The sequence below is a fragment of the Candidatus Ornithobacterium hominis genome (assembly GCF_900538215.1).
Classification (GTDB): domain Bacteria; phylum Bacteroidota; class Bacteroidia; order Flavobacteriales; family Weeksellaceae; genus Ornithobacterium; species Ornithobacterium hominis.
Window position 1 is genome coordinate 346,029 of record NZ_UNSD01000002.1, and the last position, 57,671, is coordinate 403,699.

Here is a 57,671-nt window from a genome sequence, read left to right on the forward strand (position 1 = left end):
ACAAAAGGGAAACTTAATAATTGCTGTGCCAATGGTGATATTTGAGTTACGTCATTTTTACCCAATTCGTAGCTACCAGCAGTAATGATTTCCTCGCAGACGAATTTTAAAATACTCTTTTGATTTGTTTGTTCTATATATACTCTCATCATTCTCTTTTGATTCGTTTGCGAATTTACGTGTAAATTGCAAAAAAATAAATTAATGGGCATAATTAAAAGTCTAAATCACGTTACACCTCAGCTGGGCAAGGATTGTTTTTTAGCCGAAACAGCAGTTATCATCGGGAATGTAGAGGCGGGTAATGAGTGTAGTTTTTGGTACGGAGCAGTGCTCCGCGGGGATGTGAATAAGATTAAACTGGGCAACAGAGTCAATGTGCAAGATAATGTAACGATACATTGCACGTATCAGAAACATGCGACAGAAATAGGCGATAATGTTTCTATCGGGCACAATGCGATTGTCCACGGATGCAGGATTGAAGATAACGTGCTGGTGGGCATGGGTGCAATTGTGATGGACGGGTGTTGTATTAAGAGTGGCGCCATCATTGCTGCGGGGGCAGTGCTAACACAAAATACAGTGGTGAATGAGAATGAGCTGTGGGCAGGTGTGCCAGCCAAAAAGGTAAAAATGGTATCTAAAGAATTAAAAGAAGGGGAAATTAAAAGAATTGCCGAGAATTACGTAAAGTATAGTGGATGGTTTAAATAAAGAAAAATTACTTAAATTCGTTGATTCGGATAAAATTGAATCATGAGGATTTTTAAATTTGGAGGAGCTTCAGTCAAAAATAAAGAAAGCATTGGTAATGTAAAAAATATTTTGATTCAGCAGAAATTTGAGAAAGGTTTTGTGGTCGTTTCAGCCATGGGAAAAACCACCAATGCGCTAGAGGAAGTGGTAAAAGCCTATCAAGAAAATCAAAATTATTTAGCTATGCTCAATCAGATAGAAGAGCAACACATCAATGTAGTGAAAGAGCTTATACCAGAGATTAATTCTGTTTTTCAAGACATTATAAATCATGTAGCGGAAGTCAAAACTTTTTTAAGCCTTAATAAATCTCCTAAATATGATTTTATTTATGATCAAGTTATAGCCTTGGGTGAGTTGCTTTCTACCAAAATCATAGCGGCATATTTAAATCATTCAGGAGTGAATTGCACTTGGCTCGATGCGCGTGAGTACATCAAAACCAACAGCGATTACCGCGAAGGTAAAGTGGACTACGAGACAACTTGCGAAAGACTTCAGCATTTACCCAAGGATAAAATTTACATCATCCAAGGATTCATCGGTTCTGATGACAATAATTTCACCACAACGTTGGGGAGGGAAGGCTCGGATTTCACAGGAGCCATTATTTCTTACTGTTTAGATGCAGAAAGTTTAACGATATGGAAGGATGTCCCAGGGGTTTTGAATGCCGACCCGCGCCACTTTGCAAAGACACAAATTTTGAATAAAATTTCTTTTGAGGAAGCGATAGAACTGGCTTATTATGGTGCAACGGTAATTCACCCCAAAACGCTACAACCGCTACAGCACAAGAAAATCCCATTGCTAGTCAAGAGTTTTATGCACCCAGAAAATGAAGGAACAAAGATTGATGATTTTTCAGAGCAGATAAAGCCTCAAATTCCTTGCTATATTGTAAAACCACAACAGATAGTCTTGACGATCTCAAGCAAGAATTTTGAATTTATAGATGAGAAAGTCATTAGCGATGTCTATAAATTACTAACGGATTTTAAACTAAAAGTCAATTTAATACAAATTTCTGCCATAAATTTGTATTTGTGTTTGGAAGATAAATACAGTAACTTAGAGTCGGCCGTGGAATTGCTGAGCCAAAAATTTCATGTGCAAAAAGAAGAATTTTGTGAATTATACACCATTCGTAATGCCGATTCAAAAAGTGAAAAAATTATACCTAAGTATGAAAGCGCCATTATAAAACAATCGGGTAAACAGACACTACAATTGGTTATAAAAAAAGAAGCATGAGTTTAGTTAACGTAAAAGATATTGCTGAAAACACAGTATTACATAAATGGGGTTTGCTAGGCCAACCTTTTGCATGGACATTGCATCGTCTTTTGCATTTACATACGCTCAATAAAGTTTATTTAAGAAACAAAGAGCTAGAGAGCCCCGCCTTTGAGTCAGCGGTGTTGGATGATATAGGAATTCATTTTGAAATTTCATCACAAGATTTAGAGCGGATTCCCAAGAAAGGACCCTTTGTCATTGTAGCCAACCATCCTTTGGGCGGGATTGACGGATTATTATTATTGAAAATCATCAGTGAGATTCGCCCAGATTTTAAAATTATAGGCAATTTTCTACTCCAAAAAATTAAGCCTTTAGAAAAACGTGTTTTTGCAGTGAACCCCTTTGAGACGCGACCCGAAGTCAAGAACAGCACAACGGGAATGCTCTCTGCATTCAAGCATTTGAAAAACGGAGGCGCCCTAGGCGTTTTCCCAGCGGGGGAAGTTTCTGCTCGAACTTCTACCAAAACAATAGAAGATAAAGCTTGGCAATTACCAGTGTTGAAGTTAATTCAGAGAGCAGGCGTGCCAGTCATTCCGTTGTACTTTAAAACAAGAAATTCAGAATTATTTTACCAATTAGCTAAAATTCACCCAGATGTGCAAACGGCTATGCTAGCTAGGGAAACCTTGCGCACACGCCTGAAACCTGTGAAAATTAGAATAGGAAAACCCGTAACGCTAAAGCAGCAAGAGGAATTTAATTCGCCAGAGGAATTAGGGCAATTTTTGCGTAAAAAAACTTACCTGTTGTCAGGAAGTTTTGATGAATCTACATTACCACAAAAAATCAAAAAATCAATCCCTAAAAAGAGAGCATTCCCCAAAACGATTCTATCAGAAACAGAGGAATCTAAAATTGTACGAGAAATCAGCCAGTTAAAAGAAAAAAATGCATTATTGTTTTCCAACAATCGCTACGATTGTTTCTTTTTCATGTACAATGATGCGCCACACATCATGAGAGAAATTGGCCGCTTGAGAGAGTACACCTTTCGGCAAGTGGGCGAAGGAACGAATAATAATAGTGACCTAGATCGCTATGATAAGCATTACCATCATCTGCTTTTATGGGACAATGAAGCCCAAAAAATTGCTGGAGCCTACCGCATGGGCTTGGGGAAAAAAATCTATGACCGCTACGGGATGAAGGGTTTTTATGTGAACGAGCTCTTTAACTTTGAACCCGAGCTTCAGCCCTTTTTTGCTAAAAGCATTGAAATGGGGCGTGCATTTGTAACGCCTGAATACCAGCAGAAACCCTTCCCACTTTTTCTACTTTGGCGGGGCATCATACACGTAGCATTACGCCACCCAGAGTACAAATACATTCTTGGAGGCGTGAGCATTAGCAATCAGTTTTCTGAATTCTCTAAAGCGTTGATGATTGAATTCATGCGATCACATTTCTACGATCCGTATGTAGCGCAGTACGTGCGACCCAAAAAAGCATTCAAACCAAAACTGAAAGGGAAGGATAAAGAATTTATCTTTGATGAAGCGAAAGCTGATTTAAACAAGTTTGATAAGCTAATAGAAGAGCTAGAACCCGGTGGGCTAAGGCTTCCAGTTTTGATAAAAAAATACATTAAACAAAACGCACGTGTCATTGCATTCAATGTTGATCCTAAATTCAATGATGCCGTAGATGGGCTGATGTATATCCGTATTCAAGAAATTCCTGAAAGTACCATAAAACCCGTCCTAGAAGAACTTTTAAAAAATCAATAAATACTTGGAAAACAAACTCTTGGTGTTTCAAAAATTTTTTAAAGCCTTAAAAAATGGGTAAACAGGAAATCCCATAATGGTGTAGTATGAGCCCACAATTTCTTCTACGCCCACATAGCCAATCCACTCTTGTACGCCATAGCCACCAGCTTTGTCGTAGGGTTGATACTTATCGACATAATAAGTAATTTCTTCTGTGCTTAAGTCACCAAAACGGACTTTTGCCACATCTGTGACGATAATCTTCTTGCTTGGAGAATAAATGGCAGCTGAGCTGATGACTTCATGATTTTTACCCGATAAAAGCTCAAGCATTTCTATTGCCTCTCCCCTACTCTTTGGTTTTTCCACCGCACGCTCTTCCATCCACACAATCGTATCTGCGGTGATGAGCAAAATATCATCTTCCCATTGCTGAAAAGCCTGAGCTTTGACCTCACACAGAAACTCCGTTATTTGCTCGCGCTTTAGTTCTTCAGGGTCATAAATCTCCTCGGCGTGTAAAGGCATGACTTCAAATTCTAAATCTAAACCCGCCAATAGCTCCCTTCTTCTTGGTGACTGAGAAGCAAGGATGATTTTTTTATTCTGAATATTTTTTAACATTTTTTAAGGCTTAAAAATTTTTTTTAAAAATAAGGCTTGAATAATTCTCAAATAAACTCTTTTCGTTCATTAAAAATTCAAAACCCGAACGCTCAAGGCTATCACTCGAAATATTACGATCTCGAGTAATGAAAATAGCTTGCGGATAAACCTCAGTAAAATTATGGATTTCTTCTAAAGACTGAAACACAGGGAAAGTTCTTTGATTTTGAATCGTAAAAGCAGGGTCAAAGTTTTGATAAACCCCAACCACCTGATGAGACTGAATAATTTTTTTAGCTTTATACACTGGGCTCATTTGCCATAGCGGCGTGAAAATACCCCAAAATAATATGAGAGAGATTACGGCCCACCCCCCGCTAATGCTCCAAATGTACTTTTGATATTGGTGCTTATGCAAAGCAGCCCAACTCAGAAAAATCGAAGCCAATGCTACTACCGACAACAGAATAAATGAGAGATAAGGGATTTTTTCATCTTGAAAAATAAAAATAACGGCAGCTGGAATCGCTAAAGTTACTAAACTGATAATACAGGTCGAGAGATAAAAACTCCAACGAGCATAGCTTTTCAAGTAAATTTGCTCTTTAAAAAACTCTGCAACGAGAATAGCTAAAAAAGGCATCGCTGGCAGCGTATAGTTGGGTAATCGAGTGCTGCTGATGCAGAAAAATAAAATAATGGTAAGACTTAAAATTCCACAAAAAGTTATAAAGACATCTTTTCGGTAGTATTTATAGGCATGGAAGATTCCTTGAGGAATAAACATACCCAAAGGGAATAAGCCTAAAAAAACGAACACAATCGTTAACAGAAAAGTTCCGCCATGCCCCTCCATTTTACTACTAAAACGCTGGAAATTATGCTTTATAAAAAAACCTTCTGTAAAAACTCCTCCCGTGGCTTGGTGAACGTAGATAAACCAAGGTGAAGCGATAAGCAAAACAATGATTCCACCCCAAATGGGCTGAAATCGAGTTAAGTTTTTCCAAAAATTTTTTTTAAGGCTTAGAAAAAATAAAAGAGCGATAAGCCCCGTCATCAGGATTGCAACAGGCCCTTTGGCTAAGCTTGCTAGCCCAATGCTCCCATAGAAAAGCCACCAATCTCGGGTTTTCCCTGTTTTATAGAAATTGTAAAAAGATGCCCAGCCAATACTCAAAAAAAAGATAAGGTAAGGGTCTGGCACAGCCAAATGAAACTCATTTAGCCAAAAGAAAGAAGAAAATAAAACGAAGAGTGAGATGATTGCCGTTGGCTTACTCGCATGCTTTTTTGTGAAATAAAACATGAAAATGCCTAAAAGTAAGCCCAAAAAAGCAGAGAAAAAGCGAGCACCAAATGCATTTACACCAAAAATACTATAGCCCAATTGCATGAAAAAATAATGCAAAGGAGGTTTATCAACTCTAAGTTCTTGATTGAATGTGGGTACTAAACTTTGGTTGACCAGCATTTCTCTAGCGGCTTCTGTATTTTTAGCTTCGTCTAAAATACTGATGGGGTATCCACCCAAATTGGCAAAGCAAAGAAAGGCTATAATTGTAAATAAAATCAGCGGTAAGGCATGCGCTTGATAAGGTTTGGACATAATTTTTGTGTATCTTCGCCAAATAATTTCGGGCTAAAATAAGAATTTTTCCACATGCAAGTAATAGAAAATCCACTTTTATCCATTGTCATTCCTGTTTATAATGAAGAGGAAAATGTAGAATTACTTTCAGAAGAAGTTGAAGCAGCATTATCAGCATATCCGTATGAGTTGATTTTGGTAGATGATGGCTCACAAGATGCAACGGCGGAAAAAATTAAGGCTTTAGAAAATAGAAAAATTATTCTGATTGAGCTTAAAAAAAATTATGGGCAATCACTTGCCTTAGCTGCAGGAATTGATTTTGCACGAGGCGACTACATTATTACCCTTGATGGTGACTTGCAAAACGACCCGAGCGACATCCCGATGATGTTGCAAAAAATAGAAGAAGGCGATTATGATGTGGTGACTGGAATTCGAGTCAAGCGGCAAGATAGCTTTTTAAAGACCATCCCGTCTAAAATTGCTAACTCCATTGTGCGTAAAGCTACCAAAATGGACATTAAAGACAACGGCTGTGCACTGAAGGTCTTCAATCGAGAAACAGCAAAAGATTTAAACCTTTACGGCGAAATGCACCGCTTTATCAATCTATTAGCCTTCCTTAACGGAGCTCGTATTGCACAAGTACCAGTGAAGCACCATTCGAGACAATTCGGGCAATCCAAATACGGTTTAGGTAGAACCTTCAAGGTAATAAATGATTTAATCTTAATAATTTTCTTGCGTAAATATTTGCAAAGACCCATTCATTTATTTGGCAACGCTGGCTTGATTAGCTTAGGCTTGGGAGGCATAGTAATGTTTTATTTAGCCATCGTGAAGTTTGGTTTGGGCGAAGACATCGGGACACGGCCGCTATTGATTCTCGGGGTATTGCTTCTATTGGCAGGCATTCAATTGATTACGATGGGAATTGTAGTCGATTTGTTGATGAAAACTTACTACGAATCTCAAGATATGCGCCCTTACAGAATCAGAAAAATTTACAATGGCAGCCAAGAAATCATTGCGTAAAAAATTTTTTACAGCCTTAAAAATTCTCATCAGCATAGGACTTTTATACTGGGTTTTTTCTCAAATGAACTGGAATTTACTCAAAAAAGAATTACGCCAAGCAGAATGGATTTGGCTATTTATCGCTTGGATTTCATTCGTCTTATCTCAGGTAATTTCAGTATGGCGAATGCAGCTTTACCTCAAGAAAGTAGACGTTCATTTGCCTTTTTTGACTAATGCGCAACTCTATGCACTAGGAATGTTTTACAACTTTTTCATTCCTGGCGGCGTTGGGGGCGATGCGTACAAAGTAATTGCACTCAGAAATCACTTTCAGCGCCCACTCAAGGAGCTGACCTCTGCCATATTTTTTGATAGATTCATAGGCTTATGTGCCATTGCGATATTAATTTGTTTCAGTATCATTTTGCTCCCCGTAGAAATTTCGCCTTCGCTTTACTACTCAATTTTATTGCTAGGCAGTGGCGGGTTGCTAGTCGGGCCAATGATTTTGGGGAAAATTTACCCAAAGTTTAAAAAAATATTTTTCCCCACTTTGATTTACTCATTTGCCGTTCAAGCCTTTCAGATAGGCTCAGTTTTATCCATTTTAATCTCACTAGAGCAAACAGAAGAACTATATTTGTACATCGTTATTTTTCTGATATCGAGTGTTTTATCCATCATTTCATTTGCTGGATTAGGCATTAGAGAAAGCATCTTTTATTATGCAGGAGAATACTTTAAATTTAACCCCGATGTCTCGGCAGGAGTAGCTTTGATGTTTTCAGTCATCAGTTTACTCACTAGCCTAATTGGCGGAATATATGTGATAAAAAAAATTGACTTTGGATTAAAACCAAATCATCATCAAAAAAACGAAACTTCGCTATAAAATTTTATAAGCCTTAAAAAATTTAAATAAATTCGCAATACCTAAAAAGAGAATTCATATGCACTATAATCCCAATGAAATAGAACCAAAATGGCAAAAAAAATGGCGAGAAAATCAAATCTTCAAAGCTGAAAACCAGTCAGAAAAGCCCAAATATTACATCTTAGATATGTTTCCTTACCCATCAGGAGCAGGTTTGCATGTTGGCCATCCGCTGGGTTATATTGCCTCTGATATTTATGCCAGATACAAACGCCATCAGGGATTTAATGTATTGCATCCCATGGGCTATGATTCGTTTGGGCTTCCAGCAGAACAATACGCCATCCAAACAGGGCAACACCCTGCCGTTACTACACAAGAAAACATCACAAGGTATCGCAAGCAATTAGATAAAATCGGATTTTCATTTGATTGGGAAAGAGAAGTGAGAACCTCAAACCCAGATTATTACCGTTGGACTCAATGGGTTTTTCTGCAATTATTTGATAGTTACTATGACAATGATGCCGATAAAGCCATGCCAATTCAGCATTTAGTAGAAATTTTTAAAAAAGAAGGAAATCAAAATGTGAATGCTTCAACATCACAAGAAACCATCTTTTCAGCCGAAGAATGGAAGCAATTTTCAGCAAAAGAAAAATCAGATATTTTGTTAAATTACCGATTAACTTATTTGGCTGAAGCCGAGGTGAATTGGTGTCCTGCATTGGGCACAGTTTTAGCAAATGATGAGGTGATTAACGGAGTTTCTGAACGTGGTGGGCATCCTGTGGAACGTAAAAAAATGACACAATGGATGATGCGTATCACGGCTTATGCGGAACGTTTGCTGAACGGGATTAGTTGTAATGAAGAAGCTTTAGATTGGTCTGAAGCCTTAAAAGAAAGTCAAAAAAACTGGATAGGAAAGTCAAAAGGAGCAAAAGTTGAATTTTGTGTTCAAAACTCTGAAGACGAAAAAATTGAAGTCTTCACCACCCGTCCTGATACAATTTTTGGCGTTTCTTTTTTGACGTTAGCACCCGAGCATAAACTAGTTACAGAAATCACGACGAAAGCTCAAAGAGAAGAGGTTGAAAACTACATTACCGAAACCGCAAAACGCTCAGAAAGAGAACGTATGGCAAATGTGAAGCACATCTCTGGAGCATTCACAGGAGCATATGCACTGCATCCATTCACGGGAAATCCCATCCCGATTTGGATTAGTGATTATGTACTTTCGGGTTACGGAACAGGTGCTGTGATGGCAGTTCCAGCTGGCGATGAGCGGGATTATGCTTTTGCTCAATATTTTGGTTTAGAAATCCCTTCTATCTTTGAAGGCATTGATGTTTCTGAACAAGCTTTTACTGAGAAAAGCGATGAAATTAAACTTCAAAATTCAGAATTTTTAAACGGATTGAATTATACGCAAGCAACCGAAAAAATCATTGAAGCCATAGAAGCGAAAAACTTGGGCGAAGCACAAATCAATTATAGATTGCGTGACGCCGTGTTTAGCCGACAAAGATATTGGGGCGAACCCGTGCCCATGTATTTCAAAAATGGAATTCCAACCCCAATCCCCACAGAAAAATTACCATTGGAATTGCCCGAAATCAATGAATATTTGCCAACAGAAACTGGCGAACCACCCTTGGGTAGAGCTACACAATGGGCTTGGGACGAATCTCAGCAAAAAGTGGTGGAAAACAGTAAAATAGATGAAGAAAATGTTTTCCCGATTGAAATGAATACCATGCCAGGCTGGGCAGGCAGTTCGTGGTATCTTTTCCGCTATATGGATAGCCAAAACGCAACAGATTTTGCCGATAAATCAGCTTTGGATTATTGGCAAAATGTAGATCTATACATTGGCGGAAGCGAACACGCTACGGGACATTTGCTCTACGCTCGTTTTTGGACTAAATTTTTGAAAGACAGAGGCTTCGTGCAAGTGGATGAACCTTTTAAAAAATTAGTAAACCAAGGAATGATTTTAGGAAATTCGGCTTTTGCTCATCGGGTAAAAGATTCTAATCAATTTGTTTCTAACGATTTAAGGGCACAGTACGAAACCATTCCCCTTCATGTAGACGTGAATCTGGTAGACGGAAACGATGCTTTGGATACAGAAAAATTCAAAAATTGGCGAGATGATTTAAAAAATTCTGAATTTATTCTAAGTCAAGACAGCAAATTTTACGTTTCTAGAGAAGTGGAAAAAATGTCTAAATCTAAATTCAATGTCGTAAATCCTGATGATATTTGTGCTGAATACGGTGCAGATACACTCCGAATGTATGAAATGTTTTTGGGACCGATTGAGCAATCCAAGCCGTGGAATACCAATGGATTAAGCGGCGTTTTTGGTTTTTTGAAGAAATATTGGAATTTATTTTTTGTGAATGATGATTTTAAAATTTCTGAAGAAGAACTGACCAAAGAGGAATTTAAAATTTTGCACAAGCTCATCAAAAAAGTGACTGAAGATATTACTCAATTCTCATTTAATACGTCAATTTCTGCATTTATGATTGCGGTAAATGATTTGCAAAAAATAAAATGTAATAAGCGTTCGGTTTTAGAACCATTAACGATTTTATTGTCGCCGTTTGCCCCGCATATTACCGAAGAAATTTGGGAAAAATTAGGGCATTCAAGCAGCATTTCCACCGAAAAATTCCCTGAATTTGAAGAAAAATATTTGACAGAAGACAGCAAAGAATACCCGATTTCATTCAACGGGAAAATGCGTTTCACGCTTGAACTACCGATGAATTTGAGTAAAGAAGAAATAGAAAAAGCCGTAATGGAAGACGAGCGAACTCAGAAATATTTAGAGGGAAGAACTCCCAAAAAAGTAATTATCGTCCCCGGGAAAATCGTGAACTTGGTCGGGTGATTTTAGTTGATGAATATTTAAGTAAAATGTGAAAAATTACAATTATGGCATCAGGTATTTTTGCTATTTTAGATGACATTGCGATGCTGATGGACGATGTTGCACTTGCAAGCAAAGTAGCTACTAAGAAAACGGCTGGCATTTTAGGCGATGACTTGGCCGTGAATGCCAATAAAGCCACAGGATTTGTATCATCTCGGGAGCTACCCGTATTGTGGAGCATTACCAAGGGCTCGTTTCTGAACAAACTCATCATAGTCCCGATCGCTCTTTTGCTGAATTATTTCTTCCCAGAAGTCATCAAATGGATTTTAGTTTTGGGCGGATTATACCTTGCTTTTGAGGGTGTAGAGAAGATTTTTCATTGGCTTTTCCGTAGAAATGATGAGCATCTAGAGATTGAAAAAGTTTTGTCAGAAAATCCAGAAGAGGAAGAAAAAAGTAAAATCCGTTCGGCGATTTCTACTGATTTTATCTTGTCGGTAGAAATTGTGATTATCGCTTTAGGAACCGTTTTAGAGCAATCGCTAGCAGTGCAAGTCATTACCGTGGCCATTGTTTCGCTCATTGCAACGGTGGGTGTGTATGGCATTGTAGCTTTGATTGTAAGGATGGATGATTTTGGCTTCCAATTAATTAAAAAATCAAACGGAAAAGAAATTTGGAATACGATTGGGAACACCTTGGTAAAAGCACTGCCTGTCATTATCAGGATTTTAAGCTTTGTGGGGACAATCGCTTTGATTTTAGTTGCTGGCGGAATTTTCGCTCATAATATCGAAATGATTCATCATTTCACAGAACATCATTTGTCGCAAATACCAAGCATTTTGTCTGAAGCATTGCTAGGCGTGGTTGGCGGGTTAATTGCTTTTTGCGTTATCTTTTTAGGGAAAAAAATTTATGCAGCCTTTAATTCATGAAAAAATTAATTAGAGTTTAGGTTTCTAAAAAAAAACGTGGCTACTCAGCATTTGCTCATGGCATTGAAAATCCTTGGGGGAGTAAAAATTTTTTAAGCCTTGAAAAATTTTTTGAGAAAGTAAAAAAAAATAAAGCCGCTTCAAATTTTGAAACAGCTTCCTTATCTTCACATTTTAAATTTTTATAACCCGCGTGGAGTTCTTCCGTTAAAACTAGAACGACCCCCGAAGTTAGATGGTTCATCTGGCAATACCTTTATTAAAGAATTATTGATAACCAAGCAGGTAATCTCCCAAGTACCATTACCGGATTTTGATGTTCCTCCTAAAAAATCAGCATGGAGCGTCCATTGATTCTGCTTAATGGTCGCATAAACATGTTCTGGATTGTATCTTACTTCTCTTCCTGTTCCAGGAGATAACTCAACAGTTTTTCCTTCGGTGTAAAATCTAGCCTCAGTCACTACTACAGTGAATTTATTGGGGTCAATACCGGTGTAGTAATTTTGCACCCAATCACCAGCTACATTTTGTAATTTGAAAGTTATGAGATTGATGGGAGCAGAGTTGTTTTGCCCAGCATTCCCGACTACCTTTAGCTCGCCAGTGGAGTTATCTCTTACTACGACGGAATAGCCACTATCGGTGAACGATGTTTCACCTACGATTACATTTCCTTTTACATCTAATGTAGCTTTGGGATCTTCCGTATTAATTCCCACTTGTGCTTGGAGCGACAAAGTTCCTGCCCCGAATAGTAACAGAATAAACTTTTTCATCATAAATTAAGGTTATATTTTTCACAAATTTATTAAGTTTTATTAAGTTTTATTAAGTTTTATTAAGTTTTATTAAGTTTTATTAAGTTTTATTAAGTTTTATTAAGTTTTTAACATTTTAGGTGCTTTTTCATAAAAGGTAATTCATTGATTTTCAGCAAATAAGTCTAGTTCTTTACTAAAGTTTATTTTTTATATTTTGCACATAGCGTTTTTTTGTAAAGATTAAAATTGATTTTCCTTTTTTAATTGTATTTTAGCGATATTCAATATTTTGAACAATTTTTATGAAACGAAGACTTATAATGGCATTATTGACTTTTGGGGAATTGGTGAACGCTCAGGAAAATATTTCTTATCAAAAACCATCAGAAGAAATATTAAAATTAGCAGACTTTGAAAGACCCCCAAGCGTATCTATGGATAGCAAGAAAGAAAACATAGTTTTCTATTACAGAAACACATATAAAACGCTGGACGAATTAAATCAAGAAGAGATAAGATTGGGAGGCTTGAGGATAAATCCAATAACAAACATCTCTAGCTCAATGAATTATGTAAATAATTTGAAGCTAAGAAAAATCAATGGGAAGAAGGAAATTCAAGTGAAAGGACTTCCAGAGAATGCTAAAATGGCGTACACCAGTTTTTCTCCCGATGAGACTAAATTAGCCTTCACCAACACAACACAAAACGGCGTAGAACTTTGGGTCGTGGATTTGGCAACGGCTGAGGCTAAAAAAATAACCGCTGATAATTTGAATGCCAACTTGGGGATGCCGTACGCTTGGTATAGAGATTCACAAAATATCTTGATAAGGCAAATCCCCAGCAATAGACCTGCATTGGCAGATGATTCTAAAGATTTGCCAACTGGGCCGATTATTTCTAATTCAACGGGAGAAGTTTCGCAAATTAGAACGTACCAAGATTTATTGAAAAATCCACAGGATGAAATTAATTTTGAAACGCTCACTAAATCAGAATTATACAAAGTTTCCCTCCAAGGGAAGAAAACAAAACTAAAGGAGGCCGATCTTTACATCTCGACTAGTTTCTCCCCAAACGGGAAATACCTAATGTTGGTCACCATTACAAGACCTTTCTCATATGTTGTCCCTTTGAGCAGATTTCCAATGATTTACAATGTGTATGATTTGGACGGGAATTTGGTAAAAACTGTAAATGAAGTCCCATTGACGGAAATCATGCCAAAAGGTTTCTCTTCTACTAGAACAGGGAAAAGAAATTTCGATTGGAGAGACGATGCACCAGCAACTTTGGTTTTTGTGGAAGCACTGGATGGCGGAGACCAAGCGAAAGAAGCAGAATATAGAGATGAAATCTTCACTTGGGAAGCTCCGTTTTCTCAAGCTCCGAAATCATTTTTTAAGTTAAAGCAGAGATATGCTGGGATTGAATGGTCTGACGCTGATTATGCCTTGGTGAGCGAACGCTGGTATGACACCAGAAATCACAAATCCTTCTTGATTGATTTAAAAACGGGGAAAGCCCAAGTAATTGAGGATAGAAATTACCAAGACGTTTATAATGCCCCAGGCAAGTTCAATCTTACCAGAAATGAATACGGCAGAAACGTGATTGATGTAGAAGACAATAACAAGGCTTATTTGATTGGCGAGGGATTCACCAAAGATGGTAAAAACCCTTTCATTGATGAATTGAACTTGAAAAATTTAGCCAAAAAAAGAATTTATACGTCTAATTTAAAGAATGCTAAAGAAGATATTCTGGATATTTTAGACATTAAAAAAGGAGAAATTCTGGTAAGGCAGCAGTCCGCAAAACAATATCCTAATTCGTATAAAAAAAATATTAAATCAGGAAAAACAACACCAGTTACACAATTTGAAAATCCGTTTAAAAGCTTAGGAAATGTGTATAAAGAAGTGATTAAATATAAAAGAAACGATGGTGTAGAATTAACGGGAACGCTTTATTTACCAGCTGATTATGATAGAAATACTAAAAAAGAAAAACTTCCGCTGCTAGTTTGGGCATATCCTACAGAATACAAAGACAAAAGCACGGCAGGAATGAGCACACAGAATCCCAATGATTTCACATATCCGTACTATGGTTCTTTTATTTATTGGGTAACAAAAGGTTATGCTGTTTTAGACGACGCCGCATTCCCCATTATTGGCGAAGGAACCGAAGAGCCGAACGATACATTCATTCCGCAATTATTAGCTAACGGAAAGGCAGCCATAGATGCGGTAGACAAATTAGGCTATATTGATAGAAATAAAGTCGCAGTGGGCGGGCATTCTTATGGCGCATTCATGACGGCTAATTTATTGACTCACGGAGATGATTTTGCTTGTGGAATAGCCCGGAGTGGAGCATACAACAGAACTTTGACTCCTTTTGGATTCCAAAGCGAGCAAAGAAATTATTGGGATAACCCGAATATTTACAACACTATGTCGCCATTTATGAACGCCGATAAGATGAAAAAACCAATGCTTTTGATTCACGGTGCTGCAGATAACAATCCAGGAACATTTACACTGCAAACCGAGCGTTATTTCCAAGCCTTAAAAAATTTGGGAGCACCTGTGAGAATGGTACTTTTACCCAAAGAATCCCACGGCTATGTAGCCAAAGAAAGCATTTTGCATACCCTTTGGGAACAAGAACAATTTTTAGACAAATGTTTGAAAAATTAAAGCTAAAATTAATCTAAACAAAAAGGAAAGCATCTTCTGCTTTCCTTTTTTTGTAGAGATTTTTCCAAGCCTTAAAAAATTTTAAACATCGATATTGGCGTAAATAGCATTTTTCTCGATAAATTCTCTACGCGGCGGAACGTCATCCCCCATCAGCATCGAAAACACACGGTCAGCTTCGCTTGCATTTTCAATGTCTACGCGGCGGAGTTTTCTATTTTCAGGGTTCATTGTTGTATCCCAAAGTTGCTCAGCGTTCATCTCGCCAAGACCTTTATAGCGTTGTACGCCCACGCCTTTCCCAGTTTCGTCACCAGATAATTCTTTTTGAATTCTTTCCCGCTCTTTTTCACCCCACGCATAAACCTCTTTTTTTCCTTTTTTTAGTAAATAGAGAGGAGGCGTTGCGATAAAGATATTTCCGTTTTCAATTAATTCTTTCATATAGCGGAAGAAGAAAGTCAAAATGAGCGTTGCAATATGGCTGCCATCCACATCGGCATCGGTCATGATTACGATTTTATGGTAACGTAACTTTTCGGTATTTAGAGCTTTGGCATCTTCTTCAGTACCAATGGTAACGCCCAGTGCCGTGAAAATATTTTTGATTTCTTCGTTTTCGAAGACTTTGTGCTGCATGGCTTTTTCTACGTTGAGGATTTTACCTCTCAGTGGCAAAATAGCCTGAAAATGACGGTCTCTTCCTTGCTTGGCCGTTCCACCAGCTGAATCCCCCTCGACTAAGAAAATTTCTGATTCCGCAGGGTCTTTGGAAGAGCAATCGGCTAATTTCCCTGGCAATCCGCTTCCGCCCATCGGGTTTTTGCGTTGTACCATTTCACGTGCTTTTTTGGCAGCTTGCCTTGCCTTGGCTGCTAGTACGACTTTATCTACAATGATTTTCGCTTCATTAGGATTTTCTTCTAGATAATTGCTGAGCATTTCGCTTACCACTTTATCTACCACGCTAGAGACTTCAGAGTTTCCTAATTTTGTCTTGGTTTGCCCTTCAAATTGAGGTTCCATCACTTTCACAGAAATGACTGCCGTTAAACCTTCACGAAAATCATCACCCGTAATACTGATTTTTGATTTTTCTTTGGCTGGCATATTATCATCAGCATACTTTTTCAGCGTTCGAGTAAGTGCACGGCGAAAGCCCGTCAAGTGTGTGCCGCCCTCGTGGGTATTGATATTATTCACATACGAATGTAGATTTTCGTTGAAAGAAGTATTGTAACGCATCGCTACCTCTACAGGAATGTCATCAATCTCACCTTCCATGTAAATCACCTTTTTCATCAAGGGCTCACGGTTTTCATCAATGAATTCAACAAATTCTTTCAAGCCACCTTCAGAGTGAAAATCCATTGATTTAGGATTCTTGTTTTCGTCCAATTCACGTTCATCAGTTAATGTGATTTTAATACCTCTGTTGAGAAAAGCTAATTCTCTCAAGCGATTAGCTAAAGTTTCAAAACTGTACTGAACTTCATTGAATATCGTATCGTCAGGCAAAAAAGTTACTTTTGTACCAGTGAGTGGAGATTCTCCAATTTCTTCCACCTCAGTCAGAGCTTTTCCTTTAGCGTATTTTTGTTGGTAAATTTTCCCATTGCGATATACTGTAGCGGTTAGTTCTATAGAAAGAGCATTCACACAAGAAACCCCCACGCCATGAAGCCCACCAGAAACTTTGTAAGAATCTTTATCAAATTTACCACCAGCACCTATTTTTGTCATTACAACTTCTAGGGCAGATTTTCCTTCTTTTTTATGAAAATCAACTGGGATACCACGCCCATCATCAGAAACGCTGATGCTATTATTGGGATGAATGGTGACAGAAATTACCTCACAGTAGCCAGCCAAGGCTTCGTCTATAGAGTTATCTACCACCTCATAGACCAAATGGTGCAAACCTCTTTTTCCTACGTCACCAATATACATCGAAGGGCGCAAACGGACATGTTCTATACCCTCTAGCGATTGTATACTGTCTGCTGTATATTGTCTTTTATTCTCACTCATATTTCAATTCGACATTTAAATTAAATCCTATTTAACAAATGTAAAGAAATTTAAATAATTTAAACGAGTTTGGGAGCCACCAGCCCCCAAACATTTATTCACATTTTATAAAGCGAAAGTTTTTTTATGGAATGTAGCGTACAAAAGCTTCAATCGCTTCATACTCTGCTAAACCTAATTGATTATAGATTTCTGCTGTTTCATGATTTCTATCTTCGGCACGTTGCCAAAAGAGTCGGGAATCTCCTCCTTTGAATGGTGCAGATTCCATCTGAGACTGATGCCGTAAAATTGCATTTCGTTTAGTTTGCACCTCCATGGGGCTCATCGGCACAGCCATTTCTATTTCATTCACTGGCCATTCTTGCCAAGCACCACGATACATCCACACCCAGCAATCATTTAGCCAATCATCGCTGTCTTTTTTGATTTGATCTAGAGCTATGAAAATAGCTTCTAGGCAGACGCGGTGGGTCCCATGGGGGTCCATCAAATCTCCAGCAGCATAAATTTGATGAGGTTTGATTTCTCTCAATAATTCTTTGATGATGTCTACATCTTGCTGAGAAAGGTTATTTTTCTTGATTTTTCCAGTTTCGTAGAATGGAAGGTTTAAGAAATGTAATTTTTCGGCACCTAAACCTAAGTAATCACATGCCGAAGTCGCCTCTCCTTGCCTGATTAAGCCTTTAGCTTTCAAAATCTCAGGGTTTATATTTTCAGTGTGAATATCTCCGCCAGTGGTAATATAGTTTTTTATTTTTTTATACTCCTCACTCACCAAAGAATCTTTGGGGTATAATTCTTCAAAATATTTTTTGAAGAAAGAAAGGTAGCGCATTACTTCGTGATTAGCTACGGCTATGTTTCCAGAAACTTGATATGCCACGTGTACATCATGATTTTGGTCGATAAGTCGTTTCAGCGTTCCTCCCATAGAAATCACATCATCATCGGGATGTGGGCTGAATACTATTACTCTTTTTTGTGCAGGATCTTTTCGTTCAGGGCGTTTAGAATCGTCAGCGTTTGGTTTTCCGCCAGGCCAGCCAGTAATGGTATTTTGTAATTCGTTGAAGACTTTGATGTTCACATCATAAGCCGATTTGTAGAGAACCACCAATTCACCAAGTCCATTATCGTTGTAATCTTTATCTGTCAATTTCAGAATTGGTTTATTCACCGTAGAGCAAAGATTAATGACTGCTTTTTTAATTAATGAAGGCGTCCAGTCAACGCTGCCCACCTTCCAAGGGGATTTGATGCGAGTTAATTCGCTAGCAGCTCCTAAATCTAAAATGAACTTCACATTCTCGTGGCGTTGCAGGAAGCTTGCGGGGATTTCATCCAAGACTTTTCCTTCTACCGCTTTTTGTACAATACTTGCTTTTTTGTCTCCCCAAGCAAGAAGAATAATTTTTTTAGCCTTAAAAATACTGCCCACTCCCATGGTAATCGCACCTTTGGGTACATTGTGAATTCCACCAAAATCTTCCGCAGCATCATGCATAGTTAAATCATCTAACGTTACCACGCGAGTGTAAGAATTCATGTGAGAACCTGGCTCGTTGAAACCAATATGGCCAGTACGTCCGATGCCTAAAACCTGTAAATCTAAACCACCCGCTTCATCAATGGCTTTTTCGTAATTTTGGCAATATTCTTTCAATTTACTCTTATCTACTTCGCCGTCAGGAATATGAATGTTTTCGGGTTTGATGTCCACGTGGTCAAACAACATTTCTTTCATGAAGTAGTTATAGCTATGCACGGAGTTTTTTGGTATAGGATAATATTCATCAAGATTAAACGTAACCACGTTCTGAAAACTCAAGCCCTCCTCGCGGTGCATACGGATGAGCTCACGGTACATGCGTATTGGGCTGCTGCCAGTTGCTAAGCCAAGCACACACGTCTCATTATTTTTTTGTTTTTCGCGAATTAGCTCAGCCACTTCTTTGGCCGCTTCAATGGAGCCTTTTTCTGCTGTTTGGAAAATCTCAACCGGAATTCTTTCTTCTCTTGCTAGCTGAGAGTACTCAAAATCATCTCCAGGTTTTTTAAAATAAGGTTGATTTTTCTTTAAAGATTCATTCGTTTCAAGTATTGTTTCCATACTTTTTTAGTTGGTTTATTATTTTGTGCTAAAGAAGTACTAAAGTTAAAGTTTTTTATTGTAATAAACGCTAAAAAAACATAATTTTCTAAGCCTTTAAAAAATCATAAAGATATTTTAGCAAGGGAGAAAGAAGTTTTGTATATTTAGGAAATTAATTGAAATATAAAAGTTAAACTAAAGAAATGGAGAATAAAAACTATTCAGTAGTCGTATTAGCTGGGGGGTTAGGGAGTCGCTACAACGGTCAAAAACAAGTAGATACCGTAGGCCCTAATGGTGAAGCTTTGATGGAATTTGCTTTTTATGATGCTTTGGAAAGCGGGGTAAACCACGTGGTGTTCATTATCAATGACCAAATCACAGAAGAGACTAAAGAATTATTACAAAAACCACTAAGAGAGCGTGGAATCAAAGTGGATTTCTGCGAACAGCGAATGCAAGATTTTGTGCCTGAAGAGTTCCAAGATTTAGTCCCCAAAAGACTAAAACCTTGGGGAACGGGGCACGCCGTTTTAGCCGCTTCAGAGGTTTTGCATCAGCCGTTTGTTGTGATGAATGCCGATGACTACTACGGGAAGCATACCTTTGAAATTGCTCATCAATTGGTGAAAGATAACAAAATAGACGAGTCTCATTACGCACTCATCAGCTTTGTGCTCAATAATACGCTGAGCGATAATGGAAGCGTTTCTCGTGGTGTGTGTAAAGTAGAAGATGGGAAATTGGTGAAAATCGATGAGCTTACTAAAATTGAGAAAAAAGAGGACGGTAAGATTTATTTTACTTCAGAAGAAACGGGAGAAGACTTTGAATTAGCGCCAGAATCTAAAGTTTCGATGAATTTTTGGGTGCTTCATCCATCGATTATTCAAAAATTACAAGAAGATTTCGATGCGTTCTTCAAGCGAATTGAAAACAAAGAAAAACAAGAATTTTATTTACCTAAACACATCGATCGTTTGATTCAAAAAGACGATGTGACCGTATGGGTAGAACAGAGCAATGCCGATTGGTTTGGAATGACTTACCCAGAAGACCGAGAAATCGTTGTAAATGAATTGAAAGAAAGAGCTGAAAAAGGAGAATATCCTGCACCGCTTTGGAAATAAAATGAAATGAAAATGAACGAAATTGTAAGCTCTTTTTTAGGAGATTCAAATTATCAGATAGAAGAAAATTTTTCAGGACATATTAATAATACCTTTTTCATCACCGATGAAAAAGGTCATTATGTCTTGCAAAAAATCAATACATCTATTTTTACTCAGCCTGAAGTTATCATTGAAAACATGATTGCTGTCGCCAATCATTTAGAGAAAAAAAATTATGACAAACCCATTATCAAACCTCTTAAAAATAAGGACGGTCAATACCTGACTTATCACAATGATGAGTGCTGGCGAATGATTCCTTTTTTTGAAGAAAGTCAAAATTTTATGACTGCCCTCAATGCTGAGCAAGCCGAAGCAGCAGCTGAGTGCTTGAGCGATTTCCATGCGCATACATATGATTTGGATGTGAATGATTTCCAAGAGCCGATTGTAGGGTTCATTAACTTCAAAAACCGATTGACAACTTTTCAAGAAGCTCTAGAAAATGCTTCACCCGAGCGAAAAGAAACCGCGAAAGAAGAAATCAAGTTTGTGCAAGATAATCAATCTTTTCTTGACGAATGGATTGCCTTGGTAGAAGAAAATGCGCTACCAGCAAGAATGATTCATGCCGACCCCAAAATCAGCAATTACCTCTTCAAAGAAGAGGATGAAATGCAAGCTTTGGCTCTGATAGACTGGGATACGCTGATGCCAGGAACAATTTTGTATGATTTTGGCGATATGGTGCGCTCATTTACCAACCAAAAAGAAGAAGACGACCCAACGTTAGGTAATGTTTTCTCATCTGAATATTACGAAGCGCTGAAAAAAGGATTTCTTGCTAATCTTTCAGACAAACTAGAAGCAGTTGAGTTAGAGAATTTAGACTTAGCAGCCAAAACCGTGATTTATGTGCAAGCCATGCGGTTTTTAACGGATTATCTCAATGGCGATGTGTACTATAAAACGCACCGGCCAAATCAAAATTTAGACCGCGCGAGAAATCAAATTCACTTGCTACAGGGACTGATGGGATTTTTAGGTTAAAAAAATCTAAGCCTTAAAAAAATTCCATTTTCAAATGCTGAAAATGGAATTTTTTTTCATAAAAACTTTTGGACTTGATTTAATTTTTTCTAAGGCTTAAAAAAAATTACAGCCATTTTTTCATTTTAAAATAAAAAAGAGGAGCAATCATTATTAATACAATAGATAATAAAGCAAGAGGGTAGCCAAATTCGTAATTAAGCTCTGGCATGTCTTGGAAGTTCATTCCATAAATTCCAGCAATCAAAGTTGGGGGAGCAAAAATCACGGTCATAATCGTAAAAACCTTCATGATTTTATTCTGTTCCATATCGACTAAACTTTGAAAAGAATCTTGCAAAAACTCCAGCCGGTGAAAATTAAATGCTGTGTGCTCCAGCAGTGAGCTTAAATCCTTCATCATGATGCGAATAGTGTCTTGATGCTCATTAGGGAAAATGCGGCTCTTGCTGATGGAAGAGAGCACTCGCTGAAGTTCCATTGAGCTCTCTCGGATGATCATGCTCTTATCTTGCATACTGGTAAGTTCTTTGAGCGTTTCACTATCTAGTATTTCATCTTTCACCAAAGAACGTGTAAGCTTAGAAATTTTATCAGTCACACGCTCAATATTATCTGCCAAAGCATCAATTCGTGTGTCTAAAATCATCAGAAACGCATGTTCTCCGCTAAAAGGGCGATTGATTCTCATACGGCGATAAGTTGCCCGAAAAGTCAAATATTCATTATCTCGCTCGGTAAATAAAATGCCATTTTTTAAGATAAAAGAAACGGCTTCTAGGTATTCATCATCATCTTTTCGGTACGTGAAATTCATATTGATACCAATCTCGTTTTCTTCCTCGATGTAGCGCGAACTGATTTCAATTTCCTCACTCTCTTGGTCTGTAAAAAGCTCAATTTTGAAGGCTTTTTCTACAAAAGCTTTTTCCTGTTCTGTTGGGTCAATCAAGTCTACCCATATCAAGTTATGGTCTTTAGGATTCGCCTCTTTTTTCTGAACCAGCTTATCGTTTTCTACCAGAAAATAAGTAATCATAGCAAATTAGAGTTGGTTTAATTGTTCTTCTAAATCTTCTTTTTTTATCAACCCCAAATGTCGCCAAACTTCTTCACTATTTTTGTACAAAATAAAAACAGGAACACCTCTCAGGTTCAACTTCTGCCCCAGCGTTTGGCTCTCATCTAAATCTATAGTTTGCACAAAAACATCTTGTTTATACTTCTCCTTTACTTCCTCTACAATTGGTTTCATCAAGCGGCAAGGTGCACACCATGTTGTGCTAAACTCTACCAATAATTTTTCATGATTTTTTTGAAGGCTTAAAAAATCTTCTACCGAAACGGCATTTCCTTCCTCCGCTGTATAATCCTCACTCACCACCACAGGCAGATTTTCATTTTGCCAGGCCATGATGCCGCCATCTAGCTCATAAACATCTTCAAAGCCATTCATACGGAGCGTCTCAGCAGCTTTTGAGCTTCGATTCCCCGATTTACAATACACAAAAAGAGGTTGATTTTTTTGAATTAAATCCATTTTATCCAAAAAATCATTAGCCAAGAAGTTAAGAGAACTCGCATTTTCTATATGCCCAGCCGCAAACTCTTGTGGCGTACGCACATCAATGATTAAGCCCTCTTGCTCAGAAATCTTTTGCTCAAAATCCTGTGGCGCCAGTAGCTGAGTTTTTGCAGCAGTAGCAGCGCTAGACGCATCCCTCATGTTTCCAGATTTATTTTGTGAGTCACATTGCGTGAAATGTAATAGTAAAAAGTTAACAATGAGTAGTTTAAAAATAATTTTCATAGAATTTTTTAAGCCTTTTAAAAAAATAAATATTTATTTTAGCTCCGCTAATGTAGGCAAAATTAATTATAAGCCTTGAAATTTTGAGAATCGGTGCAGCAAAAAATCATTAAAAGCCGTTTTCTTTATAAAAAATAATTCCCAAAAGAGCTATTCTCTAAAAACTAATTACTCAAAATACCTAACCCCATTACTAAATATATCCATAAATCCAGCATCGGGAATGTTTCTCAGCAAGCCATTGCGGTAGCGTTCAGCATGCCCCATTCGGCCGTAGATTTTCCCGCTCGGGTCTGTGATGCCTTCCACACCTTGGTAAGAGCCATTGGGGTTGTGTGGCATATCGAAAGAAATATTTCCTTCAAAATCAACATATTGTGTGGCGATTTGGTCTAAATTTTCTAAGCCTTTAAAAATTTCTGATTTTACGCTAAATCGACCTTCGCCGTGCGAAACAGGAATGCGGTAAATTTTATCCTTCATTCCACTGAGCCAAGGAGAGCGATCGCTTACCACCTTGACGTCAACCATCTGAGAAATGTGTCGTCCAATTTTGTTGTGTGCCAAGGTCGGAGAATTTTCATCTAAATCACGAATTTCTCCGTATGAAGCCAATCCAGATTTTATCAAGGCTTGGAAGCCATTGCAAATACCTAGAATCAATCCGTCGCGCGCCAAAAGTTGATGAATACTCTCTTTTATCATTTCATTTTTGAGCACAGAAACAATGAATTTTGCCGAGCCATCGGGTTCATCTCCAGAAGAAAAACCACCCGAGAAAACCAAAATTTGACTCTCATCAATGCTTTTTTTCATGAATTCAAGAGATTGATTCAATAAATTTTCATTTAAATTATTAAAGACAAAAGCGTTGGTTTTAGCTCCAGCTTCCAAAAAGACTTTCTCGGTATCATACTCACAATTTGTCCCAGAAAAAATTGGCAGCGAGACCTTGGGCAAAGCTCCATTTTTGATTTGAATATTTTTTTCTACAAAAGGTAAAATATTTTTTGGCGCAGAAGGCGAATGCTGGTAGTGTGTGGGGAACAAGTCCTCCATTGTCGAAAGCCAAGCCGATATCATCTCATTAATTTCAAAAGTTTCTTGATTTATCGTCAACTGAGCCTTCTCTTGCGTTTCCCCAATTTTTGTAAAGCCTTTTAAAAATTCAGTAGATTCTAAAATCAATCCGCCTAAATTTGGTGTCAGTAAATCGCCTTGGATGCTCACTTCAGCACCGATTTCGTTTCCAAAGCACATCTTGGCTAGCGCCACCGCAATGCCACCTTCTTTCACGATTTGTGCTGATACAATCTGCCCATCTTGGATGCCTTGATGAATTTGAGTATAAGCTTCTTTCAATTGATTGTAATTCGGCATTCCATCGGGCAAAATATCGTGTTTGAAATAATAAATGTGATGATTTTTCTCTTTAAATTCAGGGGAAATAATATTTTCAAGTTTGCCTACGCAAGCGGCAAAAGAAATCAAAGTCGGTGGTACATGAATATCTTGGAATGTCCCTGACATGCTGTCCTTCCCCCCAATTGCAGCAATTTCAAAATTCAATTGCGCATCAAGAGCACCCAAAAGCGAAGCCAAAGGCTTTCCCCATTTTTGGGCATCATTACCTAAACGCTCAAAGTATTCTTGAAAACTCAACCGAATGTTCTCAAAATTCCCTCCAGAAGCGACAATTTTGCTGACACTTTCTACCACGGCATAGGCGCCGCCCCAGAGCGTATTTTGTTCAGATAAATATGGGTCGTAGCCCCAGCTCGCCATCGAAACGGTATTGGTGTTTTTGTTCAAAACTGGAAAGGTATGAACGCTTGCTAAGGCTGGCGTCAGTTGGTTTTTGCCGCCCAGCGGCATTAGTGCAGTAGTTTGCCCCACAGTGCTATCAAATTTTTCAATTAAGCCTTTTTGCCCAGCGATATTTAAATTTTTTAAGGCTTTGAAAAATTGTTCTTTATTGAAGCTTTCTTTTTCAGTCACAGCGGGAGCTTCGATTTCTACGCTTGCATCATTGGATTTTCTGCATCCTGCCGTATCAAGAAAAGTTCGGTCAAGGTCAACTATTTTTTGATTTTTCCACTCGATGACCAAGCGATTTTTATCTGTCACCTCTCCCACGATAACGGCCAAAATATTCTCTTCTTGGCAAGCTTGGATAAATTCTTCTGCATCATCAGCATCTACGACGACTGCTATACGCTCTTGAGATTCAGAAATGGCAAGTTCCGTTCCGTTGAGACCTTGGTATTTCACAGGAAGTTTATCTAAATTCACATGAACACCATCGGCAATTTCGCCAATGGCCACAGAGACGCCACCTGCCCCAAAATCATTGGATTTTTTGATAAGTCGTGTGACTTCTGGTTTACGAAACAAGCGTTGAATTTTTCTTTCTTGCACAGGGTCGCCCTTCTGAACTTCTGAGCTCATTGTCTCGATGGCATCAATTTTTTGTGTTTTTGAAGAGCCTGTGGCTCCCCCGACTCCGTCTCTACCCGTTTTTCCACCCAAAACGATGATTAAATCCCCTGATTTTGGCTGAATTCTTTTGACGGCGTCCACTGGAGCCGCTCCTGCCACAAAACCAACTTCCATACGCTTGGCTTTGTAGCCGGGGTGGTAAATTTCAGCGATATGTGAAGTGGCTAAACCAATTTGGTTTCCGTAAGAAGAATAGCCGTTGGCCGCTTCTTGCGTGATTTTTCGTTGAGGCAACTTCCCAGGGAGTGTTTTTTCTACAGGTTCTAGCGGATTTGCAGCCCCCGTGAGTCGCATGGCTTGGTAAACGAAAGAACGCCCGCTCAGCGGGTCACGGATGGCCCCACCAACACAAGTAGATGCCCCGCCAAAAGGTTCAATCTCAGTAGGGTGATTGTGTGTTTCGTTTTTAAACAAAAAGTACCAAGGTTCCATTTTTCCGTTAACATCAATTTCAACTTCAATGGTGCAGGCATTGATTTCATCAGAAATAACTAAATCTTTCAATTTACCTTTTGAGTGAAGATATTTAGCGGCTATTGTGCCCAAATCCATCAGAGAAATAGGTTTGTGTTCTCGCTGCAGCTCTTTTCTTAAGGCTAAATAATGTTCGAATATTTTCTGTAGAGTCGCTTGAAAATGACCTTTGAATTCAATGTTTTTGAGCTCAGTAAGGAAAGTAGTGTGGCGACAATGGTCTGACCAATAGGTGTCTAGGACTTTTAGTTCAGTTTCGGTAGGATTTCTTTTTTCTTTTTTAAAGTAATCTTGAATGAAGGCTAAATCATCTAAGCCAAAGGAGAAACTATTATCTTTGAAATAATTTTCAAGTTGAATTTCATCAAATTCGATGAAGCCTTCTTCTGAAGAGACTTTGCTTGGCACTTGATGTGTGGGGGAATCTAGCAGAGTCATATCTTTTTGGCGAGTTTCTACTGTATTGATAAGGAAGCGCTTGTATTCAGATGCGTTTTCAGCAGTGAAATTTTTAAAGGCGTATAAAATAGCAGACTTCACCTTCACCGTATTGTTTCTTGTGATGAGTTGCACGGCCTGCTCGGCACTATCAGCACGTTGGTCAAATTGCCCTGGCAGTGGCTCCACAGCCAATGTCCACTGGTATGATGATAAATCGGGTTGCTGCTCGTGCAAAATATCCATCACGGGGTCAGCAAACACGGTGCTCTTGACTTTTGAGAATTCATCATCCGTCAGGTTAAAAATATCGTAAACAACAAAGGCTTTGACTTCCACCTCATGGCTTATCATGCGTAAGTCTTGTGTGGTGCTTTTGCTTAAATCATCGAAATCGGGGCGTTTCTGAATAAAAATGCGTCTATTCATAGAAAATTTATAAAGGCTCAAAAAATTTTCGTAAAGATATGAAAGATTTCATTTTTAAAACGAATGAAAATCATAACAGAAAAATTTTAAAGGCTTAAAAAATCTAATTTTATTTCAAAATTTTACTTATCTTAGTTTTTATGATGGAGTTTGTAGAGGGAAAAAAAGGACTAATTGATGAAGCTCTGCTGAAAGCTTACGGAGCGATAGAAATTTATTCTAAAAAAGACACATATTTATTTCGTCAGGCTGCAGTAGTGAAATATTATTTTCAGTTGGTGGAAGGAGAGGTAAACATTCATACCATTAGTGAAAGTGGAGACGTTTTCACCCACAGCCGTATTTTGCATACAGATAATAAAATCTTTGGCTGTGCAGCGATTTTCTATGCGCAAGTTTATCCTGCTTCGGCGATTTTGAGCAAGAATTCAAAGGTTTTAAAGATTTCTGTAGAAAATTTTGAGAAGTTGATAGCCGAAAATAATCAAGTAGCGAAATTAATTATTGAGAAATTATCTGAAAGACTGCTATTTAAGGCAAAAAGATTAGAGTCTATTGCTATGCAGGAGCCTGCACAACGGATTTTGGCTTTACTCAGACAAATTACAAAAGGAAGCAAGGAGTCTAAAAAAATTAACTTGACACGGCAGGAAATAGCAAATTTGACGGCATTGCGGGTGGAAACGGTAATTAGAACGATAAAAAAATTGGAGAAGGAGAAGAAATTAGAGATAAAAAACAGGAAAGTTTATTTTCCTTTTGCTCAAAATTAAGTAATTGTTATTATATTTAACATATTTTTATGAGCGTAATCATAAGTGTATTGTTAAAGTTAGCTATAATTTTGGGGGTCGAAAAAGGTTTATAAAAACTAAATAATATTAAAGGATGAAAAAAACGTATTTATTAGTAGCGATGAGCTTGATGGTTTTGTCTTGTGGTAAAAAAGAGACAAGTCCTGAGCAAGAAGTAGGAACTAATGCTCCGAGAGTTGAAGTTGAAGCTCCAGCAGAAGAAACTGCGGCGGTTTCTGATGATCCAATGCAAAATAAAGGAATAGGTCCAGTTTCAAGTGTTGAAATTCCTGCTGAAATCGACCAAGATATGGCCGCAAAAGGTAAGGCAACTTTTGAAACTAAATGTACTGCTTGCCACAAACCAGATGTTAAATTTATAGGACCTGCGCCTAAAGGCATTTTGGAAAGAAGATCGCCAGAATGGGTAATGAACATGATTTTGAATCCAGAGGAAATGATTCAAAAAGATCCTATTGCTAAGCAATTATTGGCTGAAGCTAATGGCGCTCCAATGGCAAACCAAAATTTAACAGAAGAAGAAGCTCGTCAAGTTTTGGAATATTTTAGAACAATTGAGTAACTTTACGCAAAATAAAGTTTTTTAAAATGAGTAAATTTTCAATTTTAAGCTTAGTCCTTTTCTTTGCGGCCTTTGTAGGTTGTAATAAAAAGGATAGCAAAAGTGGAGGGGCATTCTCTTCTAGCGTTGCTGAAAGAACTTATGTAGCTCCTGGCGAACATGATGAGTTTTATGCCTTCTTATCGGGTGGATTCAGTGGGCAGATGTCTGTTTATGGATTGCCATCAGGTAGATTATTAAAGGTGATTCCAGTGTTTTCTCAAGATGCAGAGAAAGGATGGGGGTATAATGAGGAAACAAAACCAATGTTAAACACATCGTTTGGATTTGTGCCTTGGGATGACTCTCACCACCCAGATTTATCGCAAACCAATGGTGAATTAGACGGGCGTTGGGCTTTCATTAATGGTAACAACACACCACGTGTAGCAAGAGTTAGTTTGGAAACTTTTGAAACAGAAGAGATTTTAGAAATTCCGTTCACAGCTGGTAATCACGCTTCTACTTTTGTGACAGAAAACACTGAGTATTTGGTGGGTGCAACACGTTTCTCTATTCCCATCAACGATAAAGATATGTCTATTGAAGAGTATAAATCAAACTTCAAAGGAGCTATCTCTTTCGTTTCTATTGACCAAGAACATGGGCATATGGATTTGGCTTTCCAAATTCACACACCAGGTTACAACTTTGATTTGTCTCACCCAGGGCGAGGGAAATCACATGGGTGGTTCTTCTTTACTACGTATAATACAGAGGAAGCTCATACTTTGTTAGAGGTTAATGCTTCACAAAATGATAAAGATTATATCGTAGCTGTAAACTGGAAAAAAGCAGAAGAATACATCAAAGAAGGTAAATTCACTGTTAAAAAAGCTGAATATGCCCACAATCTTTATGATGAAGAGACCCATACAGCTGTTTCTACTATGAAAAATGAGGTAAAAGTATTGGATAGCAATCTTCCGGGGTTGATGTATTTATTGCCAACACCTAAATCTCCACACGGGTGTGATGTAGACCCTTCTGGTGAATATATTGTAGGTAATGGTAAATTGGCTGCAGACCTTACAGTTCACTCGTTTGATAAAATGCTGAAAGCGATTGAGGCTAAGAAATTCGTGGGAGAATCTTATGGTATTCCAATCTTAGATTATGATGAAGTAGTGGCTGGCGTGGTGAAACAACCAGGTTTAGGCCCATTGCATACAGAGTTTGATGGTAAAGGAAATGCTTATACGACATTCTTCATTTCATCAGAGGTTGTAAAATGGAAATTGGGAACTTGGGAGGTCGTTGATAGACAACCAACTTTTTACTCGCCAGGTCACTTAATGATTCCTGGGGGGAACTCGCAAAAGCCTTTTGGTAAATATCTAATTGCGATGAATAAAATCACAAAGGACAGGTATTTGCCTACTGGTCCAGAGATGAACCATTCTGCACAATTATTCGATATTAGTGGTGAGAAAATGGAGCTATTGAGTGATTTCCCTACGATTGGCGAGCCACACTATGCAGCAGGTATTCCAAGTGAAAAAATAACAGGGAAGTCTAAAAAAATCTATAACATTTCAGATAACAAGCACCCTTATGCTACTACAGCAGCTAATCAGGCACGTGTAGAGAGAAAAGGAAATGATGTTCATATTTATATGACCATGATTAGGAGTAACTTTAGCCCAGACAATATTGAAGGTATTCGCTTGGGCGATACAGTTTACTTCCATGTAACTAATCTAGAACAGGATTTTGATGTACCACATGGATTCTCTATGATGGGGGCGAATAATGCAGAGATACTGGTAATGCCTGGGCAAACAGAGACTTTGGTATGGACGCCTAAAAAAGCTGGTGTATGGCCATTCTATTGTACAGATTTCTGCTCAGCTTTGCACCAAGAGATGCAAGGTTACATACGAGTTTCGCCACAAGGTTCAAACGTTCCATTGGCTTGGAGCTTGGGTGAACCTGTGAAAACTGCAGAGCAACATAGGTAGTAAGTAATTAGTTTTTTCATAAATATTTTTCTAAAGAAGGCAAAGGGTGAAATTCTTTGCCTTTTTATTTAACTTTAAAAACATGATTCATATGAAATCAAAAATTTTAATGGTATTAGGAAGTGCTTTGCTTTTGACATTGTTTGTTTTCCCACTTTGGAAAATTTCGCTTTCTGCTCCGCAATACCCTACAAGAGATCTAGGCATGTTGATTTACATTTATAAATTTGAAGATGATCAACCACATGACATCAAAAATATTGATATTCTAAATCATTACGTTGGTATGAAAGAAATTCCAGAAACAATTCCAGAGTTCAAAATTTTCCCAATTGTGATTTTAGTGATGTCTATAGCAGGAATTTTAATAGGAATTTTTAAAGAGAAAAACTGGTATTTAGGTTGGTTTATTGTCATGGCTTTATGTGCTGCTGCAGGAATGATAGATTTTTATCTTTGGGAACAAAATTATGGACATGAACTTAATCCAATGGCACCCATTAAAATATTAGATGACAATGGGAATATACTGGGTTTCAGTCCGCCCTTTATCGGATCTAAAAGGATTTTAAATATTGATGCGCATTCTTATCCAGCTTTAGGTGGAGTGTTTTTATTTATAGGAATGTTGCTTACCTTCGTAGCTTATTTAATTGCACCGAAAAAAAAATAATTATGAAATATTTAGCTTTATTAGTCAGTTTTTTGTTCATCGTTTCTTGTAACAAAGGACCGCAAGCCATTAATTATGGTTCTAAAAATTGTGATTTTTGTCAAATGACGATTGTTGACAATATCCACGCAGCACAACTAGTGACAGACAAAGGGAAAGTATATTCCTTTGATGATATGTCTTGTATGGTTCATTTTAAAGATGGAAATGATTACCAATACAGCCATGAAATGGTAAACTTTATTGAACAACCAGGAGAGTTGATTTCTGTGGAAGAGGCGTTTTTTGCACATTCTGAAGCGGTAGAAACACCAATGGGAGGAAATATTACCGCCTTCAAAACAGAAGCTGAAAGAAATCAATTTTTAGAGAAAAATGGCGGAAAAGCGATTACATCAGAAGAAGCATATGCCTTGCTTGGTGAGAACAGCGGAAGTCATGATTCTCATGGTCATCATCATCACAATCATTAAAAAATAATGTTCAAAAAAATATTTGTTCTTTTACTTTTATTATCCATTTTTGCTAAGGGAAGAGAAATCATAGTTTCTCCTGATGGTCAATTATCTAGCATTAAAAAAGCTTTAACCCAAGCGAATAATGGAGATGTTATAAAGTTAAAAAAAGGAGTATATAGAGAATATAATATTGAAATCACTAAATCTGTAAAAATTATAGGAGAATCAGGTGTAGTGATAGATGGTGAGAAGAAAGGGCAAATCATACACATCTTGGCAGATGGGGTAGAGTTACGCAATTTCACAGTGCAAAATGTAGGTTCAGATATTTCTACCATTTATGCCGCTGTGCGACTTTCCAGCTGCCAAGATTTTTTTATCAGTAATTTGGTGTTGAAAAATTTTTTGTATGGATTTTATCTATCACAAGTCGCTAATGGAACGCTTCAAAACAATCAACTCTACGGCGCTTCTTTGAATGATTATGATTCAGGGAGTGGCGTGCACTTTTGGAACGTGAAAAATGTGAAAGTTTTAAACAATGAAATCACAGGCTCACGCGACGGAATTTATATTGAACGTTCGGCAGATTGCATCATCAAAGGAAATCACAGCTACAAAAATATTCGCTATGGTTTACATTTTATGTTTTCTGACGGGAATAAGTACGTCAATAATGTTTTTGAAAATAATGCAACGGGCGTTGCCGTGATGTATTCCAATAAGATTAAAATGATAAATAATAGCTTCAAGCAAAGTTGGGGAGCTTCTGCCTATGGTTTGCTTTTGAAAGAAATTTCTGATGCCGAAATCACTGGAAATAAATTCTACAAAAACACTACTGGAATTCAAATTGAAGGAACCAATAGAATTAATTATAAAGGTAATCAGTTTGAAAGAAATGGATGGGCGCTGAAGGTGAAGGGTGCTTCTTATGATAATCATTTTATAAAAAATAACTTTATTAATAACAGCTTTGAACTTTCTTATAGAGGGGGGATAAACAATAATTCTTTTGAGCAAAATTATTGGAGTGATTACACGGGGTATGATTTGGATAAAGATGGATTCGGAGATGTGCCCCACCGCCCAGTGAAACTTTTCTCTTATTTGGTGAACGAAACACCAGAAGCCATCATACTTCTCAGGAGTTTATTCATCGATATTATCAATTTTTCAGAGAAAGTTTCGCCTGTTTTTACCCCAGATAATTTAGTTGATTCACAACCGAAAATGATACCCTACAAATGATAAAAGTAGAAAATATACATAAGGAATTTAAAAGACATAAAGTCCTGAAAGGCGTTGATTTCGAGGTAAACCCAGGGAAAGTTTACGCCATTTTAGGACCCAACGGCTCAGGAAAGACAACCATGATAAAGTCTATTTTGGGCATGGTACGCATAGATAACGGAGCGATTTATATTGATGGCGGAACCATCAAAAATTCGGCAGATTATAGAAAAAATATTGACTATTTACCACAAATTGCCAATTTCCCGTCTAATCTGAAGGTGAAAGAATTATTCAAAATGATTCAGAACATTCGTAATGTACAAGCGGATGCTACAGAATTGATTGATTTATTCAAACTCCAACCGTATCTGAATAAAAAATTAAACAATCTTTCGGGCGGGACAAAACAAAAAGTAAATTTGGTTTTAACTTTTATGTTTGATTCACCGATCATTATTTTAGATGAACCTACCAGCGGATTAGACCCTGTTGCAATGGTGAATTTGAAGAAATTAATCCTGAGAGAAAAGGCTAAAAACAAATTAATTTTGATGACATCGCACATCATTGGTTTTGTAGAAGAAATGGCAGATGATGTGATATTCTTATTGGAAGGCGTGATTTATTTCAAAGGTGAAATTCCTGCTTTGTTGGCCAAAACACAGCAGCATAGCTTAGAAAACGCTATTGCACATTTAATAACTCAAGAAAACAACGAAATTTAAACATAGAAAATATATGCTGAAAGTATTGAAATACAGTTTTTACGACCTGATGCGTAGCCGTTGGAGCTATGTTTACTTTGTTTTTTATTTAGCTTTGGGTTTTTTATTATTGTTTTTGAACAATGATTTATCTAGTGGAATCATCACGATTATGAATGTTATCATCATGCTTGTTCCGTTGATTTCCACCATTTTTGGTGTGATGTATTACTATGATTCTCGCGAATTTATAGAATTACTATTAGCACAGCCCATCAAGCGTTCCAACATATTTCTAGGTCAATATTTCGGATTAAGCTTGTCACTTACCATCAGTTTAGTTTTAGGATTAGGTATACCATTTTTAATTTACGGATTGGTAGACTCGACTGAAATCATGAACTTCATTTTGCTATTGGTCTCTGGGAGTTTCCTGACTTTGATTTTTACCGCATTTGCTTATTTAATAGCACTTTATAACGAAAATAAAATTAAAGGATTTGGCTATGCAATTATACTTTGGCTATTGATGTCTGTGATTTACGACGGAATCTTTTTACTCTCATTAGTCGTCTTCAAAGATTACCCACTAGAAAGCATAACTTTATCTGCAACCATGCTCAATCCCATAGATTTATGCAGGATTTTAGTCTTATTGCAATTAGATATCACAGCACTTTTGGGCTACACAGGAGCCGTGTTTAAAAGCTTTTTTGGCACATCAAAAGGCTTAATCCTCTCGTTGGCTACATTATTGATTTGGGTTGTAATTCCAGTGATTTGGATTAAAATTAAATCTGCTAAGAAAGATTTTTAAAAGCTTAAAAAATAATTGCTGTTAATGATTGATTTTTAGAATTATAAGATTATAATCTAGATAAAGTTATGATGATTTAATCTATTAAATTTTAAAAGGCTTAAAAAAACAAGATGATAATTGAAAAAAGCTCTTAAAAAAAGTATATATTTTTTTTGTGTCTGATTTGAAAAAACAATACAAGAACTTTCGATTAAGAAGAGGAAACCAAATTGTAGCTTATGCGCAAGAAAAATCAACGGGGGTTTCTTTTACGGGGAAATACTTGCTGTTTTGGCGTGCAGGAGAAGAAGGGTTTGATGAAATTGATGAAGCAACCTCAAGTTTAGACAAAATGAATCGTCGAATTTATGAGGGCGATATAGTACGCTATAAATCTAACTTCAAGCCGTTGTTTAGAGAAGCTGTTATTATCAAAAAAAGCAATGATTTTTTCTTGTTAGACTTAGACTTTTGGGCGGTGATTCCGTTGCACATAAATGGGCTCTCGTTGTTTCAAGCAGAGGCTTTGGAAATTATCTCTCATCAGTTCACACACCCAGATTTAAATCAAAAAATTAAATCTTGGAAAAAGGCATCAATCACATAAATAAAAAAAGAAATAATTACATTTGTAAATAATTATACTAAAACAAAAATTCATGAGTGGGATATTATCTGGTAAAAAAGGCATCATTTTCGGAGCATTAGATGAGAATTCAATTGCTTGGAAAACAGCTGTAAAAAGCCACGAAGAAGGCGCAGAATTTATCTTGACGAATGCACCAGTTGCGATGCGTTATGGCGAAATTCAAAAGTTAGCAGAACAGACCAATAGCGAAGTAGTACCTGCAGATGCAACCAGTCTAGAGGATTTAGATAATTTATTCAACGTAGCAATAGAAAAATTTGGAAAACTAGATTTTATTCTCCACTCTATCGGTATGAGTATCAACGTCAGAAAAGGGCAACACTATACCGACATGAACTACGATTGGACTCAGAAAGGTTGGGATATCTCTGCCGTTTCTTTTCACAAAGTTATGAAAACGGCTTGGGACAAAGATTGTATGAACCCATGGGGGAGTATTTTAGCTTTATCTTACATTGCAGCACAGCGTGTTTACCCAGGTTATAACGATATGGCTGATAATAAAGCTTACCTAGAGAGTATTGCTAGAAACTTTGGCTACTATTGGGGCAAAGAAAAGAAAGTACGTGTGAATACTATTTCTCAGTCTCCTACGCCTACGACAGCAGGAAAGGGCGTAAAAGGTTTTGGTGGATTTTTAGAAATTGCAGACGATGTTTCACCATTGGGGAACGCAACGGCAGAAGATTGTGCTTCACTTTGCGTGATGATGTTTAGCGACTATACAAAGAGAATGACCCTGCAAAACATCTACAACGATGGCGGCTATAGCAATACAGGAGTCTCAGATGAGCTAGTTAATAGCTATTTCGCTGGTAAAAAGTCAGAAGAAGAGTAATTCATGATAATTGGTTGCTAATAAATGGTGAACACTCTATCATTTATAAATATCTAAACACTAGAAGCATTGATAATGAATTGAAGTGACCTAACTGATTATATATGAATTAAAACAACTTATTGCCGATAAAAATTTTGAGTAATTAAAGTTTTATAACTAAATTTTATAAGCCTTAAAAAAAAATCTCCTGATAAAAAACAATCACTATTGACTAAAATCATAAATTTGCAGAATGGAGCCTAAAGTCAAAAACCTCATTATGGTAGGAGATCGCGTATTGGTAAAACCTGCTGAAAGCCCAGAGAAGACCAAATCAGGTTTATACCTTCCGCCCGGAGTCAAAGAAAACGAAAAAATATTAAAAGGCTACGTGATTGCCGTGGGGCCTGGCTATGCAATTCCCTCTATAGAACCCGAGGAAGATTGGAAGCCTGAGAGTCAAAAGACACGATACATTCCGCTCCAAGCTCAAGAGAACGACACCGTTTTATTTTTGCAAAACGCAACCCATAAAATTGTTTACCGAGAAGAAAAATACTTTATCGTCCCGCACAATGCCATCTTAATGATAGAACGAGATAGTAAGTTTTTTGAAAATGAACTTTAAAATTTAATTTGTATTTTTAAAAGCTTATTTAAATAAAAAAATTAAGCCTTAAAAAATCATTATGAAAATTTACCCGATCGAGTGCGGAAACTTTAAACTAGATGGAGGCGCCATGTTTGGTGTAGTACCCAAAAGCATTTGGCAAAAAACGAATCCTGCCGATGCCAATAATATGGTAGATATTGCCACGCGCTCTTGGCTGATAGAAGATGGCGAAAAGCTAATTTTAATCGATGCGGGAATGGGCAATAAGCAATCAGAAAAGTTTTTTGGTTACTATCATTTATGGGGTGATTTTAATTTAGATAAATCATTGGAAAATGTTGGTTTTCATCGCAATGATATAACTGATGTTTTTTTTACCCATCTTCATTTTGACCACTGTGGCGGAGCCATTCAACGAAAAAATAGAGGTAATGGATTTGAATCAGCTTTCAAAAATGCTCAATTTTGGTCTAACAAAGCTCACTGGAATTGGGCAATAAAACCTAATGCAAGAGAAAAAGCTTCTTTTCTGAAAGAGAATATTTTGCCTATTCAAGAAGAAGGGCAACTTAACTTCATCCCGACCAATCAGTCAGCGTATCGCAAATCGACAGAACTAGGCTTTGATGTTATCATAGTCGATGGCCACACCGATAAGCAGATGCTTCCAATCCTCAATTATAAAGGGGAAACATTGGTCTTTGCCGCAGATTTAATTCCCACAGCAGGGCATGTACCGTTGGCTTATGTGATGGGGTATGATACTCGCCCGCTGTTAACTTTGGAAGAGAAAAATGTATTTCTAAAAAAAGCGGTACAAAATAACTGGATTTTAGCCTTTGAGCATGATACGCAACACGAGCTTTGTACGCTCAAAGAAACGGAAAGAGGAATAAGAGTAGATGAAATTTTAACTTATGAGGAGGTTTTTGCGTAATTTTTTAAGCCTTATATTTTTATTTTTAGTAGTGAGCTGCGCCCAAAAAGGAAGCATCAGCGGAGGCGAAAAAGATGCAGAACCACCTGTGCTCATTTCTTCATCGCCAGATACGCTGAGCACAAACGTTCCTGTGGATTTAAAGGAAATAGTATTGAAATTTAATGAATTTGTATTGTTGAAAGATTTCATTAAAAACATTATCATTTCGCCGCCTATCGAGCCAACACCAACCTTTTATCCGCAAGGGACAGCCGATAAAAAAGTGAAAATCACTTTCAATGATTCACTGAAGCCGAACACGACCTACAACATCCATTTCGGGAAATCTTTAGTAGACAATAATGAAGGAAACATCAAAAAATACTTTAATTATGTTTTCTCTACAGGGAACTTTATTGATTCACTCAAGATAGAAGGCCAAGTTTTTGATCCAGCCCAAAAAAAAATTCCAGAAAATATCATCGTTGGCCTATACGAATGGGACGAGAAGTATACGGATAGCTTAATCCTTTCACAAAAACCTTACTATGTGGGGAAAGTGGATTCGCTAGGGAACTTCACGTTAAATCACCTGAAAGAGAGCGAATACAGACTCATTGCTTTTACAGATAAAGTTAATAATACCCGAGTAGATTTAGAAGAAGAAACCATGGCTTTTTACCCAAGGAAAATCAATCCTAAAAATACGAGCCAAGAAATTAAGTTAGAGCTTTTCCCCCCACGGAGCTACTTCCGTGTGAATGACGTTGTGCAAGATGGCTATGGTAAATTCAACTTTATAATGAGTGGCCAACCTGATGAGATAGAAATTTTGCCCATCAATCATGAATTTAAGACAGCTAAAATCATTCATAAACCGTTCTCAGATACGTTGCAATTTTGGTTTGACCCTGTGAAGGATACAATTGCTGATAAAAATAAACGCTTGACTTTTGCGGTAAATCATCATGAGAAGTCAGACACCATAAGAAGTAATCGCTACAATAATGGCGTTCAGCCTGCATTAACGCTCACTAGCAGCAGTGATGTTTTTGTGCCAGAAGATTATTTGAAAATCCGAAGCAATTACCCCATACAGCAAATAGAGTCGACTCTCATCAATTTGGTAGAAGATACAGTAAAAATAAGTTACAATATTCAGCAAAAAAATGATTTTGAATTTGATTTGAAATTTCCAATTCGATTTGAGAAAAATTACAAAGTAGAGCTTTTGCCTGGCGCCGTGACCGATTTTTTTGGGCAGGCAAATGATACAGTAAATTTAGGCATGAGAGTGGATAAAGAAAGAGCCTATGGCAATGTAAAGGTGATTTTGCAGAATAAACCTGATGTGCCAGTATGGGTACAATTGCTCAACAAAACAGGAAACGTGATTTTAAGTAAATATACAATAGAGAATGATGAAGTAGAGTTTAAGCGGCTGAAGCCAGGAAGTTACCGCTTAAAGATGATGGTGGATGAGAACGCTAATGGGCGGTGGGATACAGGTGACTTTTTTACGAACACTCAGCCAGAGCAGATTTATTTATATGCAGAAGAACTTGACGTCAAAGCTTTTTGGGATATAGAAGAAACTTGGATTTTGAATGGGGAAAACCAGAAAGGAGAGGAGATAGATTCACCCGAAAATAAAGATAAAACCAAGTCTGATGCCCCCGAAGAAGATGCGAAACTAAAAGAAATAAGCGACTCAACGATAGAAAGTAGTGCCCTGCCACCGATGCAAACAGATTGAAGAATAAAGAAAAATTTTTAAGCCTTACTTATTATAGAAAAAAATAATTATGCTGAAATTTTTTAAGCCTTAAAAAAAAATGAGAAGCATAAAAAACTTCCCATTTTTATTATATATAATTTTAGAAATTTCTAATTAAGCCTTAGAAAATTGACTTTTAATTTTAGTTTGAATTTCTTTCATTTCCTCATCAGAAAATTTCTTTTTTTCTTGAGAGAAATTGATGTCATTCATCTGGTTCATCGGCACAAGATGCACGTGCACGTGAGGAACCTCTAGCCCGATGACAGCCATTCCCACACGTCGGCAACTTATGGTTTTTTCTAGCGTTTGAGCCACCTCATAGGCAAACTCCATCAATCCCGCATACGTTTTTGAGTCCAAATCCCAAATTTTGTCTACTTCTTTTTTAGGAACCACCAAAGTATGTCCCTGAGTCAGCGGGAACGCATCTAAAAAGGCAATAAAGAAATCATTCTCTGCCACAATGTAGCCTGGAACCTCTCGCTGAATGATTTTGGTGAAAACACTTGCCATTATTCTTCCAATTTTAAATCAAGAATTTCAAAATTGAGTATATTTCCGTTAGGAAGTTTAATTTCAGCTTTATCACCCACCTTTTTACCCAATAAGCCTTTAGAAATCGGTGTGCTGACTGCGATTTTATTATTTTTCAAATCAGCTTCTGTTTCAGGCACTAACTGGTAGGTCAACTCCTGATTGTTCGCTAAATTTTTAATTTTAACGGTAGACAAAATAGAAACTTTGGTGCTGTCTAGTTGAGATTTATCAATAATGCGAGCATTGGCTACTTGGTCTTGTAATTTAGAAATACGCGATTCCAATAATCCTTGTGCCTCTTTTGCAGCATCATATTCAGCATTTTCAGACAAATCTCCTTTGTCGCGAGCATCTGCAATTTGTTCAGTAATGCGTTGACGCTCTACACTTTCCAAGTGCTTAAGCTCTGCACGCAATTTATCTAAACCTTCTTTCGTAACATATTGTATATTTGCCATATCTTTGGGTTTAATAAAAATACAATCCCACACGCAAAAAATATTACGTGGGGATTGAGAATACAAATATAAGAGAATTTTTTAAGCCTGTTTAAATTTTATATTTGAAATTTCTCAATTTTTTTATTTGGTCAGGTAAAAAATAATTTCAGCAGCACATTATTTGCATGTAGTCATTTAGAATTGATTAATTTTTTCTATAATTGAGAATTGAAGAATAAGCTTTATTTAAACGCCAATTGTATATTACGTCAAAGCTATTAATTCACTGTATTTCAGGGTTTTGAAGGGGAGTTATTAAATTGATAGAGTTGAGCAAATGAATTTTGCCCAAAAATGACTATTTTTGCTCGTATGTAATTTGTTATGTTGGGGCTTCAAACTTTTTATCGGGCAACAAATTTTCAGTTTAGATACACATCAGGGGGAAAATAAAAATGAAACGTAAAAAATAAATAAAAAAGAGTTAAGAAATTTAAATAAAATAATGCAATGAAAAAGCTTATTTTTTTTGTGATATTTAATGCTGTATTCATTTTTCACTCCTGTTCAGATGAAAATAACCAGATACAATGCTTTCCACGCATACAAATCAATGCCCAATACAATATCGGGTTACCAGCATACAATTCGCTTTTGGTGCCCAATGGCTATGTGCAATTGCTCCCCGATGGAACTAATGGGTCTCGTGGGTTAATCATTGTCAATACTGGGAATAATTTCAATGCATATGACCGAAATGCACCGCACATTTGCCCTGATAAAAATACGACATTAGAAGTCATAGATGGAATCAAGATCAGATGCCCAGAAGATGGAGCGGAATGGATGCTCTTAACTGGCCAGCCGCTTAATGATGCCACATTTGGCCAGCCTCTTTATCAATACCGTGTAAATCAAAACAGCCGATGGCTCATCATTACCAATTAAAGAGCACCTAGGAAAAGCTTAAATAAATGCTAAAATCAGTTAAAAGATTTAATCACATGCGTCACAACACCCCAAGTGCTTGGAAGAAATTTGGAGAGCTAGCGGCGCATGAAAATTTTTTAAGGCTTTAAAAATAATTAGAATTAATAAAAGAAAAATCAAACTTCTTTCCCACGGAGGCGATGAAATTCACTGACAACGGCACTATGAGAAACTGTTTTGTCTCTAAAGTAGATTGCAAAATAATCTTTTTCTTTTTCAGTAGCACCTAGCTGATTTAGAATATTATACAAATGCATTTTCATGTGTCCCTTTTGAATTCCAGTTGTTACCAAAGAACGTAGTGCAGCAAAATTCTGAGCCAAACCAGCGACGGCGACAATACCCATTAAATCTTTCGCACTTGGGTTTTTCAATAACTGCAAAGCAAACTTCACCAAAGGATGAAGGCTTGTCAATCCGCCCACGGTGCCGAGCGAGATGGGCAAGTCTAGCCAAAATTTAAAAACTCCCATGCTGACTTCTGCATGAGTCAAGCTACTGTAGCGCCCATCTCTACAAGCAAACGTGTGAGCGCAGGCCTCTACTGCACGGAAATCATTGCCCGTTGCAATGACTACCGCATCCACGCCATTCATGATTCCTTTATTATGCGTTGTGGCACGGTATGGCTCTATTTCTGCAATTTTAATGGCTTGAATAAATTTTTCTGCAAAAATATCTGCTGGAATATTTTTATCTACCAAATCAGTCACGGGGCATTCCACCCAAGCACGCACCATACAGTTGGGCGTATAATTGGAGAGAATACACATGATGATTTGCAAGGATTTTTTCTCTTCCGGGGCAAAAAAATCACTATCATTCAGCTCATGCTCTAGTGTTTTAGCAAATTGCTCAAGGCAAGAGTTAATGAAGTTCGCTCCCATTGAATCCACAGTATCAAACTCTGCTTCGATTTGGAAGTAATGAGGGATTAAATCTGTTTTATCCACTAGGTTTAAATTTCGAATACCGCCGCCACGTTTCTCCATATTTTGAGTCATTGTGAGCGTGTCTTCACGTAATTTTTTTTCTAAGTCTTTAAAAAAATCTTGTAGTTTTTGTGCATCACCTTTAAAGGTAAAGTGAACGTGCCCCAATTTAGTAAAACCTAAAATCTCAGTCTTGAATCCCCCTCGATTAGCCCAGTATTTTGCAGCTTTGGCTGCTGCAGCCACTACAGAACTCTCTTCTACTGCCATTGGGATAGCAAATTCTTCACCATTGATGATGAAATTCGGGGCAACGCCAAAGGGTAAATAGTAATTAGAAATCGTGTTTTCAGAAAACTCATCGTGTAGCTGCTGCAAGTCTGCATCGCTGTTCCAGTACTGCTTTAGCACTTCTTTGGCATCGCTGTTGTTTTGTAAAAAAGTATCTACTAACCAATTGATTTTATCTTTTTTAGAAAGCTTAGAAAATCCGCTAATCATAAAACTGTAAATTAATTTAAGAAATCTAAAGTTAAGTTATTTGTAGTGAATCAGAGAAATAAAATTTTTAAAGCCTAAAAAAAAATAGAAGCTAGATTAAGACATAAGATAACTTCATGTCTTGAATTGAATAAATTATAATTGATAATCTTTCTATCTAAATTTTAAGAAAAAAGAAACAATTCTGAGTAATTTTTTAAGCGCAGAAAGAATAAAAAAAAGAGACTTTAGAATAAAACAAAAGCCTCTTTTTTTATTAAAGTAAACTGTAAATATTATTTAATTGGGGAAGTATTTTGAAGCTGTAAAAAAGCATGTAATTCTTCTTCACTAGGCTCGTATAATCCGATAGTTTTGAAAGCCATAATTAAAATAGCTCCGATGATGAATCCTACGAATGCTAACCAAGAAATGTTTTTCAGATACCAAAAAAAGTCAATTCTTTCCATGCCCATTGCTGCAACGCCAGCGGCTGAACCGATAATCAATAAACTACCTCCAGTTCCTGCTGCGTAGGCAATAAAATGCCACAACTCTGCATCCATCGGTTCATTAAACATTCCGATACTGGCGGCCACCAATGGCACGTTGTCTATAATCGCAGAGCCAATGCCTAAGAGTAATACGACGACGTCTTGATTTGGAATTGTGACGTCAAGCCAGTTAGCAAAGTTGAATAGTAAGCCTAGGCTTTCTAAAGCAGCAACTGCTAATAAAATACCTAAAAAGAATAAAATACTTGATATCTCAATGCGAGCTAATGCTTTATGAACCGAAAATTTAGCTTTAGTTTCATAGTCGTAATTTTCTAAAGGCTTTATATATTCTGCGACCAGCCATACAACACCGAGTGATAACATCATCCCCACATAAGGTGGTAAATGTGTGATGGATTTAAAAATCGGGACAAAAACAATCATCGCTAAACCAAGATATAGCATGGTGGCACTGCTTTTATAAATTTCTTTTTCTTCGTAGTTTTGGGTCGAAACTTCTCCTCTGAAGGCGGGCAAGAACGATGCTATAGCAAAAGGAGCAGCAAAGCAAAGTAGAGCTGGTAAAACTAAATATTCAACAAGTTTAGCGACAGAAACTTTTTTCGCAATCCAAAGCATAGTTGTAGTTACATCACCAATTGGAGACCAAGCGCCACCAGCATTTGCCGCAATTACAATCAAGCCAGCGTACCATAGGCGCTCTTCTCTTTCGGGGATAATTTTTCTCAAAATAGTAATTAAAACAATCGTTGCCGTTAAATTATCGATAATGGCAGAAAGAAAAAACGCGAGTATACCAACAATCCAAAGCAGCGTTCGCTTATTTTTTGTTTTGATGAAACGCTTAATGATTTCAAAGCCACGATGTAAATCGATGATTTCTACAATGGTCATCGCTCCAATCAAAAAGAAAAGAATTTCAGCTGTTTTCCCTAGGTGGTGAAGTAGACTTTCTTCGATAGCGAGAAGCTTTGCGGCATGAACGTCTTCCACGCCTTCGTGCATGATTTCCTCAAAAATTGGATAAAGACCATCGTCAATCGTATAAACGGTTAGACCAAATGCGGCTAACAATGCCCAACAAACTGCTGCCATAATGAGCGCAGGGACTGTTTTGTCTAAATGCAAAGAGTGTTCTAATGTGATGGCTAAATAGCCAAGAACAAAAATGAGAATAATTGCAACTTCCATTATAGTAATGTTTCAAATAGAATTCAATTTTACAAAATTATTTTAAATAATTTGGGAAAATTAGAATTAAAATACCTCTCCCTTTATTCAAGTAAGAATTAATAGTCTTAGCCTGTTTCGAATTGCCTTTTATTCTTTGGTTTTTTTGTCCCAAAATTTAGGCGAATATAGGCATCCAGCATCAGCCTTTTTCTTTTTCCTTGGGAATGGAGCGTAAGCATCACTTGGCTTTCTCCGTTCTTTTTGATGTAGTTTTTGAGATTGAAATTTTGTTTAAAATTTACTTCCTTAGTATACTTTAGAAGCAATCTGCGCAATGAGATAATTTTTTTCATCCATTTCTTTTAATTTGAAATGGAGTTTTAGTAAATCTCTATTTAAGCAAATTGCCACCAATAAATTCAATTGGTGGCAAACTTGGTGGCATCAATACGCCAATTTTAAGTTTAAAAAGCCTTTTAATACGTTAATATGCTACAATGTACGATAAAAAGGCTTTTTTCTGTGACCACGGAAGGAGTCGAACCCTCAACCTTCAGAGCCGTAATCTGACGCTCTATCCAATTGAGCTACGTGGCCTTTTGAGTTTGCAAATATACAAAGTTTTTATTTATTTGCAGGCTATGAAAAACATATTTTACTTTTTCTTTGCTATTTCTATTTTTTTAGGGTGTAAAAAAACAACTCAAAACACTGATTTTAAGACAGAAAGTAAAACAAATCCGCTCACTTATGCCAAAGCAATCAGCTGGGAAAAAGATGAGAATTCTCTCAAAATCATACAAAACAAGTACACCCAATCCATTGCAAAAAGTAAAATCCCTTTGCAAAAAATCATTCTTCTTTCCTCCTCAGCCATCGGTTATTTAGAAGGCATTGATGCGCTCTCTCAAGTTCAGGGTGTTTTTGATGCAGACTGGTGCTACAGCCCAAAGCTACATCAAATGATTGCCAACGGAGAAATTGAAGACTTAGGGAAAAGTGCTGCACCAGACATCGAGAAGATTCTCACGCTAAAACCAGATGCCGTATTAACCTACACTCAACCTCAGCAAGCTAAACTTTTTCAATTATTAGAAAATCAAGGCATCAACGTCATTTATCTCGATGAATATAATGAAACCACGCCTTTAGGCAAAGCAGAATATTTGAAATTATACGGCGAATTGTTTGGCAAAGAAAATTTAGCGGATTCCCTCTTCTCCAAAATTGAAAAAAATTATAAAGCCTTAAAAAATTCTGTCGTAAATTCTTCTAAACCCCGTGTGTTCACGAACACGATGCGCGGTGACATTTGGTATATGAGCGGCGGAGAAAGTTTTGTAGCTCAATATCTCAGTGATGCTGGCGCTAACTACATCTGGAGCAACGACACGCACCTGGGCAATATCAATTTGTCCTTTGAAGAAGTTTACCAAAAGGCTGAAGATGCTGATTTTTGGCTCAACGCTGGGGACTTCACTTCCCTCCAAAATTTAGAAAAGGCTTATAAAAATCATAAATTTTTTAAGGCTTTTCAAAATGCTCAAGTTTATAGTTTCACCCAAAAAGTCAATGAAAAAGGAGCAAATGACTATTTCGAAACAGGGAACATCCGTGTAGACTGGGTTTTAAATGATTTAATTAAAATTTTTCATCCAGAAAAAGCACAAAACCATGATTTTCAATTTTATCAAAAACTACAATAAATAAACTTTTCTTACTTTAGCAACTTTAGAAAACTGACGATGTTGAAAACCAATTATTTTTTAAGCCTTTTATTTTTATTAACAACAAATCTTTCTTTTGCTCAAGATTGGCAGCAAAAGGCTGATTATGTGATGAATATTTCTGTCGATGTACAAAACTACCGCTACACTGGTGAGATGGATTTTACCTACCATAATCATTCTCCCGATGAGCTAAAAGAGCTTTATTTTCATTTATATTTCAATGCTTTTCAACCCCGTAGCGTAATGAATCAACGGCTCAGCCACATTACCGACCCCGATAGGCGTATGGTCAATACTTCACAAATCGGCGAAAGACGTATCTTTAAAAGTAAAATTGATACGCTACAGCCTCAGCATCAAGGTTATCAGAAAATTTTAAGTCTCCGTCAAGGCAATCAAAATTTGGAATTTAGCGTTCAAGGAACAATATTAAAGGTTGTATTAAAAAAGCCTATTCAGCCTAAAAGTTCTGCAAAATTAGAAATGAAATGGGAAGCTCAAATTCCACCAATCATTCGCCGAGCTGGGAAATTAAACCAAGAAGGAGTTGCTTTTTCTATGGCGCAGTGGTATCCTAAAGTTGCAGCTTATGACCGAGCTGGTTGGCATTTAGACGAATATGTTGCACGGGAGTTCTATGCACCGTTTAGTGATTTTGATGTTAAAATCAAATTACCTCAGAAATATATTGTTGGAGCATCGGGAAAACTCATCAATGCCAATGAAATGCCGGGCTATGGGCAAGCGGTGAAAAGAAAGTGGAACACATGGCATTTCAAAGCTAAGAATATTCACGATTTTGCTTGGGCTGCCGACCCCGATTTTGTGGTAGATTCAGCTCAGTCTGGTAGTAGTCCTCAATTATATTTCGTTTATAAAAATAGTTTAGCCGAAGCTTACAAAGAAAACTGGAAAAAAGTACAGCCGCTAACACTTCAATTTTTTGAATTTATGAATCAGCGTTTTGGGGAATATCCTTGGGAGACTTACAGCATCGTGCAAGGTGGCGATGGAGGAATGGAATATGGAACATCAACACTCGTTACCGGCGAGCGGAGCTTGGAGAGTCTAGCTGGATTGATTTTTCACGAGGGAGCGCATTCTTGGTTTCAGCATCTTTTTGGTATTGATGAAACGCAAAATGAATGGATGGATGAAGGCTTCACTAGCTACGCCGAGACTAAAGCGATGGCTGCCATCGTTGAAAATAAAAATCCTGATGGGATTGGCGTTCACCAAGATGCCTACAATGGCTATTATAATTTGATTCAAAGCAATGTAGAAGAGCCACTGAGTTTATTAGCTGATTATTTCCGTTACAATTATACATACGGTATATCTGCTTACTCAAAAGGGCAAGTCTTTGTTGCACAGCTGGGTTACATCATTGGTGAAGAGGCTTTGAGGAAAACTTTTTTACAATTTTATAAACGATGGAAATTTAAACATCCAGACGAGAAAGATTTTATAAAAATTGCCACGGAGGTCTCGGGCATTCATTTAAAATGGTATAGCAATCTATTCATCAACACAACTCGGCACATCGACTACGGGATTGAATCTGTCGAGGGAAAAAAAATAAGCCTTAGAAATTATGCTGATTTCCCCATACCGCTAGATGTTTTGGTTACCTTCAAAGATGGAAGTCAAAAGCTTTTCTATATTCCGTTACACGCCATGCGAGGTCACAAAACTTTTGAAAAAGAGTATTACCCGCAAGCCGATTATCAAGCTTTAGATTTTTGGGCTTGGGCTTCGCCAACTTATTCTTTTGAAGTGGAAAAAGAAATCCAAAAAGTGGAAATAGATCCGACCAAACGCTTAGCCGATTATCGTTCAGAAAATAATGTTTACCAGAAATAAATGCTACTTGCTGTTAACATCGGGAACTCCAACATTCGCTTTGGGGTAAAAAAAGATGAAGACGTCTTCCTGTCTTGGACTGTGAATACCAAGCCATACAAAACCCGAGATGAGCTTTTTGTTATCTTTCGGAACATGTATGAGCACTACGCTTGCGAAATAAAGGATTTCACAGGTATTGTCATTGGCTCAGTTGTCCCGCACCAGACTGAAATCATTGCCAGTGCTCTACAAGAAATTCATCAGATTAACCCCTTGGTAGTTGATAGAAATACGCCGTCTAATGTGATACAACATTCTAACCAGATGGGGACAGATTTATATGCCAATGCCGTTGCAGCACAAAGCCTCTATAAAGGGAAAAAAATCGTGGTGGATTTTGGCACAGCTTTGACGGTGACTGGCGTTGATGAGAAGGGCGAAGTCCTAGGCGTCATTATTGCGCCAGGCGTCATCACCAGCTTGGATGCCTTGATTGGCAACACAGCACAGTTACCTGATATTGAGCTAAAACCACCCAAATCTATACTGGGTCGTGACACGGAAACCTGTATGCAAAGCGGTATAGTTTACGGCTATATCGGTATGGTAGAAGGCTTCATACAAAGAGTCAACCAAGAGCTAAAGGATAACTGTACAGTAATTTCTACTGGTGGTTTGGGGCATATCTACAAGCCGTTAACTTCTTACATTCACTTCGATGACAAATTACACACCATCAAGGGACTTTGTTTTCTTTACGAATTTCTGCAAAGCAACTCAAGGTAAATTTAGCTTGAATAGCTCAATAAATTTGTATTCCAAAAAAAATATTAATAATCTAAAGATAAACCTTTTGAATGGTAATAATGCTCTACGAGTTAATTTAATAAGTTTGATTCCCTTTCGTTAATGCAAAAGGTAATTTTTATGATTTTTGAAAAACAGGTATTGCATTAATTAATTCTTTCGTATATTTTTCTTTCGGGTTTTTATAAATAGATTTTGCCATTCCACTTTCTACAATTCGCCCTTTTTGCAAGACCAGTAGCCGATTACAGAAATGTCTCACCACAGATAAATCATGAGAAACAAAGAGATACGTTAAATTAAATTCATCTTGCAAATCATTAAGTAGATTTAAAACCTGAGCTTGCACAGAAACATCTAAGGCAGAAACACTTTCATCACACACAATTAATTCTGGCTGAACAGCCAAAGCTCGGGCAATCCCGATTCGTTGTCTCTGCCCGCCAGAGAATTCATGCGGGTATTTATTTAGAGAACTTTGAGGTAAATTCACTTTATTCAACAGTTCAGTAGCGATTTCTTTTCGTTCATTTGCATTTTGTGAAATTTGATGAATTTTCAACGGCGTAGTTAAAATCTCTTCTATAGTCTGCGTAGGGTTTAGGCTAGAGTTCGGGTCTTGAAAAATAATTTGAATCTCTTTTCTTAACTTTCTCAATTCCTTGCTGGGCAATTGTGTCAAATCTTTTCCTTTGTAAATGATTTGCCCATGCGTAGGCGGCTGTAGCATGAGCAGAGCACGACTCAATGTCGTTTTCCCACTCCCAGACTCTCCTACCAAGCCTAGAGACTCTCCTTTGTATAATTTAAAATTAATATTTTCTAAAGCCTTAAAAAATTTATTTTTAGAATCCCAATCAGAGTCATAGAAAAATTTTTCAACATGATTGAATTCCAGTAAAGGAGCTTGATTATAAATACGCTCTATCTTTTCTTCTTCTATAGAAACGTTTTTTTCTTTAGGAGAAAAGTCAGAGTTTTTCAAAAAATCAGAAACCGTGGGTAAGCGATGCAAGTTTGCTCCCAGCTGAGGTCTACAAGCGATTAAGCCTTTGGTGTAACTTTTTTCAGGGCTTAGAAAAATTTCATCCACGCTACCTTCTTCTACTTTCTCACCTTTGTACATTACCAGCACGCGGTCGCAAAGCTGTGAAACGACACCTAAGTCATGGGAGATGAAAATAATACTTAAATTTTTAGTTTCTCTTAGATGTTTTAATAGTTCCAAAATACTTTTTTGAACGGTGACATCCAGCGCCGTCGTTGGCTCATCGGCAATTAGTAGCTCAGGATTTGAAGCTAGAGCCATTGCAATCATAACGCGCTGTTTCTGCCCACCAGAAATTTGATGAGGATAAGCCTCATAAATTCTTTCTGGATGGGGGAGCAAGACGTCTTCAAAAAGAGTAATAACTTTTAATTTTCTTTCTTTTTTGCTAAGTTGAGCATGGACTTCAAGGCTTTCTGCTACTTGGTGGCCGCATTTTATCGAGGGGTTGAGAGAAGTCATAGGCTCTTGAAAAATCATACTGATTTTGCCATTTGCTTCTTTTCTTTGCAAAAGATTTACCTTTTCGCTCTCTTTACAGTAAAGAATTTCGCCAGCAATTTTGGCAGATTTTGGCAGAATTCCCTTGATAGCCAATGAAGTCAGTGATTTCCCCGAGCCAGATTCACCAACGATGCCTAAAATTTCTTTTTCATGAATATCAAAAGTTAAGTGTTTAACAGCTTGAAATCCGTTAAAAGAAATAAAGAGTTGATTAATTTCTAAAATCTTTCTCATGCTATAAAAATAAAAAAGTCCCTACAAAAAGGGACTTTCTTGATATTTTTTTATCAAGGCTTAAAAAATTATTGACCTTGGATAATGTTATAGTTAAATCCTAAACCAAAATTAGCAACGTTTGTTTTGTCTGAGACACCTGCATAGTACAAAAAGATGTTCCAATCATTTGAGTGATAACCAACTTCTGGTCTATAGTAGAATCCACCTTTAGAGCCATCTCTTCCAGTGATGAATCCATAACCTAAGTCAGTCCCTACAAAGAAATTCTGAGTTGGGTAGTAACGGAATAAAGCAGCTACTGGCACAACACCAAAATCCTTTTTTTCTTTTTTCCCAACCTTATTGGTATATTCTTTACCAAAATAATTTGTGTAACCAGTCGCTAAACCGATACCAAAGCTATCTACGCCTAGAAACTGATACTTAGCATCAACCCCCAGTGCAAAATTGGAATAATCAGAAGCACCACTAGTGGGGATTCCAGCGTGAATACCTAATTTTAGCCAATTAGTGCCTTCGCCTACTTGAGCTGAAGTAAATGTGAAGCCAGCAATTAGCATAAACAATAAACTTAACTTTTTCATGTTATAAAATTTTAATTGGAGTGTTTTTATTCAAATCGTGTGCCAAAATAGCTTTTTCATTCTGCAAAGAGCTTATTTGTTTTCTTTAATGAAATTTTCCAGAGCCATTGTCATAGAAGGTGTTTCTGGCGTTGGAACTTTGATGTCAACTTTAAGTCCTCTATTTTCAGCCTCTTCCAGCGTTGTTTTGCCAAAAACGGCAATGGTAGATTTTCCTTGCTTGAAGTCAGGGAAGTTGTCATACAAAGAAGAAATTCCCAATGGACTGAAGAAAACCAATATGTCATATTGTACATCTTTTAATTCTGAGAGGTCACAGCTTACGGTTTGGTACATCGTAGTACGTTTCCAGTCTAAATTTAGCTCATCCATCAATGTTGGAACTTCTGGCTTCAGAATATTACTAGAAGGCAATAGAAAGCGTTCTTTCTTATGTTTTTTTAAAATTGATTTTAAATCTGAAAAGGATTTCCCACCGATGTACACCTTTCTTTTTCGGTAAACGATGTATTTTTGTAGGTAATAAGCTACCGCTTCAGATTGGCAAAAATACTTCATCGCATCTGGAACATGAAAACGCATTTCTTCAGCTACACGGAAGAAGTGATCCACAGCATTTCTACTGGTCAGTACAACCCCGCTATATTTACTTAAATCAATTTTTTGCTGACGCATTTCCTTGGCTGTCAATCCTTCTACTTTTATAAAAGGTTTGAAGTCAACTTGAATTTTTAAATTTTTTGCTAGTGAGTAAAAAGGCGATGCCTCTGATGTAGGTTCGGGTTGAGATATAAGTATTGATTTTACTTTCATATTCCTGCGCTAATCTTTGATTTATTTACCAAATTTTATATAAATAGATAAGAGGTAAAACTTCTAGCATGCAAAGGTACAAAAATAAATAGTATAATGGCAGCTTGAGCTTTTTGTATAAAAGGTTGAAGATGGAATGAGTTTCTAAAATTTGTTGTGATATGAAAATGGCTAAAAATGTATATAAAATTAATGTTGAGGGAATTTTGCTATAATGAGCCAGCCATGCTAATGCGAAGTAAATGGAACTGAACCAAATTAGAAAATATAACTTTTGATGAAAAAAATCTTTCAATGTTTCTCTTTGTCCAGTTGCGCTAAAAAGTAAAAAATTTATAAAGCCTTTAAAAAAAAACCAAATAAATAAACCTAAGAAAACAAGCACAAAAGGTGGGTAGTAGTAATATTCTGCGCCAACTCTGAGTGAAAATGTAGGTAAAATGACTAGGCTTATTAGAAAAAGAAATGAAAACTGTGCAATAGAATAAAAGGTTAAGAAATTCTCTTTCACTTGAGAGAATTCATGCAGATTATTTAAATTTGCATAATATTTATTGAAATAAAAGCGAGTGAATATGAAGATTCCAATCAACGCCAGTAAGCTGATGAAGATCCAATCTTTATTTTCTGTAAGCCTTAAAATTCCTTCCAAAAGCGTTTAATTTTTTTCAAAATTAAGAAAAAAATACCGCAGCTTTATATCTTTGTTCTTATGCTAAAAAAATTAGTAATCATACCAACCTATAATGAAGTAGAAAACATCGAAAAAATAATTCGGATAAGCCTAAATTTACCTGATGATTTTCACATTTTGGTGGTAGATGATTCTTCTCCCGATGGAACTTATCAAAAGGTGAAGGAATTAATGAGCGAATTTTCAGAGCGGTTATTCCTAGAGATTCGCCAAGAGAAAAATGGCCTAGGGAAAGCCTACATCCACGGCTTCAAATGGGCGCTAGAAAATCAATATGATTTTATATTTGAGATGGATGCCGATTTTTCACACAATCCACAAGATTTACCTAGACTTTCTCAAGCCTTAGAAAATGGAGTCGATATCGCTATTGGCTCTCGCTACAGCCAAGGAGTAAATGTAGTGAACTGGCCAATGAAGCGTGTTTTACTTTCTTATTTCGCTTCCAAATACGTTCAGTTGATTACAAATTTGCCCGTTCATGATACCACGGCAGGCTTTGTTGGCTACAAAAAACAAGTTCTAGAAAAAATAAATTTAGATGAAATTGAATTCAAAGGCTATGGTTTCCAGATTGAAATGAAATACAAAGCCTGGAAAAAGAATTTTATTCTTCAAGAAGTGCCGATTATTTTTACAGACCGTACCTTGGGCGAATCCAAAATCAGCAATAATATTGTGAAAGAAGCTGTTTTGGGCGTTATAAAATTACGTTGGAAATTTATGACTGGGCGTTTATGAAAAATTTACTTTTACTCTTTTTCTTCGTTTTAATTGCAATGGGCTGCAACCAAGAGATTAAAAAACCAAAAAACCTCATACCACAAGACAAAATGGCACAAATCATCAAAGATTTTTATATCTACAAAAATTTACAACCATTAAGTAAATTTCAATACGAAGAATTTCATCAAGTCAATGCCAAAATATTAGATAAACACAGTGTTACTTACGAAGATTTCAAAAAAAGCTACCAATATTACCTGATAGAAGACGAGAAATATAAAGCTATTTTAGAGCAAATAGAAGCAGAAATTGATGAAGAATACCAAGTTTCAGATTCACTTCAAATTTCTCCTTATTCATGAAAGGAGGTAAAACGCTAGGCATCATTGGCGTTGGGCTGATGGGAGGCTCACTAGCGCTACGAGCTAAGAAGTTCAATTTATTTCAGCACATTATTGGCGTTGAAAAAAATCAGGCACACGCGCGTCAAGCCTTAGAAAAAGGTATTGTAGATGAAACATTATCTTTTCCCGAAGCCTTAGAAAAATCAGATGTCATTTTAGTTGCTTTACCAGTGAGTGCTACAGCAGAAATTTTACCTCAAATATTAGATCAAATACAACCACATCAATTTGTTTTTGATTTAGCTTCAACCAAAGAACATATCGTAAACAGTGTAAAAAACCATATAGCACGGCAAAACTACGTTGCCACGCACCCCATGTGGGGGACTGAAAACAGCGGACCGTTGGCAGCTACAGAAGAGTCTTTTGAGAATAAAGTTTTGGTAATTTGTGATGCGGAAGATTCCCGAGAAGAATGGGTGAAGCAAACCCAAGATTTGTATCAAAAACTAGGGATGAAGGTGATTTTTATGGATTCTAAAAGCCATGATTTGCACGTAGCTTACATCAGTCATATTTCTCACGTAACTAGTTATGCGCTAGCAAACACCGTCTTGGAAAAAGAGAAAGAAGAACGTATTTTTCAGTTAGCAAGTTCAGGATTTTCTAGCACAGTGCGATTGGCAAAATCACATGCAGATATGTGGTTGCCTATTTTTAAACACAACAGGGAGAATGTTTTAGACGTTTTGGAAGAGCACATCACGCAACTGCAAAAATTCCAAACAGCACTCATTATGGAACGCTATAATGAGATAGAAAATTACATTTTAAACGCTAATAAAATCAGAAAAATTTTAGACAAAAAAATTTAAGCCTTAAAAAATTATCCCATTTTACTTTTAAATGAAATTTCAGTAAAATTTACTACAATGAAAAGCAATTACATCATTATCAATGGCCCCAATCTCAATCTGCTTGGAATTCGGGAACCTGAAATTTATGGAAAAGAAGGTTTTAATGAATATTTTCTAAGCCTTAAAAAAAAATTTCCTGAAATTTATTTAAACTACTACCAGTCCAATCATGAGGGCGAATTGATAGATAAATTGCACGAAATCGGTTTTCGCTACCAAGGCATCATCATCAACCCCGGGGCGTACACGCACTATTCTTATGCGATTGCAGATGCGCTAAAAGCAATAGAAACGCCAGCAGTAGAGGTGCACATCTCAGACATAGACCAGCGGGAAGAGTTTAGAAAAATTTCGGTGACGGGCGTTAACTGTATTCACATGATTAAAGGCAAAGGACTGGCTGGATACCAAGAAGCGCTTGAATTTTTACTAAAAAATAAACCCTAAAGAAATTAGTAATGTAAAACTTAAACAAGCGCTAAATTGCTGATGACTGAAAACTATTTTTTTTTAAAGGCTTAAAAAAATTAAGCATCTTTTTTTAATAAATTCCAAAAAACTGCTCGACTTAGCGGTTCATACTCATGGGATTCGCCTAGTTCAACTAAATTTTCACTATTGATTTTACGGTGAGAATAATTGGCTAAATTCCCCGTTTTTACACAAATGGCGTGTACTTTTGTTACATACTCAGCAATTGCCATGAGCTGAGGCATGGGACCAAATGGGCGACCTTTGAAGTCCATGTCTAGCCCAGCGACAATCACTCTTTTACCCTCGTTGGCCAGCAAATTAGCCACGTCTATAATGCCATCATCAAAAAACTGAGCTTCGTCTACGCCCACAACGTCACAATCATTGCACAGCAAAGGAATATTAGAGCTCGACGCTACAGCGGTAGCTTCTAGAATGTTTTTATCATGCGAGACCACATCTTTGTCATCATACCTACAATCCACAGAAGGTTTGAAGATTTCAATTTTTTGTCCGGCAAATTCAGCTCTTTTCATTCGGCGGATGAGTTCTTCGGTTTTACCTGAAAACATACTGCCGCAGATGACTTCTATCCAGCCCGAATTACGATGATGGTTGATGGTATTTTCTAAAAACATAACACAAAAATAAAGAGAAAAGGCACAATATTTTCATGAAAAATGATGAAATTTACACAGAAAAAGTTTAAGAAATGAATTATAGCGAGTTACTAGAAAAAGCAGTCTTAGGAACTATTTCAGCAGGTGAAGAAGTTTGGCGCCAATACAAAGAGGGTTTTGAAACTCAAGTGAAAAATGATAACTCCCCAGTGACTTCAGCTGACTTTGCTGCACACGATATTTTGAGCGAACATCTTTCGGCAACAAATTTACCCATCATCAGCGAAGAAGGAGAAAAGTTTAGCCATGAGGAAAGGCAATCTTTTGATGCTTACTGGATGCTAGACCCCATTGATGGAACACGTGATTTCATCAACAAAACAGGTGAATTCTGCATTTGCACTGGTTTGATAGCGGGAAACACAGCAAAACTAGGTGTGTTGTATGCGCCAGCGCTTAATTTATTCTATTTTGGTGCAGAGGGCTACTCTAGCCGAAAAATCCAAGCAAGCGTAGAAGAATTGGTAGCATTGGCAAAAGAAAAAAATATTTTAGAAGCCTTAGAAAAAAAATCGGTCTTCCTGCCTTCATTTTCGCCCAAAGAGAAATATACGTTTTTGACCAGTCGATTCCATCGTGATAATGGAACAGATTTCTACATCAAAGAGTTAAAGAAAGAACACCCCGATTTAGAAGTGGTGACTATGGGCTGTGCCATTAAAATGGGGCTGATTGCAGACCGCTACGCAACAGAATACACACGATTTTTACCCGTTAACTTTTGGGATGTTGCCGCAGGACATGCCATTGCCAAATATGCTGGGCGGAAAGTAACTGGTGCAAATAACGACAAAGAAATAGACTACAGCGACAAAAATATGCGTGTGCATGGCTATTCAGTCAAATGGAGCGATTAAATTTTTTTTTAAGCCTTAGAAAAATCATATAAACTTTGTCATTAGGCATCAAAAAATTTCATTTAAATATCTGTAAATTAGGAAAAGGTAAAAGATTATGAAAAACTCATTAAATCAAAATAGTTCTTAATTTTAAATGATGAGAATGTTTATTCTTGCTTAAGCGTTTTTAAATTTTTTCAAAGTTTCTTTGGTGAAATCAGATAAAACTAATTGACCGCTCATTTTTGCCCTTTGCGGCATGATTTTATCCCAATCTTTAGCATTCTCCCAGAGAATAGACTTTAAATTTCTCATAGCCTCGAGGCTATAAGCAGATAGCTGCTCCGCAAATTCAGCACAAGATTTTTCTAAATCTGAGCTTGCAGAAAACACACGATTGTATAGCCCTTTTTCTTTTGCCCAAGATGCTGACATCCAATCTTTTGGATTTAAAGTTAATTCAGAAAAAGCATTGATGCCTATTTTTCGGCTAATGGCTGGTTCGATGACAAAGGGCCCAATGCCAATGGAAAGTTCACTCAAGCGGATGGAAGCATTTTCGTGTGCCAAGGCGTAGTCACAGCCGGCAACTAGCCCGACGCCACCGCCCACGACTTTACCTTCTACATGGCCGATAATAAATTTAGGGCAGTCTTTCATCGCTATGATTGCTTCAGCAAAACCAGAAAAAAAAGCTTCTCCCGCCTCAGCGTTATCAATAGTCAAAAGCTCATCAAAACTGGCACCAGCACAAAAAACTCTTTCGCCTTTGCTTTTGAGGATAATAAGCCTTACATCATCTTCGTCGCCCAATTCCTCTAAGGTTTTTTTCAATTTTTTCAATTGAGAAAAAGGAAAAGAATTACTTTTTTCATGGAAAAATTCAAGTGTAGCAATACCATTTTTGATTTGAGTAGAAACGTAAGAATCCATATGTTTTATTTTTTTAGAAAAAAATCATTCTTTAAATATAATTATTCTAAATTTTTTAAGCCTTAAAAAAAATTCTTTTTTGATGAAGTTTTTATAATCATATTAGCTTAGTCTGCTGATAGACAGAACATCTAAACCAAAAAAATAGTTGAACGTTGCTGCTATGCTATGCATGGGAACATTATTAGCAACGATAAGCTTCAAACATTTTTATGATTTAAAATCATGTAAATTAAGACAAAAATCCAAAAAGCACCAAACATGCCTAAACCTGTCAGAAATACGGT

The 57,671-nt window shown here is 37.1% G+C and carries 53 protein-coding genes and 1 tRNA gene (2 of these 54 cut by a window edge); 32 read left to right on the plus strand and 22 right to left on the minus strand.

From position 1 onward, the window contains the following. Positions 1–152 carry the 5' portion of a NifU family protein gene (locus D5J18_RS01835; protein WP_119057605.1) on the minus strand. It extends 730 nt beyond the left edge of the window, so 152 of the gene's 882 nt are visible here — the first part of the coding sequence; the start codon lies at positions 150–152; its stop codon lies beyond the left edge, outside the window. A gap of 52 nt (positions 153–204) precedes the next feature. Between D5J18_RS01835 and D5J18_RS01840 the strand changes: the two genes are divergently transcribed. Genes D5J18_RS01840 through D5J18_RS01850 form a run of 3 tightly spaced genes read left to right on the plus strand, consistent with a single transcriptional unit; the run spans position 205 to position 3,791 of the window. After that, complete coding sequence (locus D5J18_RS01840; RefSeq protein WP_119057311.1) at positions 205–717, plus strand: gamma carbonic anhydrase family protein; 513 nt, start codon at positions 205–207, stop codon at positions 715–717. 42 nt (positions 718–759) lie between these two features. Next, complete coding sequence (locus tag D5J18_RS01845) at positions 760–2,013, plus strand: aspartate kinase (protein WP_119057312.1); 1,254 nt, start codon at positions 760–762, stop codon at positions 2,011–2,013. Continuing rightward, positions 2,010–3,791 (plus strand): bifunctional lysophospholipid acyltransferase family protein/GNAT family N-acetyltransferase, encoded by a 1,782-nt coding sequence (locus D5J18_RS01850; RefSeq protein WP_119057313.1) that lies wholly within the window; start codon positions 2,010–2,012, stop codon positions 3,789–3,791. The genes D5J18_RS01845 and D5J18_RS01850 overlap by 4 nt, the downstream gene beginning before the upstream one ends. Positions 3,792–3,818: 27 nt before the next feature. Here D5J18_RS01850 and D5J18_RS01855 read toward each other — a convergent pair whose 3' ends face one another. Beyond that, positions 3,819–4,397 (minus strand): Maf family nucleotide pyrophosphatase, encoded by a 579-nt coding sequence (locus tag D5J18_RS01855; RefSeq protein WP_119057314.1) that lies wholly within the window; start codon positions 4,395–4,397, stop codon positions 3,819–3,821. Between the two features lie 10 nt (positions 4,398–4,407). After that, positions 4,408–5,988, minus strand: a complete 1,581-nt coding sequence (locus tag D5J18_RS01860; protein ID WP_119057315.1) for an ArnT family glycosyltransferase — start codon at positions 5,986–5,988, stop codon at positions 4,408–4,410. 54 nt (positions 5,989–6,042) lie between these two features. Between D5J18_RS01860 and D5J18_RS01865 the strand changes: the two genes are divergently transcribed. The 4 genes from D5J18_RS01865 to D5J18_RS01880 are packed head-to-tail and all read left to right on the plus strand — an operon-like array spanning position 6,043 to position 11,698. Further along, positions 6,043–7,008: a glycosyltransferase family 2 protein gene (locus tag D5J18_RS01865; protein WP_119057316.1), complete on the plus strand. Its 966-nt coding sequence runs from the start codon at positions 6,043–6,045 to the stop codon at positions 7,006–7,008. Next, positions 6,983–7,885: a lysylphosphatidylglycerol synthase transmembrane domain-containing protein gene (locus D5J18_RS01870; protein ID WP_119057317.1), complete on the plus strand. Its 903-nt coding sequence runs from the start codon at positions 6,983–6,985 to the stop codon at positions 7,883–7,885. The genes D5J18_RS01865 and D5J18_RS01870 overlap by 26 nt, the downstream gene beginning before the upstream one ends. A 58-nt stretch (positions 7,886–7,943) precedes the next feature. After that, positions 7,944–10,775, plus strand: coding sequence for a leucine--tRNA ligase (gene leuS / locus D5J18_RS01875; protein ID WP_119057318.1), 2,832 nt, complete (start codon positions 7,944–7,946; stop codon positions 10,773–10,775). Between the two features lie 44 nt (positions 10,776–10,819). Beyond that, a complete protein-coding gene (locus D5J18_RS01880) occupies positions 10,820–11,698 on the plus strand; it encodes a DUF808 domain-containing protein (protein ID WP_119057319.1) in 879 nt (292 codons plus the stop codon). 182 nt (positions 11,699–11,880) lie between these two features. Here D5J18_RS01880 and D5J18_RS01885 read toward each other — a convergent pair whose 3' ends face one another. Beyond that, a complete protein-coding gene (locus D5J18_RS01885; protein WP_119057320.1) occupies positions 11,881–12,480 on the minus strand; it encodes a hypothetical protein in 600 nt (199 codons plus the stop codon). 284 nt (positions 12,481–12,764) lie between these two features. Between D5J18_RS01885 and D5J18_RS01890 the strand changes: the two genes are divergently transcribed. After that, positions 12,765–15,170 (plus strand): alpha/beta hydrolase family protein, encoded by a 2,406-nt coding sequence (locus tag D5J18_RS01890; RefSeq protein ID WP_119057321.1) that lies wholly within the window; start codon positions 12,765–12,767, stop codon positions 15,168–15,170. A gap of 81 nt (positions 15,171–15,251) precedes the next feature. Here D5J18_RS01890 and gyrB read toward each other — a convergent pair whose 3' ends face one another. Together gyrB and nagB are read right to left on the minus strand one after the other, a co-directional pair. After that, positions 15,252–17,201: a DNA topoisomerase (ATP-hydrolyzing) subunit B gene (gyrB, locus tag D5J18_RS01895; RefSeq protein WP_119057322.1), complete on the minus strand. Its 1,950-nt coding sequence runs from the start codon at positions 17,199–17,201 to the stop codon at positions 15,252–15,254. 124 nt (positions 17,202–17,325) lie between these two features. Next, a complete protein-coding gene (gene nagB, locus D5J18_RS01900) occupies positions 17,326–19,317 on the minus strand; it encodes a glucosamine-6-phosphate deaminase (protein WP_119057323.1) in 1,992 nt (663 codons plus the stop codon). A 185-nt stretch (positions 19,318–19,502) separates the two neighbouring features. Here nagB and D5J18_RS01905 point away from each other — a divergent pair, with 185 nt between their 5' ends. Next, entirely contained in the window at positions 19,503–20,429 is a 927-nt protein-coding gene (locus tag D5J18_RS01905) for a nucleotidyltransferase family protein (RefSeq protein WP_119057324.1), read from the plus strand. A gap of 6 nt (positions 20,430–20,435) precedes the next feature. Continuing rightward, complete coding sequence (locus tag D5J18_RS01910; RefSeq protein WP_119057325.1) at positions 20,436–21,461, plus strand: phosphotransferase enzyme family protein; 1,026 nt, start codon at positions 20,436–20,438, stop codon at positions 21,459–21,461. A 106-nt stretch (positions 21,462–21,567) separates the two neighbouring features. Here D5J18_RS01910 and corA read toward each other — a convergent pair whose 3' ends face one another. The 3 genes from corA to D5J18_RS01925 form a co-directional block, all read right to left on the minus strand. Next, positions 21,568–22,500 carry a magnesium/cobalt transporter CorA gene (gene corA, locus D5J18_RS01915; RefSeq protein ID WP_119057326.1) on the minus strand — a complete coding sequence of 311 codons (933 nt, stop codon included), beginning with the start codon at positions 22,498–22,500 and terminating at the stop codon, positions 21,568–21,570. 6 nt (positions 22,501–22,506) lie between these two features. Beyond that, entirely contained in the window at positions 22,507–23,271 is a 765-nt protein-coding gene (locus D5J18_RS01920) for a rhodanese-like domain-containing protein (RefSeq protein WP_119057327.1), read from the minus strand. A gap of 168 nt (positions 23,272–23,439) precedes the next feature. Then, positions 23,440–27,111 (minus strand): phosphoribosylformylglycinamidine synthase, encoded by a 3,672-nt coding sequence (locus tag D5J18_RS01925; RefSeq protein ID WP_119057328.1) that lies wholly within the window; start codon positions 27,109–27,111, stop codon positions 23,440–23,442. Positions 27,112–27,251: 140 nt separating this feature from the next. Between D5J18_RS01925 and D5J18_RS01930 the strand changes: the two genes are divergently transcribed. From D5J18_RS01930 to D5J18_RS01990, 13 genes are all read left to right on the plus strand, one after another. Next, a complete protein-coding gene (locus tag D5J18_RS01930) occupies positions 27,252–27,884 on the plus strand; it encodes a Crp/Fnr family transcriptional regulator (protein WP_119057329.1) in 633 nt (210 codons plus the stop codon). Positions 27,885–28,026: 142 nt separating this feature from the next. Continuing rightward, a complete protein-coding gene (locus D5J18_RS01935; RefSeq protein ID WP_311394700.1) occupies positions 28,027–28,488 on the plus strand; it encodes a c-type cytochrome in 462 nt (153 codons plus the stop codon). A 26-nt stretch (positions 28,489–28,514) separates the two neighbouring features. Further along, the gene (gene nosZ / locus D5J18_RS01940; protein WP_119057331.1) at positions 28,515–30,488 is read left to right on the plus strand and encodes a Sec-dependent nitrous-oxide reductase; all 1,974 of its coding nucleotides are present in this window, start codon (positions 28,515–28,517) and stop codon (positions 30,486–30,488) included. A 109-nt stretch (positions 30,489–30,597) separates the two neighbouring features. After that, entirely contained in the window at positions 30,598–31,161 is a 564-nt protein-coding gene (locus D5J18_RS01945) for a hypothetical protein (protein ID WP_245952909.1), read from the plus strand. 2 nt (positions 31,162–31,163) lie between these two features. Next, a complete protein-coding gene (locus D5J18_RS01950) occupies positions 31,164–31,634 on the plus strand; it encodes a nitrous oxide reductase accessory protein NosL (protein WP_119057332.1) in 471 nt (156 codons plus the stop codon). A 6-nt stretch (positions 31,635–31,640) separates the two neighbouring features. After that, positions 31,641–32,870, plus strand: a complete 1,230-nt coding sequence (locus tag D5J18_RS01955) for a nitrous oxide reductase family maturation protein NosD (RefSeq protein WP_119057333.1) — start codon at positions 31,641–31,643, stop codon at positions 32,868–32,870. Then, positions 32,867–33,580: an ABC transporter ATP-binding protein gene (locus D5J18_RS01960; protein WP_119057334.1), complete on the plus strand. Its 714-nt coding sequence runs from the start codon at positions 32,867–32,869 to the stop codon at positions 33,578–33,580. Before D5J18_RS01955 ends, D5J18_RS01960 begins: the two co-directional genes overlap by 4 nt. 13 nt (positions 33,581–33,593) lie before the next feature. Further along, entirely contained in the window at positions 33,594–34,376 is a 783-nt protein-coding gene (locus tag D5J18_RS01965; RefSeq protein ID WP_119057335.1) for an ABC transporter permease, read from the plus strand. A gap of 157 nt (positions 34,377–34,533) precedes the next feature. Continuing rightward, a complete protein-coding gene (locus D5J18_RS01970; protein WP_119057336.1) occupies positions 34,534–34,965 on the plus strand; it encodes a hypothetical protein in 432 nt (143 codons plus the stop codon). A gap of 52 nt (positions 34,966–35,017) precedes the next feature. Next, positions 35,018–35,845 carry an enoyl-ACP reductase FabI gene (locus tag D5J18_RS01975; protein WP_119057337.1) on the plus strand — a complete coding sequence of 276 codons (828 nt, stop codon included), beginning with the start codon at positions 35,018–35,020 and terminating at the stop codon, positions 35,843–35,845. Between the two features lie 235 nt (positions 35,846–36,080). Continuing rightward, on the plus strand, positions 36,081–36,455 hold the full coding sequence (locus tag D5J18_RS01980; protein ID WP_119057338.1) for a co-chaperone GroES: 375 nt from the start codon (positions 36,081–36,083) through the stop codon (positions 36,453–36,455). 61 nt (positions 36,456–36,516) lie between these two features. Then, a complete protein-coding gene (locus D5J18_RS01985) occupies positions 36,517–37,377 on the plus strand; it encodes an MBL fold metallo-hydrolase (RefSeq protein WP_119057339.1) in 861 nt (286 codons plus the stop codon). Continuing rightward, on the plus strand, positions 37,358–39,115 hold the full coding sequence (locus D5J18_RS01990; RefSeq protein WP_119057340.1) for an Ig-like domain-containing domain: 1,758 nt from the start codon (positions 37,358–37,360) through the stop codon (positions 39,113–39,115). Before D5J18_RS01985 ends, D5J18_RS01990 begins: the two co-directional genes overlap by 20 nt. A 135-nt stretch (positions 39,116–39,250) precedes the next feature. Here D5J18_RS01990 and D5J18_RS01995 read toward each other — a convergent pair whose 3' ends face one another. Both D5J18_RS01995 and greA read right to left on the minus strand, forming a co-directional pair. Continuing rightward, a complete protein-coding gene (locus tag D5J18_RS01995; RefSeq protein ID WP_119057341.1) occupies positions 39,251–39,652 on the minus strand; it encodes an HIT family protein in 402 nt (133 codons plus the stop codon). Further along, complete coding sequence (gene greA, locus D5J18_RS02000) at positions 39,652–40,134, minus strand: transcription elongation factor GreA (RefSeq protein ID WP_119057342.1); 483 nt, start codon at positions 40,132–40,134, stop codon at positions 39,652–39,654. The genes D5J18_RS01995 and greA overlap by 1 nt, the downstream gene beginning before the upstream one ends. A 492-nt stretch (positions 40,135–40,626) precedes the next feature. Here greA and D5J18_RS02005 point away from each other — a divergent pair, with 492 nt between their 5' ends. Continuing rightward, positions 40,627–41,064, plus strand: a complete 438-nt coding sequence (locus D5J18_RS02005; protein WP_119057343.1) for a Rieske (2Fe-2S) protein — start codon at positions 40,627–40,629, stop codon at positions 41,062–41,064. Positions 41,065–41,222: 158 nt separating this feature from the next. On the opposite strand, the gene D5J18_RS02010 is transcribed toward D5J18_RS02005, so the two are convergent. The 4 genes from D5J18_RS02010 to D5J18_RS02025 all read right to left on the minus strand — a co-directional run bounded on the left by D5J18_RS02010 (position 41,223) and on the right by D5J18_RS02025 (position 44,806). Continuing rightward, on the minus strand, positions 41,223–42,539 hold the full coding sequence (locus D5J18_RS02010) for a hydroxymethylglutaryl-CoA reductase (RefSeq protein ID WP_119057344.1): 1,317 nt from the start codon (positions 42,537–42,539) through the stop codon (positions 41,223–41,225). A 275-nt stretch (positions 42,540–42,814) separates the two neighbouring features. Continuing rightward, complete coding sequence (nhaD, locus tag D5J18_RS02015) at positions 42,815–44,227, minus strand: sodium:proton antiporter NhaD (protein ID WP_119057345.1); 1,413 nt, start codon at positions 44,225–44,227, stop codon at positions 42,815–42,817. Between the two features lie 107 nt (positions 44,228–44,334). Further along, on the minus strand, positions 44,335–44,562 hold the full coding sequence (locus tag D5J18_RS02020) for a hypothetical protein (RefSeq protein WP_119057346.1): 228 nt from the start codon (positions 44,560–44,562) through the stop codon (positions 44,335–44,337). Positions 44,563–44,732: 170 nt separating this feature from the next. After that, positions 44,733–44,806 (minus strand) — tRNA-Arg (locus D5J18_RS02025). A gap of 44 nt (positions 44,807–44,850) precedes the next feature. Here D5J18_RS02025 and D5J18_RS02030 point away from each other — a divergent pair. Genes D5J18_RS02030 through D5J18_RS02040 form a run of 3 tightly spaced genes read left to right on the plus strand, consistent with a single transcriptional unit; the run spans position 44,851 to position 48,570 of the window. Then, a complete protein-coding gene (locus tag D5J18_RS02030) occupies positions 44,851–45,915 on the plus strand; it encodes an ABC transporter substrate-binding protein (protein ID WP_119057347.1) in 1,065 nt (354 codons plus the stop codon). Positions 45,916–45,954: 39 nt separating this feature from the next. Next, on the plus strand, positions 45,955–47,802 hold the full coding sequence (locus tag D5J18_RS02035; protein WP_221407262.1) for a M1 family metallopeptidase: 1,848 nt from the start codon (positions 45,955–45,957) through the stop codon (positions 47,800–47,802). After that, complete coding sequence (locus tag D5J18_RS02040; protein ID WP_119057348.1) at positions 47,803–48,570, plus strand: type III pantothenate kinase; 768 nt, start codon at positions 47,803–47,805, stop codon at positions 48,568–48,570. Positions 48,571–48,709: 139 nt separating this feature from the next. Here D5J18_RS02040 and D5J18_RS02045 read toward each other — a convergent pair whose 3' ends face one another. The 4 genes from D5J18_RS02045 to D5J18_RS02060 all read right to left on the minus strand — a co-directional run bounded on the left by D5J18_RS02045 (position 48,710) and on the right by D5J18_RS02060 (position 52,429). After that, positions 48,710–50,377: a dipeptide ABC transporter ATP-binding protein gene (locus D5J18_RS02045; RefSeq protein WP_119057349.1), complete on the minus strand. Its 1,668-nt coding sequence runs from the start codon at positions 50,375–50,377 to the stop codon at positions 48,710–48,712. Between the two features lie 68 nt (positions 50,378–50,445). After that, complete coding sequence (locus D5J18_RS02050) at positions 50,446–50,964, minus strand: hypothetical protein (RefSeq protein ID WP_119057350.1); 519 nt, start codon at positions 50,962–50,964, stop codon at positions 50,446–50,448. A gap of 72 nt (positions 50,965–51,036) precedes the next feature. After that, a complete protein-coding gene (locus D5J18_RS02055; protein WP_119057351.1) occupies positions 51,037–51,777 on the minus strand; it encodes a uroporphyrinogen-III synthase in 741 nt (246 codons plus the stop codon). A 25-nt stretch (positions 51,778–51,802) separates the two neighbouring features. Further along, positions 51,803–52,429, minus strand: coding sequence for a DUF4271 domain-containing protein (locus D5J18_RS02060; protein WP_119057352.1), 627 nt, complete (start codon positions 52,427–52,429; stop codon positions 51,803–51,805). A gap of 60 nt (positions 52,430–52,489) precedes the next feature. On the opposite strand from D5J18_RS02060, the gene D5J18_RS02065 reads away from it, so the two are divergent. From D5J18_RS02065 to D5J18_RS02080, 4 genes are read left to right on the plus strand one after another with little or no spacing between them, the layout of a single operon-like run. Further along, positions 52,490–53,212 (plus strand): polyprenol monophosphomannose synthase, encoded by a 723-nt coding sequence (locus tag D5J18_RS02065; RefSeq protein WP_119057353.1) that lies wholly within the window; start codon positions 52,490–52,492, stop codon positions 53,210–53,212. After that, positions 53,209–53,559, plus strand: coding sequence for a DUF4296 domain-containing protein (locus D5J18_RS02070; protein ID WP_119057354.1), 351 nt, complete (start codon positions 53,209–53,211; stop codon positions 53,557–53,559). The genes D5J18_RS02065 and D5J18_RS02070 overlap by 4 nt, the downstream gene beginning before the upstream one ends. Then, positions 53,556–54,416, plus strand: coding sequence for a prephenate dehydrogenase (locus D5J18_RS02075; protein WP_119057355.1), 861 nt, complete (start codon positions 53,556–53,558; stop codon positions 54,414–54,416). The genes D5J18_RS02070 and D5J18_RS02075 overlap by 4 nt, the downstream gene beginning before the upstream one ends. Before the next feature lie 57 nt (positions 54,417–54,473). Next, complete coding sequence (locus tag D5J18_RS02080) at positions 54,474–54,905, plus strand: type II 3-dehydroquinate dehydratase (protein WP_119057356.1); 432 nt, start codon at positions 54,474–54,476, stop codon at positions 54,903–54,905. A gap of 80 nt (positions 54,906–54,985) precedes the next feature. Here the strand turns inward: D5J18_RS02080 and D5J18_RS02085 are convergent, their stop codons facing one another. Beyond that, on the minus strand, positions 54,986–55,570 hold the full coding sequence (locus tag D5J18_RS02085; RefSeq protein WP_119057357.1) for a thymidine kinase: 585 nt from the start codon (positions 55,568–55,570) through the stop codon (positions 54,986–54,988). Between the two features lie 74 nt (positions 55,571–55,644). Here D5J18_RS02085 and D5J18_RS02090 point away from each other — a divergent pair, with 74 nt between their 5' ends. Then, a complete protein-coding gene (locus D5J18_RS02090; RefSeq protein ID WP_119057358.1) occupies positions 55,645–56,469 on the plus strand; it encodes a 3'(2'),5'-bisphosphate nucleotidase CysQ family protein in 825 nt (274 codons plus the stop codon). A gap of 159 nt (positions 56,470–56,628) precedes the next feature. Here the strand turns inward: D5J18_RS02090 and D5J18_RS02095 are convergent, their stop codons facing one another. Both D5J18_RS02095 and D5J18_RS02100 read right to left on the minus strand, forming a co-directional pair. Continuing rightward, entirely contained in the window at positions 56,629–57,384 is a 756-nt protein-coding gene (locus D5J18_RS02095; protein ID WP_119057359.1) for an enoyl-CoA hydratase/isomerase family protein, read from the minus strand. 200 nt (positions 57,385–57,584) lie between these two features. After that, positions 57,585–57,671, minus strand: partial view of a hypothetical protein gene (locus D5J18_RS02100; RefSeq protein WP_119057360.1) — the end only. It continues 306 nt past the right edge of the window; 87 of the gene's 393 nt are visible here — the last part of the coding sequence; the start codon falls outside the window, past its right edge; it ends in the stop codon at positions 57,585–57,587.

Bases quoted from the DNA above. Each gene is read 5' to 3' on its own strand.
- D5J18_RS01860 (WP_119057315.1), bottom strand. From the start codon at position 5,988: ATGTCCAAACCTTATCAAGCGCATGCCTTACCGCTGATTTTATTTACA.
- D5J18_RS01880 (WP_119057319.1), top strand. From the start codon at position 10,820: ATGGCATCAGGTATTTTTGCTATTTTAGATGACATTGCGATGCTGATG.
- D5J18_RS01870 (WP_119057317.1), top strand. From the start codon at position 6,983: ATGGCAGCCAAGAAATCATTGCGTAAAAAATTTTTTACAGCCTTAAAA.
- D5J18_RS02045 (WP_119057349.1), bottom strand. From the start codon at position 50,377: ATGAGAAAGATTTTAGAAATTAATCAACTCTTTATTTCTTTTAACGGA.
- D5J18_RS01930 (WP_119057329.1), top strand. From the start codon at position 27,252: ATGATGGAGTTTGTAGAGGGAAAAAAAGGACTAATTGATGAAGCTCTG.
- D5J18_RS01890 (WP_119057321.1), top strand. From the start codon at position 12,765: ATGAAACGAAGACTTATAATGGCATTATTGACTTTTGGGGAATTGGTG.
- D5J18_RS02080 (WP_119057356.1), top strand. From the start codon at position 54,474: ATGAAAAGCAATTACATCATTATCAATGGCCCCAATCTCAATCTGCTT.
- D5J18_RS01845 (WP_119057312.1), top strand. From the start codon at position 760: ATGAGGATTTTTAAATTTGGAGGAGCTTCAGTCAAAAATAAAGAAAGC.
- D5J18_RS01840 (WP_119057311.1), top strand. From the start codon at position 205: ATGGGCATAATTAAAAGTCTAAATCACGTTACACCTCAGCTGGGCAAG.
- D5J18_RS02070 (WP_119057354.1), top strand. From the start codon at position 53,209: ATGAAAAATTTACTTTTACTCTTTTTCTTCGTTTTAATTGCAATGGGC.
- D5J18_RS01950 (WP_119057332.1), top strand. From the start codon at position 31,164: ATGAAATATTTAGCTTTATTAGTCAGTTTTTTGTTCATCGTTTCTTGT.
- nagB (WP_119057323.1), bottom strand. From the start codon at position 19,317: ATGGAAACAATACTTGAAACGAATGAATCTTTAAAGAAAAATCAACCT.
- corA (WP_119057326.1), bottom strand. From the start codon at position 22,500: ATGATTACTTATTTTCTGGTAGAAAACGATAAGCTGGTTCAGAAAAAA.
- D5J18_RS01885 (WP_119057320.1), bottom strand. From the start codon at position 12,480: ATGATGAAAAAGTTTATTCTGTTACTATTCGGGGCAGGAACTTTGTCG.
- D5J18_RS02050 (WP_119057350.1), bottom strand. From the start codon at position 50,964: ATGAAAAAGTTAAGTTTATTGTTTATGCTAATTGCTGGCTTCACATTT.
- D5J18_RS01935 (WP_311394700.1), top strand. From the start codon at position 28,027: ATGAGCTTGATGGTTTTGTCTTGTGGTAAAAAAGAGACAAGTCCTGAG.
- leuS (WP_119057318.1), top strand. From the start codon at position 7,944: ATGCACTATAATCCCAATGAAATAGAACCAAAATGGCAAAAAAAATGG.
- D5J18_RS01910 (WP_119057325.1), top strand. From the start codon at position 20,436: ATGAAAATGAACGAAATTGTAAGCTCTTTTTTAGGAGATTCAAATTAT.
- D5J18_RS01855 (WP_119057314.1), bottom strand. From the start codon at position 4,397: ATGTTAAAAAATATTCAGAATAAAAAAATCATCCTTGCTTCTCAGTCA.
- gyrB (WP_119057322.1), bottom strand. From the start codon at position 17,201: ATGAGTGAGAATAAAAGACAATATACAGCAGACAGTATACAATCGCTA.
- D5J18_RS01990 (WP_119057340.1), top strand. From the start codon at position 37,358: ATGAGGAGGTTTTTGCGTAATTTTTTAAGCCTTATATTTTTATTTTTA.
- nosZ (WP_119057331.1), top strand. From the start codon at position 28,515: ATGAGTAAATTTTCAATTTTAAGCTTAGTCCTTTTCTTTGCGGCCTTT.
- D5J18_RS02065 (WP_119057353.1), top strand. From the start codon at position 52,490: ATGCTAAAAAAATTAGTAATCATACCAACCTATAATGAAGTAGAAAAC.
- D5J18_RS02085 (WP_119057357.1), bottom strand. From the start codon at position 55,570: ATGTTTTTAGAAAATACCATCAACCATCATCGTAATTCGGGCTGGATA.
- D5J18_RS01925 (WP_119057328.1), bottom strand. From the start codon at position 27,111: ATGAATAGACGCATTTTTATTCAGAAACGCCCCGATTTCGATGATTTA.
- D5J18_RS01975 (WP_119057337.1), top strand. From the start codon at position 35,018: ATGAGTGGGATATTATCTGGTAAAAAAGGCATCATTTTCGGAGCATTA.
- D5J18_RS01865 (WP_119057316.1), top strand. From the start codon at position 6,043: ATGCAAGTAATAGAAAATCCACTTTTATCCATTGTCATTCCTGTTTAT.
- D5J18_RS02010 (WP_119057344.1), bottom strand. From the start codon at position 42,539: ATGATTAGCGGATTTTCTAAGCTTTCTAAAAAAGATAAAATCAATTGG.
- D5J18_RS01905 (WP_119057324.1), top strand. From the start codon at position 19,503: ATGGAGAATAAAAACTATTCAGTAGTCGTATTAGCTGGGGGGTTAGGG.
- D5J18_RS01920 (WP_119057327.1), bottom strand. From the start codon at position 23,271: ATGAAAATTATTTTTAAACTACTCATTGTTAACTTTTTACTATTACAT.
- D5J18_RS01985 (WP_119057339.1), top strand. From the start codon at position 36,517: ATGAAAATTTACCCGATCGAGTGCGGAAACTTTAAACTAGATGGAGGC.
- nhaD (WP_119057345.1), bottom strand. From the start codon at position 44,227: ATGGAAGTTGCAATTATTCTCATTTTTGTTCTTGGCTATTTAGCCATC.
- D5J18_RS02020 (WP_119057346.1), bottom strand. From the start codon at position 44,562: ATGAAAAAAATTATCTCATTGCGCAGATTGCTTCTAAAGTATACTAAG.
- D5J18_RS01945 (WP_245952909.1), top strand. From the start codon at position 30,598: ATGGTATTAGGAAGTGCTTTGCTTTTGACATTGTTTGTTTTCCCACTT.
- D5J18_RS01965 (WP_119057335.1), top strand. From the start codon at position 33,594: ATGCTGAAAGTATTGAAATACAGTTTTTACGACCTGATGCGTAGCCGT.
- D5J18_RS02040 (WP_119057348.1), top strand. From the start codon at position 47,803: ATGCTACTTGCTGTTAACATCGGGAACTCCAACATTCGCTTTGGGGTA.
- D5J18_RS02075 (WP_119057355.1), top strand. From the start codon at position 53,556: ATGAAAGGAGGTAAAACGCTAGGCATCATTGGCGTTGGGCTGATGGGA.
- D5J18_RS02095 (WP_119057359.1), bottom strand. From the start codon at position 57,384: ATGGATTCTTACGTTTCTACTCAAATCAAAAATGGTATTGCTACACTT.
- D5J18_RS01955 (WP_119057333.1), top strand. From the start codon at position 31,641: ATGTTCAAAAAAATATTTGTTCTTTTACTTTTATTATCCATTTTTGCT.
- D5J18_RS01850 (WP_119057313.1), top strand. From the start codon at position 2,010: ATGAGTTTAGTTAACGTAAAAGATATTGCTGAAAACACAGTATTACAT.
- D5J18_RS01995 (WP_119057341.1), bottom strand. From the start codon at position 39,652: ATGGCAAGTGTTTTCACCAAAATCATTCAGCGAGAGGTTCCAGGCTAC.
- D5J18_RS01960 (WP_119057334.1), top strand. From the start codon at position 32,867: ATGATAAAAGTAGAAAATATACATAAGGAATTTAAAAGACATAAAGTC.
- D5J18_RS01980 (WP_119057338.1), top strand. From the start codon at position 36,081: ATGGAGCCTAAAGTCAAAAACCTCATTATGGTAGGAGATCGCGTATTG.
- D5J18_RS02090 (WP_119057358.1), top strand. From the start codon at position 55,645: ATGAATTATAGCGAGTTACTAGAAAAAGCAGTCTTAGGAACTATTTCA.
- D5J18_RS02035 (WP_221407262.1), top strand. From the start codon at position 45,955: ATGTTGAAAACCAATTATTTTTTAAGCCTTTTATTTTTATTAACAACA.
- greA (WP_119057342.1), bottom strand. From the start codon at position 40,134: ATGGCAAATATACAATATGTTACGAAAGAAGGTTTAGATAAATTGCGT.
- D5J18_RS02005 (WP_119057343.1), top strand. From the start codon at position 40,627: ATGAAAAAGCTTATTTTTTTTGTGATATTTAATGCTGTATTCATTTTT.
- D5J18_RS02055 (WP_119057351.1), bottom strand. From the start codon at position 51,777: ATGAAAGTAAAATCAATACTTATATCTCAACCCGAACCTACATCAGAG.
- D5J18_RS02030 (WP_119057347.1), top strand. From the start codon at position 44,851: ATGAAAAACATATTTTACTTTTTCTTTGCTATTTCTATTTTTTTAGGG.